The following is a 57671-nucleotide window of genomic DNA, read 5'->3' as shown; positions in this document are numbered from 1 at the left end:
CAAACGTCCAACATTTATAGAACAAACATAATACTAAACTTGGGAGGTTTATCTATCTTGGCTAAGAAAAATAACAATACGGAGAAGCTGACGATTTTCGCCCTCGGCGGCGTCGGCGAAATTGGTAAAAATATGTATGTCGTGCAGTACGGCAACGACATCGTCGTCGTGGATGCCGGCCTGAAGTTCCCCGAAGAAGACATGCTCGGAATCGACCTGGTCATTCCGGATATCAGCTACCTGACGGAGAACCGCGACAAAGTCAGAGGCATTATCGTGACGCACGGTCACGAAGACCATATCGGCGGACTGCCGTACGTCCTGAAGCACCTGAACGTGCCGCTGTACGCGACGAAGCTGACGCTCGGCCTGATCGAGAACAAACTTCGCGAAGCGAACCTGCTGGGCGAAACGAAGAGAATTCTGATCAACGCGGATTCGGAACTGCAGCTGGGCAGCACGCTGACGGCGACGTTCTTCAAAACGAATCACAGCATTCCGGACTCCGTCGGGGTCTGCATCGAGACGCCGGAAGGCAACGTCGTTCATACGGGCGACTTCAAGTTCGACCATACGCCGGTCAACGACCAGTTCGCGGACCTGCAGCGCATGGCCGAAATCGGTCAAAAAGGCGTGTTGGCTCTGCTGTCGGACAGCACGAACGCCGAGAAGCCGGGCTTCACGCCTTCGGAACGCAGCGTGGGCGTCGTGCTGGAAGACATCTTCCGCAAAGCCCGTCAGCGCGTCGTCGTGGCGACGTTCGCATCCAACGTGCACCGGATTCAGCAGGTCGTTAACGCGGCCGCCGCGACCGACCGCAAGATCGTCGTCGTCGGACGCAGCATGGTCAACGTCGTCACGATCGCTTCGGAACTCGGCTACTTGGAAATTCCGGAAGGCATGATCATCGAGCCGGAAGAAATCAACCGCATCGGCGCGGACCGCGTCGCGATTCTGTGCACGGGCAGCCAGGGCGAGCCGATGTCCGCGCTCAGCCGCATGGCGCGCTCGACTCACCGCAAAGTGGACATTCTGCCGGGCGACACGGTCATCATCGCGGCTACGCCGGTACCGGGCAACGAGAAATACGTAGGCCGCACGATCGACGCCCTGTTCCGCCTCGGCGCGGAAGTCATCTACAGCGGTTCGAACAAAGGCGTGCACGTATCCGGCCACGGTTCGCAGGAAGAACTGAAGCTGATGCTGAATCTGATGCGTCCGAAATTCTTCATTCCGATTCACGGCGAATACCGCATGCTCCGCAAGCACGCGCAGCTGGGCGAATCCGTCGGCGTCGATCCGGACAACATCTTCCTGATCGATATCGGCGACACCGTCGAAATTCAGAACGGCGAAGCCCGCAAAGCGGGTAAAGTGCCTTCCGGCAACGTTCTGATCGACGGACTCGGCGTAGGCGACGTGGGCAACATCGTGCTGCGCGACCGCAAGCTGCTGTCGCAGGACGGGATCCTGGTCGTCGTCGTTACGCTCAGCAAACAGGACGGCCGCATCGTATCCGGTCCGGACATCATCTCCCGCGGCTTCGTGTACGTACGCGAATCCGAAGGGCTGCTTGACGAAGCGAACCGCGTCGTGACGAGCACGCTGCAGCGCCTGATGAGCGAGAACGTCAACGAATGGGCTTCGCTCAAATCGGGCGTCAAAGACTCGCTCGGACGCTTCCTGTTCGACCAGACGCGCCGCCGTCCGATGATCCTGCCGATCATCATGGAAGTGTAATCGACCTTGTTCGAAATACAAGCCTGCCGCTGCTTTCGCGGCGGGCTTTTTTGTCTTTAGGGGGCGGAGAAGGCCGTTTGGCTCTGCCTTTTGGCGAACTTATGTGCTATTATGGGGAGAGCTTGTGTCAACGGCAGGAGGGATCTGGAGTGACTCAAAAAAAAGGCGCGGGAACGCGGAGCGGCGGCAAAACAACCGTCAGCAAAGCCCGCACAAGCGGCGGCCGCGCATCGGGGAAGAGCAAAAAGAAGAAGAAGGGTTCGCTTGCGAGCGCTCTTAAATATGAAATTTACGGAATCGTGTTGATTACGCTGTCAGTGATCGGTTTGTCCGGCCAAGCTTTCATCGGACAGCTGATGTCCGCCGGTTTCGGTCTTGTACTGGGGAAAGCTTACGCGATTATTCCGCTGTTGGGCGTCTACACGGGATTATATTTGATGATTCGGCGCGGTCTTCCTTACGGGTGGAGCTCGCGCAAATCCGGTCTGCTGCTGGTCGTTCTGGCCGGCGTATTGATGCTGTCGATCGGGGAAGCGCAGAGCCACGCCGAGCTCGAAGGAAACATGAGCGCAGGAGGCATTTTATCGGCGGCGCAGAGCGATTTACATAAAGCTTTGATCGCCCCCGACGCGGCAACGAGCGAAACGACCCCGTTTCTGCGTCCCATCGGCGGAGGCTACTTCGGCGCGCTGCTGCTGTCGCTGCTGTATTTGATGGTGGGCATGCCCGGCGCGAAGCTGGCTTCGGCCGTTCTGCTCGTGATCGGCATCATGCTGATTACGCAGATGTCTTACGTGGATTTGATGAATCTGCTCCGGCGCAGAGCGGGCGAAGCGGCAAGGTCCGCGGGAGCCCGTTTAAAAGAAGAACGGCTGGCGTCCGAGCAGCGCAGGCTCGAGGCCGAGCAGCAAGCCGAAATTCGCGCGCGGGAAAAGGCGGAAGCGGCGGAGCGCCGGCGGGCCGCGCTGCCGCAGCCGGAAGCAGACGAAGACGGGGAAGAACGGCGCGGCCTGACCGCCGCCTTGAAGGGGCGGCGGCGCAGAGGCGGCGCGGAGCAGGAAGAAGAAGAGCAGCCCGGGGAAGAGTTTAAGATCACCGGCGTATACCGAGTCCCGAGCGAGCTCCGCGGGGGGCAGGCGGAAAGCGGCATTCGGGCCGAGGACGGAGAAGCGTCCTCCGGGCAGGTGTCCGAAGCGAATGCGGATCAAAATCCGCAAACGGCCGAGGAGCAGGTCGCGGGCCGCGAATATCAAGCTCCGATCATTCGGGACTTTTTCGAACATATCCGGTCCGAGAAATCGCGGGCCAAAGAGGCGGCGCCGGCGGCCGATGACGACGCCGACGACTTTGAAGAGGCGGCCTCGGGATTCGGCCCGCCCGGAAGTTCTGCGGAATACGGCACGGAACAGCCGGAAGCACCGGGAACGGACGTCGGCGGGTTCACGGGAGCGGTGCCTGCCGCGGCCCCGTCCGCGGGAGGAGCCGAGCTGGTGCCGGAAGGCGATCCGTCCATTCCCGCAGCTGCCGGCGAACTGTTGGAATCGGCCGAAGGCGAGACGGCCAAACCGCCGCCCAAGCCGTACAAGCTTCCGCCGCTCAAGCTGCTGGCGGTACCCAAGCCCGACGATAACGCTTCGGCCAATCAGGCCGACTACATGCAGACGGCGCGCAAACTGGAAACGACGCTGGAAAGTTTCGGCGTTCGCGCCCGGGTGCTCGAAGTGGTGCGGGGACCGGCGGTTACCCGCTACGAAATTCAACCGGACGTCGGCGTCAAGGTAAGCCGCGTCGTCGGCTTGACCGACGATATCGCATTGGCCCTCGCCGCCAAGGATATCCGCATGGAGGCTCCGATACCTGGCAAGTCCGCAATCGGCATCGAAGTGCCGAACAACGAAGTTTCTATGGTCACGATGCGCGAAGTTATGGATACCTCGGTATTCGCGGATGCCGCTTCCAAACTGACGGTCGCCTTCGGACGCGATATTTCCGGTCAGACGATCGTCGGGAATCTGGCGCGGATGCCCCACCTGCTCGTTGCCGGCGCGACGGGATCCGGCAAATCGGTCTGCATCAACGGCATCATCGCCAGCATTTTGTACAAGGCAAAGCCGGACGAGGTCAAGTTCCTGATGGTCGATCCCAAGATGGTCGAACTGAACGTCTATAACGGCATTCCGCATCTGCTGGCGCCGGTCGTAACCGACCCGCGCCGGGCTTCGCTCGCGCTGAAGAAGATCGTCGTCGAGATGGAGAAGCGCTACGAGCTTTTCTCCAAGTCGTCGACGCGAAATATCGAAGGCTACAACACGCTGATGAAGGACAATCCTTCCGCAATCCTGCCGTATATCGTCGTCATCGTCGACGAGCTGGCCGATCTGATGATGGTCGCGGCCGGAGACGTCGAAGACGCGATCGCCCGCCTCGCCCAGATGGCTCGGGCGGCCGGCATCCATCTGATCATCGCGACCCAGCGGCCGTCGGTCGACGTCATTACCGGCGTCATCAAAGCGAACATTCCGTCGCGCATCGCGTTCGGCGTATCGTCGCAGGTCGATTCGCGCACCATCCTCGATATGGGCGGCGCGGAGAAGCTGCTGGGCCGGGGGGACATGCTGTTCATGCCGATGGGCGCTTCCAAGCCGGTCCGTGTGCAGGGCGCTTTCCTCAGCGACAACGAGGTCGAGGAAATCGTCGCCTACTGCAGCGGTCAGGCGGAAGCGCAGTACGATACGGCGCTCGTGCCGGAGATCGACGATACGTCCGCCGAGCCGGAAGAAGCGCTGGACGAGCTGTACGACCAGGCTGTCCAGATCGTCGTCGAAGCCAAGCAGGCTTCCGTGTCGCTGCTTCAGCGCCGAATGCGGGTCGGCTACACGCGCGCCGCTCGCCTTGTCGACGCCATGGAGGCCCGCGGCATCGTCGGTCCGTACGAGGGCAGCAAACCGCGCGAGGTACTCATTTCGATCGAACAGCTGCAGGCGAGCCGGGCGGCGAATTCCTGAGCGGCCTGCCGCCGAGCCGCCGTGCGAATGCGAATCCGACTTACCAAGATTCCGCCGCCGCATTTGGACATCCGGGTCCGATGCGGAGGCGGAATTTTTTTTGTTCGCCGTTCCGCGTCTGCCCTTCAGTTGATTCCGCTCTCCGCGGTAGTATAGAATAATCAAGAATGGTTAAAGAGTACAAGGAACCCAACTCGAGCGGAATCCGCCGATAGCCTAAGGAGTGATAACAATGAGTACCCCAGGATTTGAACGGGCAGCGGAAGGCCGGATTCGCATCCATGTCCTGCCGACCAAGCGGTTCAAGACGTTTGCCGTTTCCTTATATGCCGGAGCTCCGCTTCGCGAAGAGACCGTAACGCCGATTGCGCTGACGCCGTTTGTGCTGCGCCGCGGCAATGCCTCTTATCCGGAGACGATTCTGTTTCGGGAACGTTTGGAAGAACTGTACGGCGCGGGCTTCGGCTTCGATGTGTACAAGCGCGACGAAAGCCAGATCGTACAGTTCCGGATGGATACGATCAATGACGCTTTTGTCAGCACGGATGAGCCGCTGCTGGAGAACTCGTTGGCTTTTCTCGGCCAGACGCTGACCCGTCCCGCGCTGGAGAACGGCGTTTTCAAGACGAAGTTCGTCGACGCCGAGCGTGACAACGTACGCAAAAAGCTCGACGCGGTCATCAACAACAAAGTTCGTTATGCCGGCGCACGCTGCTTGGAGGAGATGTTCGCGGGGGAAGCTTACCGGCTGAACGCGCTGGGCAAACGGGAAGCGCTCGAGGAACTGAACGCGTCCGCTTTGCATGAGTCTTATCGCAAATGGCTGTCCGAAGCCGCGCTCGATCTGTACGTGGTCGGCGACACGACGCTGGACGAAGTGCGCGGCATCGTGCACAAGCACTTCGACATCGCGGGACCGGGAAACGAACCGCACGAATACAAAAGAAGCGGGAAGAACGAAGGGGTGGGCAACCCGCATATCGTCAAAGAAACGATGGACGTGTCGCAGGGCAAGCTGAACATCGGCTTCAAAACGTCGATCGATTACGCCGACGACCGCTATGCTGCCGCTCTCGTGTACAACGGCGTGCTGGGCGGTTACCCGCATTCGAAGCTGTTCCAGAACGTGCGCGAAAAAGCGAGCTTGGCGTATTACGCTTCTTCGCAGTACGAACCGCACAAAGCGTTCGCGACGATTCAATCGGGGATCGAGATCGGCAACTACGACCGCGCGCTGGACATTATTCGCGTTCAGCTCGATGCGATGCAGGCCGGCGATATTACCGAAACGGAACTCGGCCAGACCAAGGCGATGCTGGGCAACGATCTGCGCGAAGTGCGCGACTCGGCGTTCCAGATGATCCATCACGACTTCGGCGGACGTTTGTCGGGCCGCAGCCGCGACGTATCCGAGCTGATCGAGCAGGTGGAGCGCATGACGAAGGAGCAGGTGGCCGAAGCGGCACGGAATTTCCGGCTCGACACCATTTACTTTTTGACGGGAAAAGGGGAGGAATAACGATGGAGCGCATTGTCTACGGGCATCTGCAGGAAACGCTGTATCACGAGAAGCTGGACAACGGCCTCAACGTCTATGTCCTGCCGAAGGAAGGCTTCCAGAAAACGTACGCGACGTTCTCGACGAACTACGGCTCGGTCGACAACCGTTTCCGCGTCGCCAGTCAGGAAGAACATCGGGTGCCGGACGGCATCGCCCACTTCCTGGAGCATAAAGTATTCGAGGAGCCGGAAGGCGACGTTTTCCTCAAATTTTCGACGCAGGGAGCTTCGTCCAACGCGTTCACCAGCTTCGACCAGACGACGTATTTGTTCTCGGCGACGGAGAAGATCGAAGAGAATCTGGAGACGCTGATCGACTTCGTGCAAAATCCGTATTTCACCGACGAAAACGTCGAGAAGGAAAAAGGCATCATCGGCCAGGAAATTCAGATGTATCAGGATAATCCGGACTGGCGCGTCTATTACGGTCTGATCGAAGCGCTGTACAAAGTGCATCCGGTGCATATCGATATCGCGGGTACCATCGAGTCGATCGGCGAAATCACGAAAGAAACGCTCTATACGTGCTACAATACGTTTTACCATCCGAGCAACATGCTGCTGTTCGTGGTGGGCGGCGTCGATCCGGAAAAAGTCATCGGGCAGGTCCGCCGCAATCAAGCGGCCAAAAATTACGGTCCCCAGGCCGAAATCGAGCGCTTCTTCGACCCGGAACCGGAAGAAGTGGCGCAGGAGCGCAAGGAACTGAATCTGCCGGTTTCGCTGCCCAAGTGCCTGTTCGGCTTTAAGGAGCCGGCGCCGAACGTAAGCGGGCCGGAGCTGATCAAACTCGATTTGACGACGGAATTGATGTTCGAACTGCTGCTCGGAAACAGCACGCCGCTGTATCAAAAGCTGTACGACGAAGCGCTTATTACCGACGGTTTCGGCGGAGATTTCCGCGCGACCCCGCAGTATGCGTTTTCCGTCATCGGCGGCGATACGCGCGATCCCGATCTGCTGATGCAGCGCATCCGAGAAGAATCGGAGCGTCTGGCCGAGAGCGGATTCGACGAGAAAGCGTTCGAGCGGGCCCGCAAGAAGAAGATCGGCGGGTATCTGCGCATGCTGAACTCGCCGGAGAACATCGCGCACGAGTTCACCCGTTATAACTTTGCCGGCGGCGATCTGTTCGCGGTGCTGGACATGTACGAAAAAGTGACGCTGGAAGAAGTCAACGCCCGGCTGCGCGATCACGTTCGCTGGGACCGCCGCGCCGTATCTATCGTGCGGGGCGCCTGAAATGGCGGACGGGGATAAAAAAGGACGGCGCAAACCGTCCGATGTCGCCGTGCTGATTACGGGGGCGTCCGGCGGGATCGGTTCGGCGATCGCCGAACGTTTCGCGGAAGAAGGCTGTCGGGTGGCGCTGCATTATTCGGCGTCGCTCGAGGCCGTTCGGCTGGCCGCCGACCGCTGCGCGTCGCTGGGAGCGGCCGAGGTGCTGACCGCCCGCGCCGACGTCAGCAAGCGCGCCGAAGTGCTGCGCATGCGGGACGAACTGAAAGCTGCGGGCTTCGTGCCCGACGTGCTCGTCAACAATGCGGGCGTGGCGCATTACGGCATGCTGCAGGACGTGACGGACGAAGAATGGGATCGCGTCATGGACGTGAACCTCAAAGGAACGTTTTTGTGCAGTCAGGCTTTTATGGAAGAAATGGTGCGGCGCAAGTACGGCCATATCATCAATATTTCCTCGGTGTGGGGCTTGGCGGGCGCATCGTGCGAAGTCGCGTATTCGGCGGCAAAAGGGGGAATCAATGCCTTTACCAAGGCGCTTGCCAAAGAACTCGCCCTGTCGGGCGTTTCGGTAAATGCGGTGGCTCCCGGAGCGGTGCGAACAGCCATGCTGAATAATCTGTCGGCCGGAGAACTGGAGGCGCTGGCGGAGGAAATCCCGGTCGGCCGGTTGGCCGAGCCGCGAGAAATCGCGGAAACGGTCCGCTTCCTCGCGCAGCCGGAGTCGGCTTATCTGACTGGACAAATCCTGAGCCCGAACGGCGGCTGGGTAACGTGACGGAAAACGCCCGAGCTTTCGGAACGGCAAAGATTAAGAATCTGTTTCTTGCGTTTAAACGGCATTTTTAATATCATTAGACGAAGGTCAAAGTCAATGAAGAGGCCTGCGTTTCGGCGCGTCTTACGCTTTTTCAGCAGAGATCGGGCCGCTGCCGCAAGTCTCAAAATCGCGCAGGACACGGAAGAGAGATGGATCATGGAAACCAAACAATGGTATATGGAATATCGCATACATAAGAATCGGCCGGGTCTGCTCGGAGACATCGCGTCGATTCTGGGGATGCTGGAAGTCAATATCATCACGATCAACGGCGTCGAGGGGCGAACCCGGGGCATGCTGCTCGAAACGACGGACGACGAAAAAATCCAACTGCTGGGCGCCATGCTCAAAAAGGTCGACAGCGTGACGGTAACGGCTTTGCGCCCGCCGAAGCTGGTCGACATTTTGGCTGTACGCCACGGACGCTATATCGAACGCGATTCGGACGACCGCAAGACGTTCCGTTTTACGCGGGACGAGCTGGGACTGCTGGTCGATTTTTTGGGGGAACTGTTCAAACGCGAAGGCAATCAGGTGATCGGCCTGAGAGGCATGCCGCGGGTCGGGAAAACGGAGTCGATCATTGCGGGCAGCGTCTGCGCGATGAAGCACTGGACGTTCGTTTCTTCGACGCTGCTGCGCCAGACGGTTCGCAGCCAGATGTCGGAAGAAGAAATGAACCCGAACAACATTTTCATTATCGACGGCATCGTCAGCACCATTCGATCGAACGAGAAGCATTACCAGCTGCTGAAAGAAATCATGGCGATGCCGTGCACGAAAGTGATCGAGCATCCGGACATTTTCATGCGCGAGTCGGAATACGATCACGCGCAGTTCGACATGATTATCGAACTGCGCAGCACGCCGGACGAAGAAATCGTCTACGATACGTTCGCGACGAGTTACACCGACGACATCTAGGAATCTGGGCCGTGCCGAAGCGGGATTTTCGCCGCAGGGCGGCCTTCGAATACGACAAGGAGGGATGAACGGAATGTCCGATCTGGGACAGCAGTTAAAAGACGCCCGTATGCAAAAAGGGCTGTCGCTTGAAGACGTACAGGAAATGACCAAAATTCGCAAACGTTATCTGGAGGCCATCGAGCAGGGGGATTTCAAAGTTCTGCCGGGAAGCTTCTACGTGCGTGCCTTTATCAAAACTTATGCGGAAGCGGTAGGGCTCGATCCCGAAGCGCTGCTGCAAAATCATTCGAAGGACGTGCCGTCGGCCGAGCCCGAGAACGTGATGGAGCCGGTGCTGACGAAGCGCTCGGCGCGGACTTCGGCTGCTGGCGCAGCAGGAGGAAGCCGCTCCGGCGGAGGACGCGGAGAAGGCAGCAAAGGGCTGTCGACCGCGCTGATGTGGACGTTCCCGATCCTTATTCTGCTGATCGTGGCGATCGTTTACTTCAATTCGACGAAGGATCCGGAAAAAGCAAGCGATCCGGGCACGACGGCAACGACGCAGCAGCCTGCCGACGGTTCGACCACGAAACCGGCCGATTCCGAAACGGCCGACCCGGGTACGACGGGCGGCGGCGCGCAAACTCCGGGCACGGAGACGCCGCCGGCCGACACCGGCACGGACGCTCCGGCCGACGGAACGGAAGCGACGCCTCCTGCCGATACGGGCGCTGCCGAAACCGATCCGGCCGCGACCGGGGAGACGGGGACAGAAACGGACCCGGCGCAAACCGAAGATCCGGCCGCTCAGAACGGAACGGACGAGACCGGGACGACCGGCGAAGAAGGCGCTGCCGCCAATACGACCGGTTCCACGATCGTGACGCCGGCCGGCCAAGAAGGCAAAACGACCGTATTCAATGCGCAGCCGGCGCAGGGAGGAACGGTAAAAGTAACGATTAACGCGAGCGGGATGAGCTGGTTGGAAGTTCGACGGGGAAGCTCGAACGGCGAAAAACTGTACTACCAGAACACCAAGGAAGGCGAATCGATGTCGTTTGATCTCGACGCGCAGGGGCTCTTCATCAAATCCGGTTATTCGCCGTTAACGGATATTCGGATCGACGGTCAGCCGATCACGGACGGCAAGACCACGTCCCGTTTCAAAATCAATTTGGCCAACTAAAAGACTTACAAGGAAAGGAAGAGGAATTGTGGCTTCGGAAAATTCGATGGATATCGTATCCAAGATGGATATGCAGGAACTGAAAAACGCAATCGACCAGGCGGAACGCGAAATCACGAGCCGCTTCGATTTCAAAGACACCAAAACAAGCTTCGATCTCCAGAAGGATTCGCTGACGGTCGTATCGGACGACGATTATAAGCTCGGCGCGGTCATCGACATTCTTCAATCGAAAATGATCAAGCGCGGCGTGCCGTTCAAAAACCTGGAATTCGGCAAAGTCGAATCCGCGTCGCTGAACACGGTACGTCAAAAGCTGGGCCTCAAATCGGGGATCGAGTCGGACAGCGCCAAGAAGATCAATACGCTGATCCGCGACTCCAAGCTGAAGGTCAAAAGCCAGATTCAAGGCGATCAGATTCGCGTGACGTCCAAGAGCAAGGACGATCTTCAAGCCGTGATGAAGCTGCTGCGAGAGGCCGACCTGCCGATCGAACTGCAGTTCACGAATTTCAAATAAGCGCCTGACGCTTCGAATACCCTTCGTTTCCCTTCGGGAGGCGGAGGGTATTTTTATAGGGTGGCCTTCGCGAAGACGCAGCAGGCAGGCGTTTTGACACCAAAACTTTCGGATATTATACTTGTAACGGCGCGTCTTCGAGTTTCGGCATCGCCCAAAACGCGGCGGAATCGAAGACGCATCGGGGTTGAAATGAGAAAATCGGGGCTTGAACCCGACCGGAAGGAATGGATGGACAAATGAATCTTCCCAATCGCATTACGCTGAGCCGGATCGTGCTGATTCCGGTCATGATGGTCTTTCTCCTGGCGGACCTGCCTTTTCTGCCGGAGCCGATCGTCTGGCACGGAGTCGAGCTTGCCTGGGGGCAGCTGATCGCCTGCATTATTTTTATCGTGGCATCGTGCACCGACGGGATCGACGGCTACATCGCCCGAAGCCGCAACCTGGTGACCAATCTGGGCAAGCTGATGGATCCGCTCGCCGACAAGCTGCTCGTATCGGCGGCGTTCATCTCGCTCGTGCAGATGGACAAGCTGGCGGCCTGGATGGCGATCGTGATCATCAGCCGCGAATTCGCCGTGACCGGTCTCCGTCAGATCGCGCTGCTCGACGGGGCCGTCATGGCCGCGGGAGCCGGCGGCAAGATCAAGACCGTGCTGCAGATCGTCGCGATCGCGCTGCTGCTCTTGAACAACCTGCCTTTCGAAATTTGGGGCATCCCGGCCGACGCCATTTTTGTGTGGGCCGCCGTGATCGTCACCGTCTATTCCGGTTTGGATTACTTTATACGTAACCGCCGATTGCTCAAAGAGTCGAAAGCGTAAGCGAGGCTTCGGGAATCGGCAAACCGTCGATTGCTTTCCTCCAAGCCGGCCGGGGTTTGATCCTCGTATCCCTTTTACAATGGAGCGTGACGCACAGTGAAAGCCGAAATTATCGCAGTAGGAACCGAGCTTCTGCTCGGACAAATCGTGAATACCAATGCTCAATATCTGTCGCAGGAATTGGCTGCGCTCGGGATCGACGTCTATTTCCAAACCGTCGTGGGCGACAACAAAGACCGGCTCAAAGAAGCGATCCGCCAGGCCGAGAGCCGCGCGGACGTGCTCGTATTCTCGGGCGGCATCGGTCCTACCCAAGACGATCTGACCAAGGACGCCATCGCCGAGCTGCTGGGCCGGGAGCTGCGGACCGACCGTCCCGCAATGGACAAAATTACCGAATTTTTCGCGGACCGCGGAATCGAGATGACGGACAACAACAAGCGGCAGGCTCTCGTGATCGACGGCTGTACGCCGCTTCCGAACGCTACGGGATTGGCGGTGGGGGTCGCGATCAGCAAGGATGATCACCATTACATCGTACTGCCGGGCCCGCCGAGCGAGCTGAAGCCGATGTTCGAAAACGAAGCCAGGCCGTGGCTGCTGCATCAGGTGCTGACCGACGAGATGCCGCTGTACTCGCGTATTTTGAAATTTGCGGGAATCGGCGAGTCGGCATTGGAAGACAAGCTCATCGATCTGATCGACGCGCAGACGGATCCTACGATCGCGCCCTACGCGAAAGAGGGCGAAGTCGCGATCCGTCTGTCCACCAAGGCGGACAACATTCAGGAAGCGAACAATAGGCTCACTTCGCTCGAGGTTCAAATCCAAAGCCGGCTGGCGGAGCATATGTATGCGAGCGAGGACGTGCCGATCGAAGATACCGTGGTCAAAATGATGGCCGACCTGGGATTGACGATGAGCGCCGCGGAGAGCTGCACGGGCGGCATGGTGATGGAAAGCATCACGACGATCCCCGGCAGCGCCTCGATGTTCATGGGCGGCGTCGTTTGCTACTCCAACGAAATGAAGGAGAAGCTGTTGAACGTGCCGCACGATTACCTGGAAGGCGAAAACGCGCCAGGAGCGGTCAGCCGCGAAGTGGCGGAAGTGCTGGCCGAGCAGGTCCGGATGATCACCGATACGGATTTCGGCCTGTCGGTTACCGGCGTGGCGGGACCCGGCTATTCGGAACGCAAGCCGGTCGGGTTGGTGTACATCGGGATTGCCGAGCGCGGAGGCGAAACGGAAGTGTTCGAGCTGCGCATCAAGGGCAACCGGGATACGATTCGGAAGCGATCCACCAAGACGATTCTGTACCGGTTGTGGAGACGTTTGGTGCAGGCCGAAAAACGCGAATAGATCCCGTAACGATGGGGTTTTCAGAGGTTTCGAAAGACGCATTTCGTTTGACCGGAATTGCGGATTTTGGTATAATAAGAGTACGGAAGAACCGCGGCGATACCTGAGATTCGCCCGCGGTTTTTTTGTGGGACGGGGGGCTTTTTTGCTTCGTTCCGCCGGAAAAAGCAGGCTGCGCGGCGGGAAGCCGGCGTTCGAAAAAATACGAATGTATGTTCGAAAAAATGCTTGGCAAACCCGCCGAAAAGCGTTATGATAGATGTACAGAAGACGTGCAAAACCAATATGATAAAAGGGTGTGGATATATTGTCAGATCGTCGTGCTGCGCTGGATATGGCGCTTCGCCAAATAGAGAAACAATTCGGAAAAGGTTCCATCATGAAGCTCGGGGAATCGACGCATATGAACGTCGAAGTCGTGCCTAGCGGCTCGATCGCGCTGGACGTCGCTCTCGGTACGGGCGGTATGCCGCGCGGCCGCATCATCGAGATCTATGGACCGGAATCTTCCGGTAAAACTACCGTGGCTCTGCATGCGGTAGCCGAAGTGCAGAAGGCGGGCGGACAAGCCGCGTTCATCGATGCGGAACACGCGCTCGATCCGAAGTATGCCCAGAAGCTCGGCGTCAATGTCGATGAGCTGCTGCTCTCCCAACCGGATACAGGCGAACAAGGTCTGGAAATCGCCGAAGCGCTCGTTCGCAGCGGCGCGGTCGATATCATTGTTGTCGACTCCGTGGCGGCTCTCGTGCCGAAAGCGGAAATCGAAGGCGAAATGGGCGATTCCCACGTCGGCCTGCAGGCTCGCCTGATGTCTCAAGCGCTCCGCAAGCTGTCCGGCGCGATCAGCAAGTCGAATACGATCGCGATCTTCATCAACCAGCTTCGCGAAAAAATCGGCGTTATGTTCGGCAACCCGGAAACGACGCCGGGCGGACGCGCGCTGAAGTTCTATTCGACCGTACGTCTCGACGTGCGCCGGGTAGAATCCATTAAGATGGGTAACGACGTAGTGGGTAACCGTACGCGCATCAAGGTCGTGAAGAACAAGGTAGCGCCTCCGTTCAAACAAGCGGAAGTCGATATCATGTACGGAGAAGGAATCTCCAAAGAAGGCAGCTTGATCGATATGGGAACGGACTTGGACATCGTCGAAAAAAGCGGCGCCTGGTATTCGTACTCGGGAGAGCGTCTCGGCCAAGGTCGTGAGAACGCGAAGCAGTTCCTGAAAGAACACAAGGAAATCGCTCAGGCGATCGAGTCGAAGATTCGTGAAGCCAGCAATTTGACCACAACGGTCGAGGCTCCATCGGAAGCGGACAAGAAGGCGGAAGAACTGGAAGAGCAGGAACTGCTGGAATTGGAATAAGAATGGCCTCCGAGCCGGTTGAATAGGTAAAAAAGCTCCGGTCCGCATGCGGACCGGAGCTTTTTCGTTTAATGATAAGCAAGAAGTCCTCGCTCTGCGCGGGGAAGAATCATCAATATTTCAAAAGATCTTGTCATTCGAAACGAGGGAAATTATGAACTACGGAAAAAAAACGTACGGCAGTTATCGAAACAGCAGACGGCAAAGAGAAGAAGAAGGCGAGAACGGCGAAGAGAAGCGCGAGCAATCCCGCGAAGAACGGTTGAACCATCTTATCGACTTTCCCGAAGACGAAACGCAGGAAGTGACGCTGGTCGAACAGCTGCGCCGTCCCCGCAATTCTTACCGGATTTACTTCGGCCCCCATTATGTGACGGTGCACGAGTCGACCATGATCCGCTACGGTATGACCAAAGGCAGCTTTTTCGATAAAAAAGAGGTGCTGGAGATCGTACGCGATAACGAGCGGCAGATCGCGTATGTCCAGGCATTGAATTATTTGAGTTTCAAACCGCGTACCTCGGGAGAGATCGAACAAAAATTGATCGAGAAGGAAATCGACCCGGAGGCTGCCGCAGACACGATCCGACGGCTCGAAGAAGAGAAGTTGATCGACGATGCTTCCTATGCGCAGGAATGGGCACAGCAGCGCGTAACGGGACGCAAAAAAGGGAAGGTGCTGGTGAAGCAGGAGCTTCGCCGCAAAGGCATCGATCCGGAGCTGATCGACGATGCGCTGGAAGCTTTGGGCGACGATGACGAACTGCGCAGCGCGGAAGACCTGGCGGCCAAAAAATGGCGGACAACGAAGGGCGACCTCTGGGACCGCAAGCGCAAAACGGCGGATTTTATTATGCGCCGCGGCTTTTCCAGCGAGATTGCGCGCAAAGCGTTGGACCGCGTATTGAGCCGGGAAGGCGAAGATGCCGAAGGGCTGGGAACGGAATTCGATTGAGCCGCTGCCGCAAGTCCCAAGCAAATTTGGCAATAGCTTGACAACAACTTTTGACCAAGACTACAATAAATGAGGAACGTCATCGGGACGAAAGCCTTTTTCCTTCCAAAAATGCGCTTTTGCTGCCCGTCGTTCTGCCTAATCGACTCTCCCCCGCTTGCAAAAAGCGGGCTCGGCAGCCGGTGTTTCTTTCGCCGTCTTGCCTTATGGGAACGGTCCCGGCCGATCCTTGAATGGACGAATGAGGGTGTGTAAACCAATTGCTTGATCCCAAGGAATACCTTGGAGGAACCAACGAGGAGGTGAGCAGAAATGCCAAGTTTCTGGATCGCGATTCTCGTTGCAGTCGCATCATTATTCTTAGGGTTCGTGATCGGATATTTTATTCGCAAATCTCTTGCTGAAGCTAAGATTTCCAGTGCGGAACAGGCCGCGGAACAAATCGTGCAAAACGCGAAAAAAGACGCGGAAGCACTGAAAAAAGAAACGGTTCTGGAAGCGAAAGACGAAGTGCACCGGATCAGAACCGAAGCTGAAAAAGACATTCGTGAACGTCGGAATGAAAATCAACGACTAGAGAGACGATTGTTGCAGAAAGAAGAGTCGCTGGATAAAAAATTGGAATCGCTCGAACGTAAAGAAGAACAGGTGGCGAACAAAGAGAAACGCATTGAAGAGACCAAGCAGCAGATCGAACGCACGCTTGCGCAGCAGCTGGCCGAGTTGGAGCGGATATCCAACCTGACCACGGAAGACGCGAGAAGCATCATTCTGAGCAGCGTGGAGCAGGAGACGCGCCACGAAGCCGCTCAAATGATGAAAGACATCGAAATGCAGGCCAAGGAGGAAGCGGACCGCAAAGCCCGGGAGATCATCTCGCTCTCGATTCAGCGCTGCGCAGCCGATCACGTGGCCGAAACGACGGTGTCCGTCGTCGCTCTGCCGAACGAAGAAATGAAGGGCCGCATCATCGGCCGCGAAGGCCGCAACATCCGGGCGCTCGAGACGCTGACAGGGATCGACCTGATCATCGACGATACGCCGGAAGCGGTCATTCTGTCGGGCTTCGATCCGATCCGCCGCGAGATCGCGCGCACCGCGCTCGAGAAGCTCGTCGCCGACGGACGCATCCACCCGGCGCGGATCGAGGAAATGGTCGAGAAGTCGCGCAAAGAAGTGGACGAACGCATTCGCGAATACGGCGAACAGGCGACGTTCGAAGTCGGCGCGCACGGCCTGCATCCGGATCTGATCAAGATTTTGGGCCGGCTGCGCTTCCGTACGAGCTACGGGCAGAACGTGCTCAAGCACTCGATGGAAGTCGCTTATCTGGCTGGCCTGATGGCCGGAGAGCTGGGCCAAGACGTCACGCTCGCAAGACGGGCGGGCCTGCTGCATGATATCGGCAAAGCGCTTGACCACGAGGTCGAAGGTTCGCACGTCGAAATCGGCGTCGAACTGGCCAAGAAGTATAAGGAGCATCCGGTCGTCATCAACAGTATCGCGTCGCACCACGGCGATACGGAAGCGACTTCGATCATCGCGATGCTGGTCGGAGCGGCGGACGCGTTGTCCGCGGCCAGACCGGGAGCACGCCGCGAGACGCTCGAGACGTACATCCGCAGACTCGAAAAGCTGGAAGAGATTTCCGAGTCGTTCGAAGGCGTCGAAAAGTCGTTCGCGATTCAAGCGGGCCGCGAAGTTCGCGTCATGGTGCAGCCTGACCGGATCGGCGATGCCGAAAGCTTCAAGCTGGCGCGCGACATCACGAAGAAGATCGAGAACGAACTTGATTATCCGGGCCACATCAAAGTTACGGTCATCCGCGAAACGCGGGCGGTCGAATACGCGAAGTAAGGCGAAGGCTTTCGGGCCGAGCCGCCTGATTCGCAGGCGTACGGATTTACGAGACAGTAGAGAAACGGCTGCTTTTCCTTCACGGGACGGAGCAGCCGTTTCTTCTTGCCTGCATAGAAAGGGAGACATTCATGAAACTGATTTTTATCGGCGATATCGTCGGAAGCCCGGGCCGCCGGGCGGTCAAAGAAACGCTGCCTTACCTGAAATCCAAGTACAATCCGCATATCGTAATTGCCAACGGCGAAAATGCGGCTTCCGGCCGAGGCATTACCCATGCGATCGCCAGACAGCTGTTCGAGCAGGGCGTGCACGGCATCACGATGGGCAACCATACGTGGGACAACAAAGAAATCTTCGATTTCATCGATGATGAATCCCGCATGGTACGCCCTGCCAACTTCCCGCCCGGAACCCCGGGACGCGGGTATACGGTCATCAAAGCGAACGGCAAAGAATTGGCGCTCGTCAACTTGCAGGGACGCACCTTCCTGCCGGCGATCGACTGCCCGTTTCGGGCCGCCGACGAAATCGTGGACGAGCTGCGGCGCAAGCATAAATGCATTTTGGTCGATTTTCATGCCGAAGCCACTTCGGAAAAGATCGCGATGGGCTGGCATCTGGACGGCCGCGCTTCGCTCGTCGTCGGCACGCATACTCACGTACAGAGCAACGACGACCGGATTCTGCCGGGAGGAACGGCTTATCTGACCGATGCGGGGATGGTGGGCCCGCGCGACGGCATCCTGGGGATGCAGCAGGAAGGCGTATTGTACCGTTTCAAGACCCAGCTGCCTTCGCGCTTTAACGTCGACGAAGACGGCAAATGGCACTTCCACGGCGTCTATGTCGATATCGACGAAGAGACCGGACGGGCCCGCAAGATCGAGAAGATCCGGATCATGGAAGACGAGTGGAGAATGGATTAAGTCGAACGTCCGAAACGCATGATGCGGCCGATTCGTTTCCGGTCGGTTTGCGCCTGCAGGCTTGGCGATTTCGCGCCCGCAATATTTTGTCGTTCCGCCTCGAAAAAGAAGGATTTTACGGAAGTGCCGCGAATAATATGTCAGACAGCAAATCATAATCAAGCCGTACCCGCTGCTTTGCCCATACTATATACCGTACTACTGTTTATCACTTCTTCCCAGAGGAGGTACCTGCTCATGGATGTATTAAAAGTTTCTGCCAAGTCCAATCCCAACTCCGTTGCCGGTGCGCTTGCGGGCGTACTGCGCGAGCAAGGAGCCGCCGAACTGCAGGCGATTGGTGCGGGAGCGCTCAACCAAGCGGTCAAAGCAGTAGCCATCGCCCGGGGATTCGTGGCGCCGGGAGGGGTCGACCTGATCTGCATTCCGGCCTTTACCGACGTCGTCATCGACGGGGAAGAGCGAACGGCCATCAAATTGATTGTGGAACCGAGATAGTTTGACAAGCGCGTATACGGACTATAGCGAAGGAGACGACCTGTCCGCCGACCGGCGGAGAAGCGTCTCCTTTTTGCTGTCTGCTCCTCTTCGGCGGCCGTCCTTTTTCTTTTTCCGTGTAAGGTGTATAATAAGAGTGCGCGGGTGTTTTCGTTATGCCTGATTAGGATCGGCGCAGAAAAAAGATAGAGAAAAGAAGAGGAGTGACTCGCAAATGAGTAAAATCGTACCTGTCGGCGTGTCCGCACGTCACATCCATCTCACGCAAGAGCATGTGGAAAAATTGTTCGGACAAGGATACCAACTGACCGAAATGAAGCCTCTGTCGCAGCCCGGACAATTCGCGGCTAACGAAACGGTCGAAGTGGTCGGCTCCAAAGGTTCGTTCCCGAAAGTCCGCATCCTGGGACCTGCCCGTCCGGCAACCCAGCTGGAAATTTCGCAAACCGACTCCTTCGCGCTGGGCGTGAAAGCTCCGGTTCGCGAATCGGGCAACATCGACGGAACGCCGGGCATCACGATCAAAGGACCGGCCGGCGAAGTGACGATCGAAGAAGGCGTGATCGTGGCGGCGCGTCACATCCACTTCCACACGTCCGATGCCGAAAAATGGAACATTCAGGATAAGCAGATGCTGAAAGTTCGCTTCGGCGGACCGCGCGGCGTCGTGTTCGAAAATGTCGTGGCTCGCGTGTCCGATTCGTTCGCGCTCGACATGCACATCGATACCGACGAAGCGAACGCCGTACTGGCGAAAACCGGCGACACGGCCGAAATCATCGACTAAGATCCGCGTCAACCGGGAGAGACGTCGTAAAAGGGCGAGCGTATGATCGGGCTTTTGCGGCGGGTTATCGCGATAAACGAAAAAGGGACCGTCCTCTTGGGCGGTCCCTTTTGCTTTTGCGGCTGCGTCTTAATAGGTGAACATGAATTTTACCGTCGACATGCCGTTGTCCGCGATCTGATACCCGTAGCTGATCCGGCTCGCTTCGGTGTCGAGGCAGGCCCGAAGGATTCGATCGAGCTGGGCTTTCGGCGAGGAAGAACCGAAGTCGTGCAGAATCGTCAGGCTTTGCTTTTTGCTTGCGATGGCGGCAAGTGCCTTTTGCTGAAGCGCGGCTGTCGTCGAAGTGACTTCCCCGCCGATCGAGGCCAGTATATTGCGGTGTTTGGCGCTCGTTTTCGCTTTTTGCGCCAAAATCGTCCGATAATCGGTGACCGCCGCCGGATAATGGGTCGTTTTCCACGTATGATCGCGGGCCAACAGCTTATCGGTGACGAGGTAATACGAATAAGAGACTTCGTTTTTCCGGTCCGGCGTCGGATCGTCCCAGGTCAAGTCGATATTGTACCAGCGGCCGTCGACTTTGACTTTGTTCCAGACATGATCCTGCCCGCCGGCTACGCCCTGTACCATTCGGGTTTCGATACCGGCCAGCGTAAACATGCGGTAGGCGAGCAGCGCGTAACCCTGGCAGACGGTCGTTCCCTTCGTCAAGCCCTCATAGGCCGAATAGCGCGTCATGGATTCGTCGTAGGCGAAGCGTTTGACGATATAATCGTGAATGGCTTTGACTTTTTCTTCTTGGCCCATGCCCGGCTTGATGATCGTTTTCAGCACGGCTTTGGACTGGGCGATCACGTAATCGGCCTGCTGCTTGTTTTCCAGATAAGAAATTTTGAGAAGGACCGTTGCGCGGGAACCGCTGCGGCTGTACTGCGTATCGACCCGGTCGAGCGTATAACGCGCATAAGGTTCGGCTTTGGCCGAAGCGCTGTCGAGCATCCCGTTGATGCGGGAAAGCTGGGAGCTGCTTATCTGCAAAGTGAGCGTCGGTTTTTTCTGCTCGAACGCCGACGCGATCGAAGCGATAACCGAAGCGTCCGAGGATGCGGCGGCGGCGGTACGAGGTGCGGCCGGCAGTATGGCGGAAGAGCCGATCAATGCGGCGCTGAGAAATAAGGCAATCCGTTTCTTTTTCAAATGAATCCTCCTAGATGTAGGTCCGATGGACCGTCTGTTCCCTAAGTATACCGCATAAAGGCAGCCGAGGTTTCAAAAATGCGGAAAGAAACCCGAAAAGGGTCTTCGCAAATCGAATGGAATGAAGGTTGGCAGTGTGATATAATTTTTTACCGTATAAGATAAAAAAACGGAAACCGCGTCGGGCGAGGAAGATAAGGCGACACGAAACTTAGCATTAAGGGTGGTTGGCGATGAAAAGCGGAACGAAAGACTATTCCGAATACTTCGATTTTTCGAATGCCAAAGTACTGAGCGAAGACGAGAACGGAACGACGATACGCCTTCACGGGCGGGAGATTCGCATCAAATCGCAGCCCGACTACCGGGCAGGCAAGCGGCGGGGCAAAGACAGCATCGCGGTCCATCACGAATTTTCGATTCCGGACGATATGCGCGCGTTCGGCGAAGGCAAGCGCTACTATGTCCAGACCTACGGCTGCCAGATGAACGAACACGATTCGGAAACGATCAAAGGACTGCTGGAGCAGATGGGCTACGTAGGAACGGAAGACCGGACGGAAGCGGACATCATTCTGCTGAATACGTGCGCAATCCGCGAAAATGCGGAGGACCGCGTGTTCGGCGAGCTGGGCCATTTGAAAATGCTCAAAACCGAGCGGCCCGGGCTGATGATCGGCGTATGCGGCTGCATGTCGCAGGAAGAAGGCGTCGTGAACCGCATTTTGCGAAAACACGCTTTTGTCGACATGATTTTCGGTACGCACAACGTACACCGGCTTCCGCATCTGATTCGCGAGGCGGTATTCGGCAGGGAGCTGGTCGTCGAAGTGTGGTCCAAAGAAGGCGACATTATCGAAAACCTGCCGAAAAAACGGGAAGGCATGCGCGCTTGGGTTAATATTATGTACGGATGCGACAAGTTCTGCACGTACTGCATCGTTCCGTATACGCGGGGCAAAGAGCGCAGCCGGCGTCCCGAAGACGTCATCGCGGAAGTTCGCGAACTGGCGCGGCAGGGATTTAAGGAAATTACGCTGCTCGGTCAGAATGTCAATGCTTACGGCAAGGACTTTGAAGATATCGAATACCGGTTCGGAGATCTGATGGACGATATGTCCAAGATCGATGTGCCCCGCATCCGTTTTATGACATCGCATCCTCGGGATTTCGACGACCATCTGATCGAGGTGCTCGGCCGCGGAGGCAACCTGGCGGAACATATCCATCTGCCGGTGCAGTCGGGCAGCAGCGCCGTGCTGAAGAAGATGGGCCGGAAATATACGCGGGAGAATTACCTGGAACTCGTGGCGAAAATTCGCCGGGAAGTGCCGGATGCGGCGTTTACCACCGATATCATCGTCGGGTTCCCCGGCGAGACCGACGAACAGTTCGAAGAAACGCTCTCGCTCGTGCGGGAAGTGGGTTACGACGCGGCTTATACGTTCATTTACTCGCCGCGTGAAGGAACGCCGGCCGCCGCCATGGCGGACGATATTCCGATGGAAGTCAAAAAGAAGCGCCTCGCGCAGCTTAACGCGCTGATCGCGGAGCAGGGACGACGATCGAACGAAGCTTTGCTGGGCCGCGTGCTCGAAGTGCTGGTGGAAGGGCCGAGCCGGACCAACGGCTCCGTGCTGGCCGGCCGTACGCGCGGCAGCAAACTGGTTCACTTCGAAGGCGGCCCGGAACTGATCGGCACCTTCGTGCAGGTCGAGATTACCGAGGCGAAAAGCTGGCATCTGGCCGGCAGCCTCGCAAAAACGCCGGTCGCCGCCGACTGACAAACAGCCGGCGGGCGGACCCCATAGACGGAAGACAATCGGCGCAAAGACGCCGTACGCATAAGCATCGAGGAGGAGCAAAATGATGGATAGACAGCAGCAGGGGAACTCGGAGGCCGGCGTTCCGTCGGCAGCTTGGACCCGGGAAGACATCCTCGATAAGTCCCGCGAACTGGCGGGCCTGATTTCTTCGAGCGAAGAAGTTCGGGTGTTCCAGCAGGCGGAGCGACAAATTCAGGGGCATGAACGGATTCAAACCCTGATCGCGACGATTAAAAAGAAGCAGAAAGAAATCGTGGCGTTCGAAGCGATGAAAAACACGAAGATGGCGGCCGTCATCGAAGCGGAAATGCGCGAGCTTCAAGACGAGCTTGACGCCATCCCGATCGTGGGCGATTACCAGCAGGGGCAGGTTGAAATCAACGACCTGCTGCAGATGGTCGTATCCGCCATTCATGCTACCGTATCCGAAAAGATTACCGTGGAAAAAGGAGCGGACAGTCCGCCGTCTTCCTGCGGTTAACCTGCGGCGGAAGCCGAAAAGGCGCGGACGATCGTCTCCGCGCCTTTTGTTTATGGACAAACCGAGACGATCGCAGAGGAGCGGACCGTATGGAACGTGATCAAGTCAGCAGCGGGATCGAAAAAATGGCATATGATGCGGAGTCGGGCGAGCTGCCCGAAGAGCTGCTAAAACGCGGAGATCCGCTGGAATGGCGCATCGAAACGTATGCGAGCGAGGCGGAGTGGTGGACGATTCGCTCGGAAGGCCGCGTGACGGCCGCCGTAGGCTGCCTGCGGATCGCGGCCGAGGAGGCCGAGGTGGTCAACGCGGCGGCCGAAGCGTGGGATGAAGCCGGCGGCGGCCGGTTGGTTCTTTTGCTGCAGGCCGCGGCCGAAGAACTGCAGCGCACGGGGGTGCGCCGCCTGCTCGCTTACGCGGGCAATTGGGAAACGGAACTGCTGACGGTCTGCCAGCGGGCAGGGTTCAGAATCGCGGCGATCGAGCCCGATTATTACGCAAGCTGCTGGCCGAAGAGCCGGGCCGGCGAAGTGCCTCGAGCGGACAGACTGATGCTGGAGCTGTTGACGGAGCATCCCGACGATCCGGAGGACAATTCGGGCAAGGCACCCTCCGGCGCAGCAGGCTCGTTGCCGATCGTAAGGCGGGTGGAACTTCGCGACAGCCGATCGCTGATCGCGATGAAAAAGCAGCTCGATCGCGAAACCACTTCGATGCTGTACGAGCCCGGAGAACGGCGTTCGACCGACGGCGATCAGTTCGAACAGATCCGCTCGCTGCTGCGCAGTTCCAACTCGCTGATGCTGGTCGTCGAAGCGGACGGCGAGATTGTCGGATACCTGGAAGCGACGGGCGGCAAAGTTCGGCGCAATCAGCATACCGTCTATATCGTCATCGGCATCCTGGAAAGCCATACCGGACAGGGATTGGGCCGGCGATTATTCGAGGAGCTGTTCGATTGGGCCGCGCGCCGGCATATTCTTCGGGCGGAGCTGACGGTACAGGCTCCCAATCAGCGGGCCTACCGGCTGTACCGCTCCGTCGGATTCCGGTTGGAAGGAATCATGCGCGGCGCGCTGATGATCGAAGGAGAACCGGTCGATTTGTATCAAATGGGCTGCGATCTTCGAACGATCCGGCAGGGCAGGGTTGACAAATGAATTGAGTGTGTCATAATGATAATATCATATTTGGAACTTGTATAACGCTTTTATCAAATGCTGCGATGGTGATGCCGATGAACGAACAAAACGAACAAGACAAGCAAGCGAAGTACGATGCGAAGAAGTACCGGACGCCGGACGGAGCGCCGGCGGATATCGTGATGTTTACCCTGACGAAGCGCGAGCGCAAGACCGTGACCAAGACGCTTCCGCTGCGGGATCTGCGCGTGATGCTGATTCGCCGGCGCTCTTGGCCGTTTGCCGGCAAATGGGCGCTGCCGGGCGGATTCTCGCGCGAAGACGAATCGCTGTACGAAACGGCGATGCGGGAACTCAAGGAAGAGACCGGCGTCGTCGGCCGTCATCTGGAATATCTGAGCGTGTACAGCAAGCCCGGACGCGACCCGAGAGGGTGGATCATCTCGCATGCCTTTTTCGCGCTGGTGGAAGAAGAAGTGCTGGAGAAGCGCCAGGCCGCGGACGACGCCGAAGAAGTGGGATTGTTCACAATCGAAGAAGCGCTGGAAGAGCTTGACCTGGGCTTCGATCATCGGGACATTATCGCGGAAGCTTACGGCAGAATCCAGGAGAAAATGCTGCAGACGACGATCGCCCGCAAGTTTTTGCCCCAGGAATTTACGCTGAGCGAGCTGTATCAGGTCATCAAGGCGGTCGTCCCGGATTTCGAGGAACCGAATTTTATCCGGAAGATCACTTCTACCCGAAGCCGCAAGGGCATTCTGGAAGAAGTTCGCGACGAAAACGGAGTTCCGGTCAGCTCGAACCAGTACTCGCAGCGGCCGGCGCAGCTGTACCGGTTTTTGGACAATGTGCCGCGCCTGTCGATTTATTCCTGACGGATTCCGATTCGCATAAGCCTGCGCCTGCGCGGCCCGACAAGGAGGAGTTTCGATGAAAGCTCTGATCGTAATCGATTATACGAACGATTTTGTGGACGGAAAGCTGCCGGTAGGCGAGCCGGGAATCGCTATCGAAGAACGGATCGCCGGGCTGACCGAGCGGTTCGTCTCGAACGGCGATTATGTGGTCATGGCGGTCGACCTGCATGACGAGAACGATTCGTATCACCCGGAGAACAGCCTTTTTCCACCGCACAACATTCGCGGGACGGAAGGCCGGGCGCTGTACGGCCGACTGAAAGACGTTTACGCCGAGCACGAATCGGCTATTTATTGGATGGACAAGACAAGATACAGCGCCTTCGCCGGAACCGACCTGGCGATCCGTCTGCGCGCGCGAGGCATTACGGAACTGCATCTGATCGGCGTATGTACCGATATCTGCGTGCTCCATACCGCGGTCGACGCCTATAACCTCGGTTTCGACATCGTGGTGCACGAGGACGCGGTCGCCAGCTTCGACATGGCGGGACACGATTGGGCGCTGGGACATTTTAAGACGAGTCTCGGCGCGAAGGTCGTAAAGGAATAAACACGGAAACCGACGGGAATTTATTCACTGCCGGATGGAATACCGCGCGCCAGAAACGGCCGCGCGGCCTTCCATCCGGCATCGGAGGAGGAGACGGTATGGAGACGCCAGGTATGGCTTTACATACGGACAAATATCAGATCAACATGATGTACGCCCATTGGGCAAACGGCACGCATACGCGCCGCGCGGTATTCGAGGCTTACTTCCGTTCGCTGCCGTTCGGCAACGGCTATGCGGTCTACGCGGGCCTGGAACGGATTGTGAATTACGTATCGAACCTTCGTTTCCATGAGGACGATATCCGTTATCTGTCGGAACAAGAAGAAAACTACGATCCCCGTTTCCTGGAGGAGCTGCGCACGTTCCGCTTTTCCGGCAGCATCCACTCCATGCGCGAAGGAGCCGTCGTGTTTCCGAACGAGCCTTTGGTTCGCGTGGAAGGCACCATTTTCGAAGCGCAGCTCGTCGAGACGGCGCTGCTGAACTTCATGAATTTCCAGACGTTGATTGCCACGAAAGCTGCCCGCATCAAGCAGGCGGCGGACGGCGACACGCTGCTCGAGTTCGGAACGCGCCGGGCTCAGGAAGCGGATGCCGCCGTATGGGGGGCGCGCGCCGCTTATGTGGCCGGGTTCCACGCGACGTCGAACATGATGGCCGGCAAGCGCTTCGGCATTCCGACCAAAGGGACGCATGCCCATTCCTGGGTGCAGAGCTTCGAAAGCGAGCAGGAAGCGTTCGACAAATACGCGGAAGTGCTTCCGGACGGCTCGACGCTGCTCGTCGATACGTTCGACACGCTGAACAGCGGCGTACCCAACGCCATCCGCACGGCGAAGAAGCTGGAACAACGCGGCAAGCGGCTGAATTCGATCCGGCTGGACAGCGGGGACCTCGCTTACCTGTCGATCGAAGCGCGCAAAATGCTGGACGAAGCGGGCCTGGAGTACGTCAAAATCGTCGCTTCGAACGATCTGGACGAGAACACCATTACGGAGCTGAAAATGCAGGATGCGCGTATCGACGTCTGGGGCGTCGGCACGCAGCTGATCACGGCGCATGACCAACCTTCGCTCGGCGGCGTATACAAGCTCGTACAGCGCGAAGTGGACGGAAAGATGGAACCGACGATCAAAATTTCGGCCAATCCCGAAAAAGTCACGACGCCGGGGAAAAAAGACGTTTACCGGATCGTGGATCGCGGAACCGGCAAAGCGATCGCCGATTATATCTGCTTCCCGGAAGAGGAAGAGCCGCGCGAAGGACGTCAGCTGAAGCTGTTCAATCCGCTGCATACGTACATTCGCCGTTACGTGAAAAATTATGATGCATTGAGCATGCTCGTGCCGATCTTCGAAGACGGCCGGCTGGTGTACGATCTGCCTTCGCTGGACGAGATTCGCGACTATCATGCTTCGCAGTTGGATCTGTTCTGGCCGCAGTATCTCCGCAAGCTGAATCCGGAAATTTACCGCGTCAACATCAGCGAGAAAGCCTGGAAGCTCAAGCAGAGCCTGATCGACCGGTATATGGAAGAGACGGAAGCGCCGCAGGAAGGCTGAAGATCGGAACGGAAGAGTCGGGGGAAAATGGACGGCTGCACGGAAAGCGGGATCTCCTCAGGGAGATCCCGCTTTTTTGCGCGCTTTGTCCCTGAGCGGCTGCCGCATGTGATATTTATTACAGTGACACCCTATGTAAATTGTTAAATTTAAAACAAAATGCGGAGGGGGAAAAAGTGTGGCGGTACTGCCTGAAGTAAATAAACGGGGCTTTTTCGAAATCCGTCTGGAATCGATCGGGGGACTCGGCGCCAATCTGGCCGGCAAAATGCTGGCCGAAGCCGGGATTGTCGGAGCGGATATGGACGGAGTCAGTTTCTCGTCGTACGGTTCGGAGAAAAAGGGATCGCCGGTGAAAGCCCATATCCGTTTCTGCGAGTTCGGTACGCCGATACGAGATACGTCGCCGATCGAACATCCTCACGTGATCGGCGTTTTTCATGAAAATCTATTGAAATCGGGCGCGGCTTCCGGTGTTCTGCCCGGCGGTATCGTGCTGGTCAACTCGGCGCGCTCCGCCCTGCAGGTCGCGGAGGAAGCGGGTTTGAACGGCTGCAGGGTAGCCGTGCTCGACGCGACGCGCATCGCGCTCGAGGAGAAGAATCGGGTCAACATGGCGATGCTCGGCGGATTGTTCCGAACATGCGGCTTCCTGGACCCGGAATTCATGAAAGACGTGATCGCCAAGTCGCTCGGCAAAAAATATCCGCAGGCGGTCGAGCAGGCGGTGCGGGTATTCGAACGCGGATATACGGAGATCGAACTTCTGGATATGCCGGCGGGAAGGCGGGAGTCCGCGGTCCAAACGGGCGAAAGTCCTCTCGGTTATACGAACCAGCCGCTCGGCGGCATGATCGTCACGCCGGGCAGCAGCCTGCTCAAAGATCTCAGCATTTCGCGCTCGGGCATGCTGCCCGCCTTCGACCAGGCGACCTGCATCAACTGCGCGCAGTGCGACACGGCCTGCCCGGACCTCTGTTTCGTCTGGGAAGAGCAGCCGGATAAGCGCGGCCGTATGCAGATGGTGCTGCAGGGCATCGATTATCAATACTGCAAAGGCTGTCTGAAGTGCGTCGAAGCCTGTCCGACGGATTCGCTGTCGCGGATGCTCGAGCAGGAAGGTTATGCCGCGGCAAATCGGGTCCGACATCGGTTCGATTTCGCCGAAGCTTGATGAAGAGCGACTGAAAGGAAGGGAAAAGCATGGCAATCGATTATTCCAAGGAAATCCCGGCCGGCCGCGTCAAGCAGCGGATGGTCTACGAATCGGGCAACGAGATGGCCGCTTACGCCGCGCACCAAATCGACTATCACATCATGGGGTACTTCCCGATCTCGCCTTCGACCGAAGTGGCGCAGCATCTGGATCTGATGAAGACGGAAGGCAAGCACGGTATTCGCCTTGTCCCTTCGGACGGCGAACACAGCTCGGCGGGCATCTGCTACGGAGCGTCGACCGGCGGCGGCCGGGTATTCAACGCGACGAGCGCCCAGGGATATTTATATATGATGGAACAAATGCCCGTTCAGTCGGGTACGCGGTTCCCGATGGTGCTCAATCTGGTCTGCCGTTCGGTGTCGGGACCGCTGAATATTCACGGCGATCATTCGGACCTGTACTTTGCCCTGAACACGGGTTGGCCGATCTTGATGTGCCGCGATCCGCAGGCGGTGTACGACATGAATTTGATGGCGCTCAAGCTGGCCGAAGATCCGGAAGTCCGCCTGCCGGTCATGGTGGCGTACGACGGCTATTTCACGTCGCACCAGAAGCGCCGCGTGCAGACGTTCGAAGATCGGGCGGATGTATTGGCGTTCGTCGGCGAGAATCCGCCGGAAGGCTTCGCGAACGCGCTGGACCGCGACAATCCGATCACCATCGGACCTTACATGAACGAACCGGATTATATCAACAACCGCTATCAGCTTTCGCAGGCCATGTACCGTGCGGAAGGCGTCTTCGAGCGTATCTCGGCGGAGTACAAGAAACTGACGGGGCGGGATTATCCCGTGCTCGACCTATACCGGATGGAAGACGCCGAAGTGGCGGTATTCCTGATGAATTCCGCTTCCGAAACGATCAAGGACGTGGTGGACGAGCTGCGCCTGCAGGGAATCAAGGCGGGAGCGATCGCGCCGAACATGATTCGTCCGTTCCCGCAGCGGCAAATCGCCGAAGCGCTGAAAAACGTCCGGGCGATTACGGTCGGGGACCGGGCCGATTCGTGCGGCGCTCACGGCGGCAATATGCTGAACGAGATCAAGGCCGCGCTGTTCACGCACGGCAACCGGGATACGCAGGTCGTGGGCCGCGTATACGGTCTCGGCGGCAAAGAATTCAAGGCCGAGGACGGCCGCCATTTCTTCGAACTGGCGATCGAAGCGGCCGGAAAGCGGTCCGTATCGGTTCCGTTCGATTTCTACGGCCATACGCCCGGCGACCCTTCGAAGGCGCCGAAGCGGCTGCTCAAGCCATTGAACTTCGACGATCTTAAGACCGGCCTCATCACCGTGACGCCGAACGCGGAGAGCGGCAAACTTGCCGTCAAAATTCCGCCGCTGCGTTCGCTGACGAAAAAGCCGAAACGGCTTGCACCCGGACACGGCGCCTGCCCGGGATGCGGCATTTTCTCGGGTCTCGAGCTGTTCTTCAAAGGCATCGAAGGCGATATCGTGACGCTGTTCCATACCGGCTGCGCGATGGTTACGACGACGGGGTACCCGCATTCTTCGCATAAAGCGACATATCTGCACAATTTGTTCCAAAACGGTGCGGCGACGCTGTCGGGTCTCGTCGAAATGTTCTGGGAACGCAAACGGCGCGGCGAGTTCGAAGGGCTCGGACTGCGGGAAGATTTCACGTTTGTCATGGTAACGGGCGACGGAGGAATGGATATCGGCATGGGTCCGGCGATCGGCGCCGCCCTGCGAGGACATCGGATGATCATCGTCGAATACGACAACGAAGGGTATATGAACACGGGAGCCCAACTGTCTTACTCCACGCCGCTCGGCCACCGCACGTCCACGTCGGGAGTCGGCAGAGCGCAGCAGGGCAAAGCGTTCCATCATAAGGATACGGCGCAGATCATGGCGGCGACTGGGATCCCGTACGTCTTTACCGGCAGCGAGGCGTTTCCGCAGGATCTGGTCAAGAAGGCGGCGAAAGCTCAGTGGTACGCGCAGAACGCCGGTCTGGTCTACGGCAAAATTCTGATCGCCTGTCCGCTGAACTGGATGTCGCCGGACGACCAGGGAGCCAACATCGTCGATGCGGCCGTCAGCTCCAACTTCTTCCCGCTGTACGAAGTCGAACAGGGGATTACGACGATCACGTACAATCCGGAGGAGAAGAACAAAAAAGTGCCGGTTTCCGATTGGCTGAAGAGAATGGGCAAGACCCGCCATCTGCTGAAGCCGGAAAACGAAGCGGCGCTTCGGGAGTTCGAACGCGAAGTCGAACTGCGCTGGAACCGCTTGAAAGCCAAGCACGAACATCCGGATCTTTAATGATTGCACGAACCCGCCGTCAGGCGGCTTGACGACCGAGCGGCCGGTACCTTTTACCGGCCGCTTTGCGCTGCGCGGTTAACGCCGGAACGGAGCGCGGATGACGGACGGCCTTTCCCGGTCTCTTGCCGAGCGGCTGGCATTCGGATATTCATTGGAGTAGGATGAAAAGGAAGAGGCCGGGCGGGTCCGGCTTACCGAAAAAAAGATATTGGAGGAGAGAACATGACGGAGAAGTTTCGCGCATTCTGGCTGGAGGAATCGGAAGGCAAAGTCACGGGATCGATCAAGGAGATCGGAACGGAAGACCTGCCGCAGGGCGAAGTGCTGATTCGCGTCCGTTATTCCGACGTCAATTATAAAGACGGTCTGGCCAGCATCAAGGAAGGGCGGGTCGTCCGCGAGTATCCGTTCGTTCCCGGCATCGACCTGGCCGGCGAGGTGATCGCTTCGGAAGATTCGCGTTTTGCGGCAGGCGACCAAGTGCTGTGCACCGGCTACGGGCTCGGCGTTTCGCATTTCGGCGGATACAGCGAACAGGCCCGAGTGCCGGCGGACTGGTTGATCAAACTGCCGCAGGGACTGAGCGCGCGCGAAGCGATGATTCTGGGCACGGCAGGCTTCACGGCAGGCATGTCCGTCGAAGCGATTCTGCGCGCGGGCATTACGCCGGACAGCGGTCCCGTGCTGGTTACCGGCGCTTCGGGCGGCGTAGGCAGCGTCGCCGTCGCGATTCTGGCGAAGTTGGGCTTTGAAGTAACGGCGAGCAGCGGCAAGGAGCAGGAGTGGGAGCTGCTGAAGAAGCTGGGCGCTGCGCGCACGGTTTCCCGCGAGGAGGCGCAGGCGCCGTCCAAGGGGCCGCTGGGCAAAGGCACTTGGGCGGCCATCGTCGACCCGGTCGGCGGCGCGGGCACGGGGGAGCGCCTGAAGACGATCGCTTACCGCGGCGTGCTTGCGCTGTCGGGCCTTACGGGCGGCGGGGATTTCGGAACAAGCGTGCATCCGTTCATTCTGCGCGGCGTGACGCTGGCCGGCATCGATTCCGTCCAATGCCCGGTTCCTCTGCGGTTGGACGTATGGAAGAAGCTGGCGGGCGAATGGAAGCCGGATGCCGTATTCGAGCAGGCCGTGCACGAATTGACGCTCGAACAGCTGCCCGACGCGCTGTCCCGCATTTTGAAAGGACAGGCGGTCGGCCGACAGCTGGTGAAAGTATCGGAAGCGTAACATTTCCCGCTCGCCGTTGCGCTCCGCGTCGCCGTGTAGTAGACTCAATCATCGGGCGGGCTACGTATTGCGCAAAATCCGTATCGCGCAAAATCGCGGAACCCGCCGGAGAACGGCAACGATCGACACGGGAGGTTTACCTATGCATAACGAAGTACCGGTGTATCTGCTGTCCGGTTTTCTCGGAAGCGGAAAAACGACGCTGCTTCAGCGTCTGGTCGCCCATTGGCAGGAGCAGGGCTTGAAGCCGGGCGTCATTATAAACGAACTGGGCGACGTCAATCTCGACGGACTGCTCGTCGAAGCGGAGGTTCCTACGGCCGAGCTGCTCGGCGGATGTATCTGCTGCACGGTACGCGAAGACCTGGCAGGAGAATTGGCGATGCTGGTCGAGCGCGACCGGCCGGATGTCGTCGTCATCGAAGCGACGGGGGCGGCGAATCCGATCGACCTGCTCGATTCGGCGACCGAAACGGCCATGTATGCGGGCATCGATATCAAAGGACTGATTACGGTGGCCGATGCCGCGCATCTGCTCGAACTGCACCGCAATCGCGGAGGACGGACTTATGCGCTGATGCAGGATCAGATCCGCTGCGCTTCGGTCGTCGTGCTGAACAAAATCGACCGCGTAAGCCAGGAGGAAGCCGGAGAACTGGAACGCGCGATTGCCGAGTGGAACGCTTATGCGCCCGTCGTCCGCACCGTTCGCTGCGAAGCGGATTTCGGGATGCTGCTGGGTACCGCTTTTACTCCGGAAAGCCGGGAAGCGGGAACGCCGAGGAAGACATCCGCCGGCCGTTTTTCGATGTTGGGCGGCTCGGGACATGAGCATGTCACCTCGTACACGCACCGCTTTGCTCGTCCGGTCGACAGCGAGCGCTTCGAGGCCTTGATCGCTTCGCTGCCGCGCGAGATTTACAGGGCCAAAGGACTGCTGACGTTTTCCGATACGGCCAGCCGCTTCCTGTTTCAGTACGCGTTTCGGGAGCTGGATTTCATTAAGGTTACGCCGCAAGGGCAGCTGGACGACATGGCGGTTTTCATCGGCGAGCATTTTTCGTCGGCGGATCTTCGAGAAAAGCTTGAAGAGCTGGAAACCGTCGGCGAATAAGCCGGGCGGGCGAGCAGACAGGTCAGAACGGTTTCAATTTTGTCATCTTTCGGGTAATAGTTAATTATCACAGGCCGACAAGCCTTAACATTACACCGGGAGGGACACGACATGACAAACGTGACCGTGACTACATATAAAGAGTGCATCGACGCCTGCATCCGCTGCATGAACGTCTGCAATACCAGCTACGTTTCGAGCCTTAAAGGCCTTGATATTTTCGAGCTTCGCGAATGTCTGCGTCTCGACCGCGAATGCGCGGATCTGTGCGCAATGGCCGTTCAGGCCATGACGCGCAACAGTCCGTTCGTCGCCGAAATCTGCGAGCTGGTCGCCAAAGCGTGCGACGTCTGCGCCGAAGAGTGCATGAAGCACCCGCATGAACACTGCCAGGAATGCGTAAGCGTCTGCCAGGAATGCGCGCGCGTCTGCCGCAGCATGCTGGTAGCGGCTTAACGCTCTTCTCCCCAAGAGGACCGAACATACGAAAAGACCGCTCTCCACGGAGAACGGTCTTTTTTGTGCGGAGAAACGGATGCGCTTTTGAACGGCTTTCCGACGTCGATTATTCCTCCGCCCGTTCGGATCAGCCTTTCGTGCCCGCCGTCAAGTTCATGCCTTCGATAAAGTATTTCTGGAACAGGAAGAACAGCACGATGACGGGCAGCAGCACGATGACCGAACCGGCCATCAGATAGTTCCACTGCGTCTGGACGCTGCCGCGGAACGACTGGAGACCGATCTGCAGCGTGTACAGCACCTCGTCGTTGACATACAGCAGGGGACCCAGAAAATCGTTCCAGGCTCCGTTGAAAGCGAAGATCGCAATGGCCGCCAGCGCGGGCTTGGACAGGGGAATGACGATCCGCGCCCAAATGTACAGATGGTTCGCCCCGTCGATTTTCGCCGCTTCGCTCAGTTCTTTGGGGATGCTCAGGTAGAACTGCCGCAGCATGAAAATATAGAAGGCGCTGCCGAGAAACTGCGGAATGATCAGCGGATAATAAGTGCCTACCAGGTGCAGCTTGGAGAACAGCACGTACTGCGGAATCAGCGTGACGAAGCCGGGGATCATCATCGTCGCCAGCAGCACGGAAAACCATAATCTTTTGCCCCGGAAAGAGATGCGCGCAAAGCCGTAGGCGATGAACGAGTTGACGACCACATTGCCGACGACCGCGAAAAAGGCCAGCATCAGCGTATTGAACGCATAGAGCGTAAAAGGAGCGGCCTGCCAAGTGTGGATATAGTTCTCGAAATGAAATTCGTTCGGAATGAAGGTCGGCGGATACTGCGCGATTTCCTGCGGCGACTTGAGCGAGGTGGAAATCATCCACCACAGGGGCAGCAGGAACAGCAGGCTTCCTACGGACAGCAAAACGAAGAGCAGCGCTTCGCTCGGTTTGATGCGGCGCCGGCGTGCGGGAATACGGCGGGCGTCGATAGCCTGATTTTCTCTGCCGGAAGCCGGCGGTACGGGACGGTCCATCAGTCTTCGCCTCCTTCATAATACACCCAGCGCCGGGACATCCGCAGGTTGATCAGCGTCAGCAGCAGCACGATCACGAACAGCACCCATGCCATCGCCATCGCGTAGCCCATGTCGAACAGCTGGAACGCCTGGTTCCACATGTACAGGTTATAGAACAAGAGAGAACCCATCGGGCCTCCGTTGCCGCTGTCGGTCATGACATAGCCTTCCTGGAAGATCTGGAACCCGCCGATAAAGCTCGTGACCACGTCGAAAAAGATGACCGGCGAGATCATCGGCAGCGTGATATGCCAGAATCTCCGGAAAGCGGACGCGCCGTCCAGCTTGGCCGATTCGTACAGCTGCGAAGGAACGCCCTGCAGACTCGCCAGATACAGCAGCATGCCGCCTCCGACGCCCCACAGCTTCATCATAATGATCGCGGGCTTGGTCCACATCGGATCGCTGAGCCAGGCGGGACCGGGAATGCCGACCCAGCCGAGCAGCGTATTGATCAGGCCGCTGGACGGATTGAGCAGCTGGATCCACAGAAAGTAGACGCCTACGCCCGAAAGGACGGCCGGCAAATAATAAATAGTCCGAAATACGCGCATGCCGGCGATCCGCTCGTTCAGCATCAGCGCCAGCAGCACGGAGCCGATCGTGGTCAACGGCACCATAAGGGCGACGTAATACAGGGTATTGTAGAGGGACTTCCAGAAAAGGGGATCGCTTGCGAACATGCGCGTGTAATTGCGAAGACCGATAAAATCCATCCGCGACGTCACGTCGTAATTGGTAAAGCTTCCGTACAGCGAGAACAGCATCGGGAACAGCGTAATGCCGAACAAACCGACCAGCCAGGGCAAAATAAACAGATAACCTTGAAGCTCCTCTCGGCGCGCGAGCGGGGACAGCTTCTTTCTTTTCTTTTTTTGCGTCAGCGTTTCCGCGTTCGTTTTCATGACGGACCTCCTTTATAAAAGGGTAAGGAGCCGCGTACCGGTAAAGACCGGAGCGGCTCCCATCGTGCCGGGCGGCGAAGTCTGCTTAACGTTACTTGCTTTTCGACATCAAGGCTTGAACGTCTTTTTCTGCCCCTTGAAGCGCTTGTTCGGGCGTTTCTTTGCCCAGGAACACGGCGTCCATATGCGGGTTGATCAGATCTTTGTAGCCGGAAGCGCTGAGCGGGACCTGGAACACTTTCGTATTCGCCAGATTTTCGACCGAAGCTTTATAGACCGCGTTTTCGTTCGCTTCCGGATCTTCGGCCGCTTCGATATTCGCCACATTGTCGAAGTTTTTGAGCGCCCAGTACTTCTGCGCGTCGACGCCGGTCAAATATTTCATGAATTCCCATGCTTCGTCCGGATGTTTGGCGCCCTTCGGAATTTCGACGACGAAACCGCCGCCGCTGCTCCAATGGCCCGAACCTTCTTCGCGTTCCGGAATCGGCGCTACGCCGATGTCGAGGTCTTGACCGAATTCTTCGATTTGCGTATTATACGTGCCGGTCTGAATATACATGGCGACTTTGCCGGAAATGAACGGATCGCTCACCCCGCTGCCGAAGTCGGCTTTCATCGCGTCCACCGTCTGGCGGCCCAGGCGGTCCTGCCAAGATTTCAGCCATTCGAGCGTGGACACTTTGCCCGGCGTATTGATGCTTGTTTCGTCGTTTTCGTTAAAGTAGCCGTTTCCGCCGTCGCCGTTGATCAGCCAGCTGTCGACGCCGAAATCGCCCCACAGCGGGTAGAAGCCGACGCGGTCGTACTGGCTGCCTGTTTTCTTGTCCAGCTTCTTCGCGTATTCTTCAAGCTGCTCCCAAGTCTGAGGCGGCTGCTCGGGATCGAGGCCGGCTTCGCGGAACGCTTCCTTGTTGTAGTAGAGCAGGCGGGTATCGGTATTGAACGGAAGCGCGTACGCCTCATCGTTGTACAGCACGTTTTTCCACAATTCCGGATAAAACTGCTTTTCAATATCGTCTTGGCTCAAATATTCGGACAGATTGGTGTTCTGATTTTTGCTGGCACGCAGGTTGACGTCGGCGTAGTCGTTGATGATGACGTCGGCCGGATTGCCGGCGGCGATCGAAGCCAGGTTTTTCGTCCAGATATCCCCGAATGGCAGGTATGTATGCTTGACGACGATCCGGTCCTGCGATTGATTGAAGTCTTCGATGATTTTTTCGATGATCGGACGGCGGGTCTCGGAACCCCAGAACGTCCAGAAGTCGATCGTGACTTTCTCGGTCGCGCTTCCGTCGTCGTTCGTTCCGGCTGCGGGCGCTCCGTTAGAGGAACGCGATTCGGGCGTGCAGGCGGTTACGAGCAGCAGCAGCGCCGCCGTAAGGAGCCATAGAGGACTGAAGAAGCGTGTGGATTTCAAATCGATGATTCCTCCTTGTTGGAAAATGAACGGAATTCCCCGAAAAAAGCAAGCGGGGAGCATTACGCTTTATTGATTAAACAGCTGGCAAAGCATTGAATCCGTTAAAGCGTTCAAGCTGGCAAAAAAATGAGAATTGTCGAAAAAAAGGAGAAAAGAAAGGGACAGGGACAAAAAGAGGGAAGATGGCTTGCTTCCCGGCTGACAATTCCCTATAATGACGGAAAGACCCATCGAGAACGTCAACGAACGGGAGAGTATCCGAAGCAGAGTCAGCGGCAGCAGCGAGCCGGGAGAGTGGAAGCCGGCGCCGCGACCTTCGGAGAAGCGCACCCGGGAGACGGCGGTTCGAACGAAGTTGCGCTTCCGGCGACTTTCCGCGTAGAATCGTCCGGTCACGGCGCCGTTACCGCCGCTCGAGAGGCCCGCGCCCGTTTTTTTCGCGAAAACGACACCGGGCTATAAGAGTGGTACCGCGGGACCGAAAAGCTCTCGTCTCTTTATGAGGCGAGGGCTTTTTGACGTACTCCTGCGCCTGAACAAGCAGATTGTGAAAACGGCAACCATAACGGGGAGGAACGAATGATGAGTTTATCGAAAATAGCGGCGGCGCTCGACGCGCTGCTGGAGTGGGAGCCCGGAACGGCGGAACCGATGCTGGAGCTGCCGCCGGATCCGAAACTGGGAGACGCGGCGTTTCCGTGTTTCGCGCTGGCCAAGGCATGGCGGAAAGCTCCGCAGCAGATATCGTCGGAGCTTTCGGAACGGTTCGGGCTTGAAGGCGTGGAAGCCTCCGCGGCCGGGCCTTATCTGAACTTCCGGCTCGACCGTTCGGCGCATGCGGCATCGCTGATGGAGGAAGCCGAAGTCCGGCCGGTCGAACAGAGCGGAGAAACGGTAGTGATCGACCTGTCTTCGCCCAACATCGCCAAGCCGTTCGGCGTCGGGCATCTGCGTTCGACCGTGATCGGGGCGGCGCTGTACCGAATGTACGCCGCGGCGGGGCATAACCCGATCAGCGTCAACCACCTCGGCGATTGGGGCACCCAGTTCGGCAAGCAGATCACGGCTTACAAGCGCTGGGGAGACGAGCGGAAGTTGAAGGCTGCGCCGATTCGCGAATCGCTCGATCTGTATGTCCGTTTCCATGACGAAGCCGAGAGCGATCCTACGCTCGAGACCGAAGCGCGCGACTGGTTCAAAAAGTTGGAAGGAGGCGACGAGGAGGCGCTGCGGCTGTGGAAGTACTTCGTCGACGTTAGCCTTGCGGAGTTCGACCGGATGTACGAGCGTCTGGGCGTCTCGTTCGATAAGGTGCTCGGCGAAAGCTTCTACAACGACAAAATGGGCGCCGTCGTGGAGGAGCTTCGGCAGAAAGGACTGCTCGAGGAAAGCGAGGGGGCGCAGGTGGTACGGCTCGACGACGAGGAGATGCCGCCCTGCCTGATTCTGAAATCCGACGGCACGACCATTTATCCGACCCGCGATCTCGCTACCGCCGTTTACCGCCATGACGTGCTCGGCGCGGAGAAGCTGCTGTACGTCGTCGGCGCGGAACAGTCGCTGCATTTCCGTCAAGTCTTCGCCGTGTTAAAAAAAATGGGCCGCGAATGGGCGGACGCCTGTCTGCATATTCCGTTCGGCCTGATGAAATTCGAGGGCAAAAAAATGTCGACCCGCCGGGGCAAAGTCGTATTCCTGGAGGAGGTGCTGGACGAAGCCGTATCGCGCGCGGCCTCTATAATAGAAGCGAAAAACCCGCAGCTGGCGCAGCGGGAAGCCGTCGCCGAGGCGGTAGGGATCGGCGCGATCATTTTCGGGGATCTGAAAAACAACCGCATCGGCGAGATCGATTTTTCGCTGGAAGAAGCGGTGCAGTTCGAAGGAGAGACCGGCCCTTACGTGCAGTACACGCATGCGAGAGCGCGCAGCGTTCTTCGCAAAGCGGGAGCGGGGCAAGCCGGCGCGGAAGCTGCGGGAAAAGCGGCGGCCGAAACTTACGTGTGGGACGAAGCTTCCTGGGAACTGCTGAAGCGGCTGGGCGATCATCCGTCGGAACTGCGGCGCGGGCTGCAGCGGCATGAACCTTCCGTTATCGCGCGCTACGCGCTGGACCTGTCCAAGTTGTTCAACCGTTTCTATCATCACAACAAAGTGCTGACCGCCGAATCCGTCGACCGCGAAGTGCGGCTGGAACTCGCCAGACTGACCGCGCAGCGATTGCGGTGGGCGCTCGATCTGCTCGGCATCCGTTCTCCGGAAGAAATTTGAGAAGGAACCGGGGCACTGCGATATCCGCCCGGCGGGTTTCTGCCGATGCTTCGCCTCTTTTGCCCGATTCGAACCGTACTGCAACCTTTTGCGGGTCCCCTCCGTCTGGAAGGGTGAAAACGAAATTATAGAAGAGGTGAAGGTATGATGAAAAAGACGGTAAAAGCTTGTGCGGCCCTGATGATGGCCGGGTCGTTCGCGTTCGCCGCTTCGGCATCCGCATTCAGCGACGTGACCGGTGCGGAAAATGCCAAAATTGCGGAATCTCTGCAGCAAAAAGGCATTATGAAAGGAGTCGGCTCCGATCTGTTCGCTCCGTCGCTCGATCTGACCAATGCCCAAGCGATCCAGCTGATCGTCAACGCCTTTGACATGAAAGCCGCTTCGGACGTCGATCATACGCCAAGCAAGTCTTTCAATAACGATGCCTGGTACGCTCCGGCATACGAAGCGGCGCTGCAGAGCGGCATCGAAACGGTCACCAAGTCCGACCCGGTGGGCGCGAAGATTACCCGCGAGGCATTCGCCAGCCTTCTGCTCGAAGGCATCAACACGACCGGGCAGTATCCGACAACCAAAATGTACTTGGCTTTCGAAGACGAAGACGAATTCAGCGACAGCGGCATGAACGCGGTCCAGACGCTCGGCAATATGCGCATTATCTCGCCGACACTCGGCGAATTCCGTCCGCAGGAGCCGATTACCCGGATGGAAGCGGCGGAAATGGTGTATAATGCGGTTGAATTCATCAATAACGTCGGAGGCGGAGCCGAAGACGGATCGGAGGCGAACGATGTGACGGTGACGACGACCCAGGAAGCGGACGGACGAGTGAAAGCGACGCTGAAAGCGTCACTGCCGAACCCGGGTTACGGACTGAAAATCAACGACGTGGCCATCGAAGACGGCAAAGCGGTTATCCGGTACACGGTGACCGCGCCGGAACCGGGCATGATGTATCCGCAGGTTATCACGGAAGCGGAAGCTTCGACGTATCTGACCGGCACGTATACCGAAGTCGTAGCGGAGCAGATCGGCGGGAAGACGGGCGGCAGCGACGCGAAATTGTTGAAATAAAAATTCCGGATCAAAAAAAGAGCGTCCCCAAGAGGGGCGCTCTTTTTTTTGCGGCGAAAACCGGCGGAAGATTTCGCTTGTCCGTCGGCCGCGATCGAAAAACGAAAAGGAAGAACGGGGTTATTAATCGCCGCCGGCTCCGCCGAAAACGGGCCGGGCTTCGAATCCGGATTCCGGTTTGCCCGTTACCGGGGTAATGGAATCGCCGCCGCCCTGCTGCAGCTGATACATCTGGAAGTAGCGGCCGCCGAGGGCCATCAGTTCGTCGTGATCGCCGCGTTCGACGATTTCTCCGCGATGAAGCACCAGGATCTGATCGGCGCTGCGGATCGTAGACAGCCGGTGCGCGATGACGAACGTCGTCCGGCCCTGCTTGAGCACGTTCAAGGCGGATTGGATGAGCGCCTCGGTCTCGGTGTCGATATTGGCCGTCGCTTCGTCAAGAATCAGAATCGCCGGGTCGAACGCAAGCGCGCGGGCGAACGAGATCAGCTGGCGCTGTCCCGCGGACAGCGTGCTGCCTTTTTCCACGACGGGTTCGTCGAATCCGCCCGGCAGATCCGCGAGAATCTTGTCGGCTCCGACTTCACGGAGCGCGCGTTCGACGCGTTCGCGGCTGATCCGTTCGTCGCCCAGGCTGACGTTGGACGCGATCGTGCCGGTAAAGAGATAAGGGTCCTGCAGCACGATGCCCATATGCTGGCGGATATGCTGCTTGGGCAGATCGCGCACGCTCTGGCCGTCGATCGTGATGCTGCCCTTCTGAGGATCGTAGAAGCGGAACAGCAGATTGATGATCGAGCTTTTGCCGGAACCCGTATGGCCGACCAGCGCGACCGTCTGCCCCTGCTTCGCTTCGAACGAAATGTTTTTGAGCACGAAATCTTTTTTATACGCGAACGAGACGCTGTCGAACTTGACGTCGCCTTTGTAACGCGGCATGCCGCCGTCCGTTACGTTCTCGCCCGGTTCGTCCAGCAGTTTGAACACGCGGCCGGCCGAGACCATGGCGGAGTCGAGCACGGCGAGCTGATTGACCATGCCGGTAATCGGCTGGAACAGGCGGCCCAGAATATCGACGAACGCGTACAGCGCTCCGAGCGAGATAATGGAAGCCGCGCCGTCGATCGTCGAAGACCCGAAGTACCAGATCACGACGGTAAACGAAATATTGCGCAGCACGTTGACCAGGTTATGCGAAGTGAACGAGTTCAGATTGAGCATTCTGTTCTGATGCTTCAGATAGTCGCCGTTCAGCTCTTCGAATTCCTGACGCGTCTGCTTTTCCCGGCGGAACACGCGAATGATCGACATGCCCTGAATGGATTCGTTGATGATCGCGTTCAGCTCGCTGAGGCGGGAACGGATAATCGTGTTATATTTGGTCGCGACTTTGCGATACAGATAGATCCACAGCACGATCAGCGGCACGATGAACAGCGAGACCGCCGCCAGGCGCGGATCGAGAATGAACAGGGCGACGTAGATGCCGGTGATGTAGACGATGCCCGTCGTAAAGTTGGACAGTACCGCGATAAACAGATCTTTGACCGCTTCCGTGTCGTTGGTTACGCGCGAGACGACCTTGCCGGCCGGCAGATTGTCGAAAAAGTGAACCGGCAGCCGCTGAATATGAGCGTACAAGTCGAGCCGGAGTTTCTGAATGACGCGGTTGGCCGACGACTGCAGCCAGTACGTTTTGCCGAATTCCATCGCGATCGAGACGGCGAGGAACAGCAGGTAGAGCAGGATCAACTGCACGATGCCCGGAATTTCGGGTTCGTAGAAATCGAACAGCTCCTGCTTGGACAGACGCTGCGCCGGATACGTATCCGTGCCGCCCGCCGTCCGGATCGTCAGCATGCCGTTTTCGAAGCTGCGGTCGCCTTCCGGCACGGCAACGGCTTGATCGACGAATACGAAGCCGCGGCCGACCTGCAGGACACGGACCTCATCGCCGCGCGACTCGCCTTCCGTGAAGCGATCGCCGCGCTTATATTGAGAGCCTTGATAGGAGACCGTGCCGTCGCCGGCTTCCGTCGTTTCGTAGTACGGATTTTCGATCCCCATCATATGATCGTCGATCATCATTTTGGCGATGAACGGACTGGCAAGCTCGGCGCCTACGCCGATCGCCAGCGCGATAATGGCCGCGATGAATGTGCCTTTGGCATGGAGGGCGTATTGGAACAGCCTTCGCGCCACTTTCTTGTTGGGGACTTCTGCGGCGTCCTCGGGACGCCCGGTATTAGTTTCCATGGGTAGGTTGCACCTCCTCGGAGGAGAGATTGGATTCGACCTGCTGCCGTTCGTACTGCTCGCGGTACCAGCCGTTCTGCGCGATCAGCTGCGCATGGGAGCCTTCTTCCACGATGCGTCCTTTTTCGAGCACGACGATATGGTCGGCGTGTTCGACGGCGGACAGGCGGTGAGTCGAGATCAGCGTCGTTTTGCCCGCGCGCTTTTCCCGGATATTTTGAATGATGCGGGCTTCGGTGCGCGCATCGACGGCGGACAGCGCATCGTCGAGAATCAGAATCTCCGGCTCGGCAATAAAGGCCCGTGCCAGCGAGACCCGCTGCTTTTGACCGCCGGAGAGCGAAACGCCCCGCTCGCCGACCTTGGTTTCCAGTCCGTCGGAGAGCGTCTCCAGATCGCCTTCGAAAGCGGCAGTCCGGATCGCTTCCATGATCTCGGCATCGTCCGCGTCGTCTTTGCCGTAACGGATATTTTCCCGAACGGTCTTGGAGAACAGAATTTGTTCCTGCGGAACGTAACCGATCCAGCTGTGCAGCCGTTCTTTGCGCAGGTTTTCGATCGGCGTGCCGGACAGCAGAATATCGCCGGAGCCTGTCGGATACTCGTGCAGCAGCTGCTTGAGCAGCGTGGATTTGCCGCTGCCGGTACGTCCGACCACGCCGAGCGTCTCGCCCGCGCGCAGCTTCAGGCTGACATGCTCCAGGTTATCGACCGTCGAGGTCGGATAGCGGAACGTCACGTCGCGGAATTCGATGGATTCCGGAGCCGCGACGTCGGTCGGAGTCTCGGGATCTTCGATATCGGCTTTGGTGAACAGCACTTCGTTTACCCGGTCGAGCGAGGCGCCTCCGCGCTGCATGATGTTGATCAGCTCGCCGATCGCGAACATCGGCCAGATCATCATGCCCAGATACATATTGAAGGTGACCAGGTCGCCGAGCGTCAGCTCGCTGCGGAATACGAGATAAATGCCGTAAGCAAGGCCGATCAGGTAGCTGAGGCCGACGCACAGGCGGATATACGGTTCGAACACGGCATCGACTCTCGCGACCGCCAGGTTCTTTTTGTATACGTCGTTCGTAATGTCCGCAAAACGTTTCTCGTCATGACGTTCCTGGACGTAGGCGCGGATCACGCGAATGCCCGCGACGGATTCGAGCACCTGATCGTTCATATCGCCGAAGGAATCTTGGGCGACCGTGTAGCGCTGGTGAATGATCTTGCCGTAGATGCTCATGCCGATCGCGATGAACGGCAGCGGAATCAGGGCGGCCAGCGTAAGCTTCCAACTGACGATAAAGCCCATGGCCAGCAGCACGGTCAGCAGGAAAAGGGTGGAGTCGGTCAGCGTCAGCATGCCGAAGCCGGCCGTCATGGCGACGGCGCGCAGATCGTTCGTGGCGCGGGCCATCAGGTCGCCGGTGCGATTCCGTTCGAAAAACGGAGGCGTCATGCGAAGCAGATGGGCCATGAAGCGGCTGCGAAGCAGACGTTCCACGAGGTTGGAGCCGCCGAACAGCTGGCGCATCCATATGTACGTGATGCCATACATGAGCACGAGCAGAGCCAGAATGCCGCCGATATACATCAGCAGACGTTCGCTCGTGATCAGGCCGCCGGCGATATCGTCGACGGCGATGCCGATCAGCCGGGGCGGAAGAAGTTCAATGACGCCGACCAGAACGAGAAAAAACACTCCGATCAAATAGCGCCTTTTTTCCTGCCGGAAAAACCAGCCGAGATTGCGAAGGACGGAAAACATTCCATCACTTCCTTTCTTCGTTTACGATAGATTTACCAATCATTTTTGCGAAAAACCGCAAAAAAACATACCGCTGCACGCGATATGTTTAAAATACGGTTCATATGGCGGACGATGGGACAAAGCCGAATCGTCGCGTTTTTCGTCGGTCGGGGCGACTCTCAGATTATGGAAGATCGGAGAACGCAGGCCGGCAAACGGCGGACGGAAGCTTCATCGATATGCAGTTCGGAAAGGGCGCCGTGCAGACGGACCGACTTATGGACAGGCATAGCCAAGCTCTTGTTGAACGTGTACATCGAATTCACTCCTTCCTGATTAGGTATGATCGCAAAATGATCTTGTATGCTCCCGATTTTAGCATCGGCTCTCAGAAAAAGTCAACGAAAAAGTTTTAGATTGTGAACGAAATGTGAACATAGAAAGAATAAAAAGCGAACAGCACCGATTTTAGGCAGGCTTCCGTTCAGCATTGGGCTCTGTGAAAACACCGATATTTTTTTGAAAATGCAATGAAAGCAAGCACGGCGGTTTGTAGCGGGAGGACTTTCTGAGGTATGATGAGGAAGAAAAGCGGAGCGGGCGAAAATCACGCTTCGGTATCGTACGAAGGAGGGAATGCGGAATGAGTCTCAATGTAACGCAGCAGGCTGTCGACTGGTACAAGAAGGAGCTGGGACTGCAATCGGGCGATTATATCCGTTTTTATGCCAGATACAGCAATACCAGCGATATTCATCCGGGGTTCTCGCTCGGCATCGCGACCGAAACGCCGAACAATCCGGGATTGTCGCAGTCGGCGGAAGGCATCACGTTCTACATGGAGGAAAAAGACCTCTGGTATCTCGACGGTTATCGGCTTAACGTGACCTATCTGCCGGAACACGACGATATTTTGTACGCTTACGAACGGGAATAAGGACGCCGACGCGGCAGTGGCTTGACGGACAGAGGCAAAGCGCGGAAAATGCGCCGCTCGTCCGAACGGCCGACGAAAAAAGACGAACGAAACGGCATAGCCGATTCGTTCGTCTTTTTGTTGTTTTGCCGGCTCCGATTACAAGTGCGCCGTGCCTTCCAGCGCAAACTCGAAATCGTCGATATCGAACACCTGCACCGGGACGGCCGCCGAGATGATCCGCTGGATCATCTCGAGCTGGTCGGTCAGGACGGGAGCTTCTTCTTTAAGCGAAGCAAGCAGCACCTCGGTCTCGATCGGATCGAACAATTCGCCGTAATGGGCGTTGTCGACCGCATTGACGATGGTGAGCTTAATCTGGTCGCCGAGCAGAATCGGGGCGCTTTTCGCCCACGGAACCGACAGCGCCTTCTGAATCTTTTTCTTGTTCAGCGGCTCTTCGAAATAAGCGATCAGCTCTTTGACTTTTTCTTTGACGTATTGGTCGTCGCCCGGCTCGTTCATGAGCGGTTCGGAACCTTCTTCGAATTCGTAAAGTTCCAGTACGGTCGTGTACGGAACGATATATTCGACCGGACGGTTCACCGAGAGCAGCTGCCCGTAAATGGCGACCATGACGGCTTCAATGACGAAACGTTGAGACATAAGCAGCGGTCCTCCTAGCGGCCCGGCCATCAACGTGCGATCGGCCCGACCAAATCCTGTATGTGGGAAGTATAGCACAAGCGGACGGCGAAATCAGCCTTTTGCGGACTTTTCCCCCGCATTTGCCCGCTTGGCGATATGAGCGGCGATCAGACCGCCGTGAAGACGTCCGCTCTCGATAAACACTTCGTTGGCGTTGCGCCCGGAAGCGATAACGCCGGCCACGTAAAGTCCGGGCACGCCCGTCTCCATCGTGTCGGGATCGAACACCGGCTTGTCGAGATCGTCCGACATCTCCGCTCCCGCCTCGGTCAGCAGCTTGCGGTCGGGACGGAAGCCCGTCATGGCGAGCACGAAGTCGTTTTTGATGCGCGACTCGTTTTCCGGTCCCTTCACGATTACATAGTCCTCCCCGATCTCGCTCAGTTGGGAACCGAGATGCAGCGTAATCTTGCCTTTGGCGACCATGCCTTCAAACAGCGGGCGAACCCACGGCTTGATATGCTGGGAAATTTCCGTCCGGCGGTAGACCATATCGATCTTGGCGCCGACGCGGATCAGCTCCAATGCCGCGTCCACGGCAGAGTTGCTGCCTCCGACGATCGCCACGTTCATGCCCGCGTAAGGATGGGCTTCGCGGAAATAATGCGTGACTTTGTCTTTTTCCTCTCCGGGTATGCCCAATTCGTTCGGGTGGTCGAAGTATCCCGTCGAGACGACGACGCTTCCCGCTTCGTATTGACGGACATTGCCTGCCCGGTCCCGCGTATCGACCCGGAACGAGCCGTCCGGCTGCGGCTTTACGGATAGCGCTTCTTCGTACGAGGAGATGCGCAGATCGTAATGCTTGGCCACCTGGCGGTAATAGGCGAGGGCTTCGTGACGGAACGGCTTTTCGTTCGGCGAAGTGAAAGGCACGCCGCCGATTTCCAGCAGTTCGGCCGTGCTGAAAAACTGCATATTGGTCGGATACAGATAAATCGAGTGAACCACGTTATGCTTTTCGATAATCCGGACGGAGAGGCCGCGGCGTCCGCACTCGATGGCGGCGGACAATCCGCACGGGCCCGCGCCGATGATCAGAACGTCTTCTTTTTCCATAATGTTCGTTCTTTCCCCCTTGAAATGTGTCGCTTTCTGCATATGCGGCCGTACGCGTCGCGCGAACGGCGCTCCTTTCCATTATCTCGCAAAGCCGCCGCTTCGTCCAACGGACAGGCAAGGCTTCGCCGGGCAGGAAGAAAAAAGCTTGACATCCTTTTTTTATCTTCGCTAGAATAACCTTTAGAATCAATGGCAGATGCCGACGAGAGGAGAGATGAGATATGCGCAATTCGAATTCGATTGTCCACACATGTCGCACGCTCTCCCCTCTTCCGGCTCGGCAAACGGATTGCACCTGTTTTTGATCTTCTTTAGAAGAAGGCGGGCAGGCCGCATTTCGCGGCGGGCGCCGGCGGAATGCAGCCTGCTTGCAAGCTCGGACGAACGTCGGGGCCGCCGCGATCGGCGCGCGCCGCGTTCGTCCCGACGCGAGCCCGGCAGCCGGGGAGAGTTCTCTCCCCGGCTTTTTTTGCGTCCGTTTTGCGGATTCGGGAAACGGGGAGAGAGTCGGTAGGTCTCAGCAGCACCTGCTAAAAATCTCACTTTCCGGAGGAATCCATGAATAACTTAAACAACGAAAACGCGGCGGGCCAAATACGGACGAATCAAACGGCAGAGAACGATACGAAAACGAGCCAAACCGAAACGAAGCATCTTCCTGTGTCGGCAGCTATTCCGGGGTTCCCGGAATCCTACGGTTGGGACGCCGGTTGGCAGGAGACTTGGATAAAATCCGGTTATGCGGATTCCGGCTCGGTCCCAGTACGAATGACGGCCGACTTCGGACGTCAGTTCAAAGTGGCGGCGGCAGAAGGCGAATACGCGGCGGAGATCAGCGGACGGCTGCGCCATTCGGCGGAGGCGGGGGCGGAACTGCCTGCCGTCGGCGATTGGTTGGCGGCCGAACTGCTGCCCGGCGAAAAAAGGGCGCGCATCCACGGCGTGCTGCCGCGCCGAAGCAAAATTTCCCGCAAAGCGGCGGGAACGCCGGTACGGGAGCAGATTATCGCAACCAACGTCGATACGCTGTTCCTGGTAACCTCTCTCAATTTCGATCTGAATATCCGCAGGTTGGAGCGCTATTTGATCATGGCTTGGAACGCGGGCGCGCAGCCCGTCATCCTGTTGAGCAAGGCCGATCTGAGCGAGGCCGGCTTCAGGGAAAGGGCGGCGGCCGAAGTGTCTCTTGCGGCGCCCGGCGTGCCGGTTCATATCGTCAGTGCGCAGACCGGTGAGGGCATGGAAGAAGTCGCCGCCTACTTTTCGGGCGGCCGAAGCTGCGCGCTGGCGGGGACGTCGGGCTGCGGCAAATCGACGCTGACCAACCGGCTGGCCGGAGGGGAACTGCAGCGGACCAGCGGAATTCGGGAAGACGACAGCAGGGGGCGTCATACGACCACCCACCGGCAAATGTTTCCCATTTCGGGAGGCGGAGTGCTGATCGACACGCCCGGCATGCGGGAACTTCAGCTTTGGGAAGGCGAAGAAGACGGGATGTCGGGCACGTTTGCCGATATCGAGGCCTTGGCCGAACGCTGCCGGTTCCGCGACTGTACGCATGAACGCGAAGAAGGCTGTGCCGTAAAGGAAGCGCTCGGCAGCGGCGAATTGGATGCCGGACGGCTGGCCGGCTACCGGAAGACCCAGCGCGAGCTCGCTTTTCTCGAACGCAAAGAAAAAAGCCGATCCTCGGCCGGCCGCGGTGCCGGAAGCGGCAAGCGGGATCGGAAGGAACGGCGCAGCAAAAATTGGTTGGATGAAGATTGAGAGAAAAGCGTTTTTCAGAAAGCGGACGGGGCCAGCACTTTCTCCAGGGGAGAGGCGGCTCTGCCCGCTTCTTTTCGCGGCGTTCGGCGTTCGGCGGCAGCCGTCGCGGGAACGGGCGTGTCGGCTGCCGCGGTCTTCGGCGCATAGGCGGAAGGGTCGGCCTTGAAAGCGGCGGCCATGTCCAGGAAACGATCGAACAGCGGATTGCTGTCGGTCGGCCCCGGCGCAGCTTCGGGATGGAATTGGACCGAGAAAGCCGGCGCGGTCTTATGCTTCAGCCCTTCGATGCTGCCGTCGTTGTTGTTGAGATGGGTAACTTCGAGCTCGGTTGCGTTCAGGCTGTCGGCGAGAACGGAATAGCTGTGATTCTGCGAAGTGATAAGGCAGCGTCCCGAAGCCAGTTCTTTGACGGGATGGTTGGCACCGCGGTGTCCGAATTTCAGCTTGGTCGTGTCCGCGCCCGAAGCGAGCGCGAACAGCTGGTGGCCGAGGCAGATGCCGAACAGGGGAAGCTGCCCGATCAGCTGGCGTACGGTATCGATCGCTTCCGGCACGTCTTTCGGGTCTCCGGGACCGTTCGACAGCAGCACGCCGTCGGGATTGAAGCGGCGGATATCCGCGACGCTTGCATCGTGCGGCACGACGATCACGTCGCAGCCGCGGTTTCCCAGTTCCCGCACAATGCCGGCTTTGCTTCCGTAGTCGACGACGACGATTCGCTGACCGGTCCCCGGGACTCGGTAGGCTCGCGGCGTCGAGACTCGGCTGACCTGATCGCGAAGAAGGGAAGTCGCGGCAAGCTGCTCCAACATTTCTTCCGCGCTGGCCGAGCCCGTCGTAATCAACCCGCGGAGCGTGCCCTGGTTGCGCAGACGGCGGGTCAGCATACGGGTATCGATGTTGGCGATGCCGGGGATGTCGTATTCCTTCAGCAGCGTGTCCAGATCGTATTCGGAACGCCAGTTGCTGGGTGCCGTCTCGCAGCGGCGTACCGCGAATCCGTGAATCCAGGGGCGGATCGCTTCGAAGTCTTCGCGGTTGATGCCGTAATTGCCGATCAACGGCTGGGTCATCGTCACGATCTGCCCGCAGTAAGAAGGATCGGACAGCACTTCCTGATATCCCGTAATTCCCGTGTTGAATACGACTTCGCCGGTCACCTGGCTGCTGCTGCCGAACGAAGTTCCCGTAAATACCGTTCCGTCTTCCAAAATCAGTCTGGCCTTCATGCCGTTTCCCTCCCTAAGCTGCTTTCTGTACGTGGCCCCGCAGGCTCCGTCAAGCTTGTTTAATTAAATATACAACAATAAGAATAAATATGCAAATCAGTCCTGAAAAAAACGGGCTTTCGCCCGCTTTCTTCCGGCAGCGCCGCGAACCGTCTTTCAGTGCCCGAGACTGAATGCGGCCTGCCGATCGGGAGTCTTCCATTCGTCCTGCCAAGCGTTTTGCGCCATTTCGCCGACTTCCATGTAACGATCCGTTTCGCAGTCGTATTCGACGAGAAAACTTTGTGGCTGCGCGCATGCCGTGCACATCGTGCTGCCTTCCAGCAGCAGACGTCCGGGTTCCTTGGCCAGCACTTTCATCCAGGCGACGGCGCCGCTGATGTAACGCGCTCCGTCGGGGCTGAAGGCGCCGGTACATTCGAAAGTTCGGAAACAGTGAATGCAGGTACAGCTCTTTTTCATAAACATGACCGAACCTCCTCATCCAAGTTTTTTTTGTGCTGCGTACCGATTTTAGACTTGACAAATAATTACCACGGGCTTTTTTATTGAAACGCTTTTGCGAAATTAACGGCTAAATCTCTTTGCGTTTTTTAATTCGGCGGCAAAAGCGATCGGAACGGGTATTAATAAAAGATGGCAGCAGCCCGCAAAAAGGAGTGACCGAACGTCATGAAAACAAAAATGCATGTATGCAAGGGCGATAAAGTCCGGTTGGACCGCATCGCTACATCGTACGGCCCGGAAGAACGTCCGGACGAATCGGAGATCAAAAACAAGAAGAAAAAGCTTAACCGCAAGCTTGAACATCTCCAGGAGAAACTTTTCGCTTCGCGCAGCCGCGCCGTGCTTTTCGTCTTTCAAGGGATGGACTGCAGCGGCAAGGACGGCACGATCAACCACGTTTTTTCCGAAGTGAATCCGCAGGGCGTACTGACGCACAGCTTCAAAGCGCCGACCGACGAAGAGCTGAACCATGATTATCTTTGGCGGGCGCATCGGCACGTTCCCGAGCTCGGCTATATCGGAGCCTTCAACCGTTCCTACTATGAAGACGTGCTGATCACGAGAGTGCACGGCACGATCGAGGACGGCAAAGCCCGGAAGCGTTTTGGCCAGATTAACGATTTCGAGAAAATGCTGACGGAAAACGGCGTGACGGTCGTGAAGATTTTTTTGCATATTTCAAAAAAGTTCCAGCTCGACAAACTGACTGCGCGAATCGAGAACCCTCATAAAAATTGGAAGTTCGATCCGAGCGATCTCGCCGAGCGCAAACACTGGGACAAATATCAGGCCTGCTACGAAGACGTGCTGACGGAATGCGCCAGCGAAAAGCTGCCTTGGCATGTCGTTCCGGCCGACGATCGTTCGATGCGGGATCTCGCCGTCCTGCAAATCGCGGTCGACACGTTGGAAAAGCTCGACTTGTCGTTCCCGCCGCCGGTGCCCGAACTGCAAAACCTGCTGCCGCAGCTGCATGAAGAACGGGAATCGGAAGCCGGACGCCGCGGCTAAACCCGAAGCGGAAGGCGAAGAGGGACTGCGAAGCGCATCTTCGCCTTCGGTTTTCGGTCCGATTTAACCCGGCGGTTTTGGTAGTGACCGAAGCGTCGAAACAGCCCGGAAAAGCGAACGCTTACATCTCGATGCCGATACAGGGAAAAATTTAGCAAGTAACGTGCCGAATAAATTGAACTCGCTAGCAAAAAGCGGTACAATCGAGAAGTAAACGCTTTGTTCACTAATTTGTAAAAAAGTATTCGACTGGAATCGGCTTTTGCAAACACAAGACGGAGGGTGGCAGCGATGACGAAACAAACTTCGAACACGCATGAGCCATGGGAAAAGTATTACGGTCCGAACCTCGGATACGTACAGGAGCAATATGAACGTTATCAGGAGGACCCGGCATCGGTGGAACCTTCCTATCGGGAGCTGTTCGAACGCTTCGGCGCACCGCCGCAGCATCGCGCTTCGGAAGCCTCGGCTCCTTTTGGAACAGGAGGACCGGCGTTTGATTCGCAATCATTAAAGAAAGCGGTTGCAGCAAGCAAGCTGGTGTGGAACATCCGGACTTACGGCCATTTGGCGGCAGACATCGATCCGATCGGATTGGACGAAAAACCCCAAGTATCGTTCTTGGAACCGAAAGAAGTCGGATTGACGGAACAGGATCTGGCATCCCTTCCGGCTTCCTTGATTTGGGACGACGCGCCGGAAGACGTGAAAACGGGGCTCGACGCGATCCGCAGACTGCGGGAAGTGTACACGGGAACGACCGCTTACGAATTTTCGCATGTGCATGACGAGAAAGAACGCGAATGGCTGAATCAGCGCGCCGAGCGTCAGCCTTCCTCTAAAGAGCTGTCTCCCGAAGAACGCAAAGCGCTCCTGGAGCGTCTCGTGCAGGTGGAACAGTTCGAAGAATTCCTGCACCGTACATTCGTCGGCCAAAAGCGTTTCTCCATTGAAGGCATCGACATGCTGGTGCCGGTCATGGACGAGCTGGCTCGCGGATTCTCGAACGCGGGCGCGGAACACGTGCTGATGGGCATGGCCCACCGCGGACGCCTGAACGTGCTGGCGCACGTGCTCGGCAAGCCGTACGGACGAATCTTCTCCGAGTTCCACCATGCGCCGAACAAGGATCTGATGCCGTCGGAAGGTTCGATGGGGATCAACTTCGGCTGGACGGGGGACGTCAAATACCATCTCGGCGAAAAGCGGGAAATCGGCGGCGAAGGCAGAACTACGCGCCTGACGCTGGCCAACAACCCGAGCCACCTGGAATATGTCGACCCTGTCGTCGAAGGCTTCGCGCGCGCGGCGCAGGAAGACCGGAGCGAACCGGGGTATCCGAAACAGAATACGAACAGCGCGGCGGCGATTCTCGTGCACGGCGACGCGGCATTCCCGGGAGAAGGCGTGGTGGCGGAAACGCTCAACTTCAACCAGCTTCCGGGCTATCAGAACGGCGGGACGGTACATATCATTGCCAACAACCGTCTGGGGTTTACGACCGAAAGCGGCGATTCCCGTTCTACGCACTACGCGAGCGACTTGGCGAAAGGGTACGAAATTCCGGTCGTGCACGTCAACGCGGACGATCCGGAAGCCTGCATCGCGGCGGCGCGCCTGGCGTGCGAATACCGGATGACGTTCAAAAAAGACTTCCTGATCGACCTCATCGGTTACCGCCGTTACGGCCATAACGAAACCGACGATCCGGAAACGACCCAACCGCTGATCTACAAAAAGGTCAGAGCGCACGAAACCGCCGCTTCGATCTTTTCGAAAAAACTGCATAAAAGCGGTTTGATCGGCGAAAACGGCCTTGAAGAGCTGCGCGCGAAAATCACGGCTGTCTTCAAGGAAGAATACGAGCAGATGAAGAACGGCAAGCAGGGCGAAAGCCACCCGTTCCCGTTCGCGTCGAACATCGACGAGACGCCGCTGGAATCGGTGCGTACTTCCGTCGAACTGGACAAGCTGCGTGCGATCAACGAAAATCTGCTCAAGCGTCCGGAGACGTTCAACGTCTATCCGAAGCTGGAGCGCATCCTGCAGCGCCGCTCGAACACTTTGGACGAAGGGGAAAAGGTGGACTGGGGCCAAGCCGAGACGCTTGCGTTCGCCACTATCCTCTCGGACGGCACGCCGATCCGCATCAGCGGGCAGGATGCCGAACGCGCCACATTCGCGCATCGGAACTTGGTGCTGCACGATTCGCAGACGGGAGAAACCTACTGCCCGCTGCACGCGCTGCCGGAAGCCAAAGCTTCGTTCGCCATTCACAACAGTCCGCTCTCCGAGGCGTCGGTAATCGGATTCGAATACGGATATAACGTCTTTTCTCCGCAGACGATGGTCATCTGGGAAGCGCAGTACGGCGACTTTGCCAACGCGGGTCAAGTGCTGCTCGATCAGTTCGTCATGCCGGGGCGTTCCAAATGGGCGCAGAAATCGAGTCTGATCATGCTCCTGCCTCACGGTTACGAAGGACAGGGGCCTGAACACTCCAGCGCAAGACTGGAACGTTATCTGCAGCTGGCCGGCGAAAACAACTGTACGGTCGTCAGCTTGACGAGCGCCGCCCAGTACTTCCATCTGCTTCGCCGCCAGGCGGCGATGACGAATCGCGAAGACGCCAAGCCTCTGGTCGTGATGTCGCCTAAGAGTCTGATCCGCAATCCGCGCGTCGCTTCGCCGGCATCCGACTTTACGGACGGAAGCTTCAAAGCGACGCTGGAGCAGCGCGGCCTCGGCGCTTCGCCGGATAAGGTAACGAGAGTGCTGCTCGCCAGCGGCAAGATCGCGGTCGAACTCGAGGACGCGATCGAAAAAGACGGCGATTCCGACTGGAGCTGGCTGCACATCCTGAGAGTCGAACAGCTCTATCCGTTCCCGGCACGCGAAGTGTCCGAATTCCTGGAGCGCTTCGAGAACCTGGAAGAAATCTACTGGGTTCAGGAAGAGCCGAACAATATGGGAGCTTGGCGCTATATCGAACCGAATATTCGGGCGGTCGCGCCGAAGGGCATCGAAGTGACGTACACCGGAAGACCGGAGCGCTCCAGTCCGGCGAGCGGCTACCAGCATATCCATACTTTCGAACAGCAGAAGATCATCCAAACGGCCCTGGGCCAAAATACGTCCAAAAAAAATCAAATGAGTTTGGGGAGGTAGCGCTGTGAGCGACATCAAAGTACCGGAAATGGGAGAATCCGTAACCGAAGGCACGATTCTGCGCTGGACGGTAGCGGAAGGTGAAGCTGTCCAGCAGGGAGACGTGCTGCTGGAGCTGGAAACGGATAAAGTCAACCTGGAAGTGAGCGCGGAATCGAGCGGTCTGCTCGAAACCCGCCTGCGCCAGGAAGGGGATACGGTTCAAGTGGGCGAGGTCATCGGAAGAATCCGAACGGGAGATGCCGCTTCTTCGACAACGGGGAGCGCTTCCACGTCGCTTGGCGAAGAGCGCCCTGCGGCCGCGCCCGAAGCCGCCGCTCCGGCAGCGTCGCTGCCGCAAAGCCCTAAGGCAGCCGAGGCGGTCAGCCCGCCTCCGGCCGAAAGCGGCGACTCCGCGGCCAAAGCTTCGCCTGCCGCGCGCAAACTCGCGCGCGAACGCGGAGTCGAGCTCGGCAGCGTGCCGAGCAGCGATCCGATCGGCCGCGTCTATTCCGGCGACGTGAAGTCGTTCGCCGAGGGCGGCTCGGCCGCCCAATCCCAACCGGCTTCGCAGCAGCCGGCCCAATCGGCTCCGCAGCCTGCGGCATCCGCGCCTAAAGCGCCGGCGCAGGCACCGTCGGCAGGCGACCCGCTGAAGCCGGTCGAACGCCAGCGCATGTCGCGCCGCCGCCAGACGATCGCGACTCGTCTCGTCGAGGCGCAGCAGACTGCCGCGATGCTCACGACATTCAACGAAGTCGACATGACGGCGATCCTGGATGTACGCAAGCGCCGCAAAGACAATTTCAAACAAAAATTCGATGTAAACCTCGGCTTTATGTCGTTCTTCACGAAAGCGGTCGTGGGCGCGCTCAAAGCGTTCCCGGCCGTCAATGCGGAGATCGACGGCGACGAAGTCGTGTATAAGAAGTTTTACGATATCGGCATCGCCGTATCCGCCAAGGAAGGTCTTGTCGTGCCGGTCGTGCGCGACGCCGATCGCCTGGGATTCGCGGAAATCGAGAAATCGATCGCGGGGCTGGCCACGAAGGCGCGCAATAATCAGCTGGCGCTGTCGGATCTTCAGGGAGGAACGTTCACGATCACGAACGGCGGCGTCTTCGGTTCGCTGCTGTCCACGCCGATTTTGAACGCGCCTCAGGTCGGCATTCTGGGCATGCACAAGATTCAACTGCGCCCGGTGGCGATCGATGCGGAACGGATGGAGAATCGTCCGATGATGTACATCGCGCTTTCGTACGATCACCGCATTATCGACGGTTCGGAAGCGGTCAGCTTCCTCGTCAAAGTCAAAGAACTGCTGGAAGATCCGGAAAGCCTGCTGATCGAAAGCTAAACGAAATTCCGCTGCTGCTGTTCGGGCGCGGATATCGCGATCGAATGGAGGAAAGCCGGTCATCACGAAAAACCCGCTCGGGGCATCCCTTCGAGCGGGTTTTTCGCGTGCTTTTTGAGTTTAACGGTCTTACCGAATATCCGGAGGCGTGAACTTGCTGCTTCGATAGAATCGATACATATGAATCGTCACGATCTTGACCACCATATAGGCAGGAATAACGATCAAAATGGCGATGAAGCCGCCGATGGCACCGCCGCCCAGCAGGAGGAAAACGGTGGTAAGCGGATGAATATCGAGCGCCGAACCGTAAATGACCGGAGAGAGCAAATTGTTGCGCAGCATCTGTCCCAGCGCAATCACGACAATAATCCAGATGACCGAAGCGGGGGAATCGATGAATCCGACGATGACGACCGGAATCGCCCCGAGATAGACGCCGATATAAGGAATCATGTCCGTCACGATGATGAACAGAACAAGCAGAAGCGGATAAGGAACCCCCACGATCAAGAAGCCGATCAAATCGAAAATGCCGACGCAGGCCGCAAGCAGGACTCGTCCCACAATGAAGCCGCTCAGAGCCGAATCGATATCCATCGCCATATCGCGAAAAGTGGGACGGTATTTTACCGAAACGGTACGAAGCAGAAAAGCATATCCCTTGCGATCGTCTTTTAGCATAAAATACAAAATCATCGGCACGGTCGAGACAACGAGGAAAACCCATGCGACGACCGAGAGAGCGCTTGTTAGCGAGTTGCTGGCCGAATTAAGGAAGTTCTCCAAGTAACCGGACAGCTGCTGAGGAAGGTCGATTCCCACGTCGATATCGTTAATTCGGGTTCCCCAAATTTCCTGTTCCTGAACATGCCGCATAAGCAGTTGAAGCTGATTCGAAAAGTTTTGAGCCAGCATCGGAAGATTATCGGAAAAATTAAGAAACTGCGAGCGGAGAATCGGCCATACCCAAATGGAAAAGCCGGCAAAAACGCCTACGGCAGCCGCATACAGCAGAAGAATGGACCAAGGACGTTTGATTTTCCAATCGTTTAATCGGCGAATTACCGGTCGGAACAAGTAATACAGAAAAAGCGACACCACGATCGGGAAGAAAATCAGGCTGAAAGCGGCTTTTAAAGGAGCCAAAATTCCGGGAATCTTCGTCAATAGAAATAAAATGAGCAAAACAAAAATAATATGTAAGCTGGTTCGGGTAAAACGGTCGGGCTTGAACATGGAAGCCTCCTTCGAAGGAAATGGGAATTTAAAGGGTTTTTAAAAAGAAAGCGTTTCAATTATGCGGAATCTGGCTTATTACTATAAAGAACCGCCCTCACGGTTCAAAAAGATACGTCTTTTTCATTATACCCAAAGAGAGTGACTTAGACGTCAGGCCTGTCGACAGCCGCAACGAAAAGAGATGATTTAAAAGGAATATTAATTTTTTGAGAAAAAAGCTTGCGCACTCATGCGATACGTGTTAACCTATAAACCTAGTCGCGAAACGCAAGCTTGCTTGGTTGAACGATTGGGATAATGAGTTTGTTCCTTGAAAACTGAACAGTAAGTGAGTCAGGAACGAAAACCGCTGACCCCTTCGGGCAAAGCGATTTGAGTTCCCGCGACAAGCGACAATCTTTTAAAAGGTTTAGC

45 protein-coding genes are annotated in these 57671 nt (G+C 57.6%); 34 read left to right on the top strand and 11 right to left on the bottom strand.

The window, feature by feature from the left end; genetic code table 11:
- Window positions 1-57 precede the first annotated feature (57 nt).
- The 16 genes from GYN08_RS08980 (at window position 58) to pduL (ending at window position 19560) form a co-directional block, all read left to right on the top strand.
- The gene (locus tag GYN08_RS08980) at window positions 58-1740 is read left to right on the top strand and encodes a ribonuclease J (protein ID WP_166273886.1); all 1683 of its coding nucleotides are present in this window, start codon (window positions 58-60) and stop codon (window positions 1738-1740) included.
- Window positions 1741-1889: 149 nt separating this feature from the next.
- Complete coding sequence (locus GYN08_RS08975) at window positions 1890-4745, top strand: DNA translocase FtsK (protein ID WP_328802915.1); 2856 nt, start codon at window positions 1890-1892, stop codon at window positions 4743-4745.
- A 232-nt stretch (window positions 4746-4977) separates the two neighbouring features.
- Window positions 4978-6264, top strand: coding sequence for an EF-P 5-aminopentanol modification-associated protein YfmF (gene yfmF / locus GYN08_RS08970; protein WP_166273885.1), 1287 nt, complete (start codon window positions 4978-4980; stop codon window positions 6262-6264).
- A gap of 2 nt (window positions 6265-6266) precedes the next feature.
- Entirely contained in the window at window positions 6267-7547 is a 1281-nt protein-coding gene (gene yfmH / locus GYN08_RS08965) for an EF-P 5-aminopentanol modification-associated protein YfmH (protein ID WP_166273884.1), read from the top strand.
- 1 nt (window position 7548) lies between these two features.
- Window positions 7549-8322 carry an elongation factor P 5-aminopentanone reductase gene (ymfI, locus tag GYN08_RS08960; RefSeq protein ID WP_166273883.1) on the top strand — a complete coding sequence of 258 codons (774 nt, stop codon included), beginning with the start codon at window positions 7549-7551 and terminating at the stop codon, window positions 8320-8322.
- A 198-nt stretch (window positions 8323-8520) separates the two neighbouring features.
- The gene (locus GYN08_RS08955) at window positions 8521-9288 is read left to right on the top strand and encodes a YmfK family protein (RefSeq protein WP_166273882.1); all 768 of its coding nucleotides are present in this window, start codon (window positions 8521-8523) and stop codon (window positions 9286-9288) included.
- Between the two features lie 73 nt (window positions 9289-9361).
- Complete coding sequence (locus GYN08_RS08950; protein ID WP_166273881.1) at window positions 9362-10456, top strand: RodZ domain-containing protein; 1095 nt, start codon at window positions 9362-9364, stop codon at window positions 10454-10456.
- Window positions 10457-10484: 28 nt separating this feature from the next.
- Window positions 10485-10976 carry a YajQ family cyclic di-GMP-binding protein gene (locus tag GYN08_RS08945; RefSeq protein WP_166273880.1) on the top strand — a complete coding sequence of 164 codons (492 nt, stop codon included), beginning with the start codon at window positions 10485-10487 and terminating at the stop codon, window positions 10974-10976.
- Between the two features lie 239 nt (window positions 10977-11215).
- The gene (gene pgsA, locus GYN08_RS08940) at window positions 11216-11803 is read left to right on the top strand and encodes a CDP-diacylglycerol--glycerol-3-phosphate 3-phosphatidyltransferase (protein WP_166273879.1); all 588 of its coding nucleotides are present in this window, start codon (window positions 11216-11218) and stop codon (window positions 11801-11803) included.
- Between the two features lie 96 nt (window positions 11804-11899).
- Window positions 11900-13165, top strand: coding sequence for a competence/damage-inducible protein A (locus tag GYN08_RS08935; protein WP_166273878.1), 1266 nt, complete (start codon window positions 11900-11902; stop codon window positions 13163-13165).
- A 307-nt stretch (window positions 13166-13472) separates the two neighbouring features.
- Window positions 13473-14534, top strand: coding sequence for a recombinase RecA (recA, locus tag GYN08_RS08930; RefSeq protein WP_166273877.1), 1062 nt, complete (start codon window positions 13473-13475; stop codon window positions 14532-14534).
- A gap of 154 nt (window positions 14535-14688) precedes the next feature.
- Entirely contained in the window at window positions 14689-15489 is an 801-nt protein-coding gene (locus GYN08_RS08925) for a regulatory protein RecX (protein ID WP_166273876.1), read from the top strand.
- Between the two features lie 312 nt (window positions 15490-15801).
- Window positions 15802-17346 (top strand): ribonuclease Y, encoded by a 1545-nt coding sequence (gene rny, locus GYN08_RS08920; RefSeq protein ID WP_166273875.1) that lies wholly within the window; start codon window positions 15802-15804, stop codon window positions 17344-17346.
- 131 nt (window positions 17347-17477) lie between these two features.
- Window positions 17478-18275, top strand: coding sequence for a TIGR00282 family metallophosphoesterase (locus GYN08_RS08915; protein WP_166273874.1), 798 nt, complete (start codon window positions 17478-17480; stop codon window positions 18273-18275).
- 237 nt (window positions 18276-18512) lie between these two features.
- Window positions 18513-18773: a stage V sporulation protein S gene (locus GYN08_RS08910; RefSeq protein ID WP_018974962.1), complete on the top strand. Its 261-nt coding sequence runs from the start codon at window positions 18513-18515 to the stop codon at window positions 18771-18773.
- Window positions 18774-18987: 214 nt separating this feature from the next.
- The gene (pduL, locus tag GYN08_RS08905; protein ID WP_166273873.1) at window positions 18988-19560 is read left to right on the top strand and encodes a phosphate propanoyltransferase; all 573 of its coding nucleotides are present in this window, start codon (window positions 18988-18990) and stop codon (window positions 19558-19560) included.
- Between the two features lie 129 nt (window positions 19561-19689).
- Here the strand turns inward: pduL and GYN08_RS08900 are convergent, their stop codons facing one another.
- Complete coding sequence (locus GYN08_RS08900; protein ID WP_166273872.1) at window positions 19690-20760, bottom strand: transglutaminase domain-containing protein; 1071 nt, start codon at window positions 20758-20760, stop codon at window positions 19690-19692.
- A 233-nt stretch (window positions 20761-20993) separates the two neighbouring features.
- Between GYN08_RS08900 and miaB the strand changes: the two genes are divergently transcribed.
- The 11 genes from miaB (at window position 20994) to GYN08_RS08845 (ending at window position 33554) form a co-directional block, all read left to right on the top strand.
- Window positions 20994-22544 (top strand): tRNA (N6-isopentenyl adenosine(37)-C2)-methylthiotransferase MiaB, encoded by a 1551-nt coding sequence (gene miaB / locus GYN08_RS08895; protein ID WP_166273871.1) that lies wholly within the window; start codon window positions 20994-20996, stop codon window positions 22542-22544.
- A gap of 85 nt (window positions 22545-22629) precedes the next feature.
- Window positions 22630-23067: a RicAFT regulatory complex protein RicA family protein gene (locus GYN08_RS08890; protein WP_166274419.1), complete on the top strand. Its 438-nt coding sequence runs from the start codon at window positions 22630-22632 to the stop codon at window positions 23065-23067.
- Between the two features lie 89 nt (window positions 23068-23156).
- Entirely contained in the window at window positions 23157-24227 is a 1071-nt protein-coding gene (locus GYN08_RS23680; protein ID WP_235946100.1) for a GNAT family N-acetyltransferase, read from the top strand.
- Between the two features lie 71 nt (window positions 24228-24298).
- On the top strand, window positions 24299-25087 hold the full coding sequence (locus GYN08_RS08880) for an NUDIX hydrolase (RefSeq protein ID WP_408015063.1): 789 nt from the start codon (window positions 24299-24301) through the stop codon (window positions 25085-25087).
- Between the two features lie 55 nt (window positions 25088-25142).
- The gene (locus GYN08_RS08875; protein WP_166273869.1) at window positions 25143-25682 is read left to right on the top strand and encodes a cysteine hydrolase family protein; all 540 of its coding nucleotides are present in this window, start codon (window positions 25143-25145) and stop codon (window positions 25680-25682) included.
- A 98-nt stretch (window positions 25683-25780) separates the two neighbouring features.
- On the top strand, window positions 25781-27247 hold the full coding sequence (locus GYN08_RS08870) for a nicotinate phosphoribosyltransferase (RefSeq protein WP_166273868.1): 1467 nt from the start codon (window positions 25781-25783) through the stop codon (window positions 27245-27247).
- A 178-nt stretch (window positions 27248-27425) separates the two neighbouring features.
- Window positions 27426-28421 (top strand): 2-oxoacid:acceptor oxidoreductase family protein, encoded by a 996-nt coding sequence (locus GYN08_RS08865; RefSeq protein ID WP_166273867.1) that lies wholly within the window; start codon window positions 27426-27428, stop codon window positions 28419-28421.
- Between the two features lie 29 nt (window positions 28422-28450).
- The gene (locus GYN08_RS08860) at window positions 28451-30757 is read left to right on the top strand and encodes a thiamine pyrophosphate-dependent enzyme (RefSeq protein WP_166273866.1); all 2307 of its coding nucleotides are present in this window, start codon (window positions 28451-28453) and stop codon (window positions 30755-30757) included.
- Between the two features lie 225 nt (window positions 30758-30982).
- Window positions 30983-31984 carry an acrylyl-CoA reductase family protein gene (locus GYN08_RS08855; RefSeq protein WP_166273865.1) on the top strand — a complete coding sequence of 334 codons (1002 nt, stop codon included), beginning with the start codon at window positions 30983-30985 and terminating at the stop codon, window positions 31982-31984.
- A gap of 142 nt (window positions 31985-32126) precedes the next feature.
- Window positions 32127-33098, top strand: a complete 972-nt coding sequence (locus tag GYN08_RS08850) for a CobW family GTP-binding protein (RefSeq protein WP_166273864.1) — start codon at window positions 32127-32129, stop codon at window positions 33096-33098.
- Window positions 33099-33209: 111 nt separating this feature from the next.
- On the top strand, window positions 33210-33554 hold the full coding sequence (locus GYN08_RS08845; RefSeq protein ID WP_166273863.1) for a four-helix bundle copper-binding protein: 345 nt from the start codon (window positions 33210-33212) through the stop codon (window positions 33552-33554).
- 130 nt (window positions 33555-33684) lie between these two features.
- Here the strand turns inward: GYN08_RS08845 and GYN08_RS08840 are convergent, their stop codons facing one another.
- From GYN08_RS08840 to GYN08_RS08830, 3 genes are all read right to left on the bottom strand, one after another.
- The gene (locus tag GYN08_RS08840; RefSeq protein WP_166273862.1) at window positions 33685-34587 is read right to left on the bottom strand and encodes a carbohydrate ABC transporter permease; all 903 of its coding nucleotides are present in this window, start codon (window positions 34585-34587) and stop codon (window positions 33685-33687) included.
- Window positions 34587-35534: a carbohydrate ABC transporter permease gene (locus GYN08_RS08835; RefSeq protein ID WP_166273861.1), complete on the bottom strand. Its 948-nt coding sequence runs from the start codon at window positions 35532-35534 to the stop codon at window positions 34587-34589. The genes GYN08_RS08840 and GYN08_RS08835 overlap by 1 nt, the downstream gene beginning before the upstream one ends.
- 91 nt (window positions 35535-35625) lie before the next feature.
- On the bottom strand, window positions 35626-36957 hold the full coding sequence (locus GYN08_RS08830) for an ABC transporter substrate-binding protein (protein ID WP_235946098.1): 1332 nt from the start codon (window positions 36955-36957) through the stop codon (window positions 35626-35628).
- Window positions 36958-37542: 585 nt separating this feature from the next.
- Between GYN08_RS08830 and argS the strand changes: the two genes are divergently transcribed.
- Both argS and GYN08_RS08820 read left to right on the top strand, forming a co-directional pair.
- Window positions 37543-39228, top strand: coding sequence for an arginine--tRNA ligase (gene argS / locus GYN08_RS08825; RefSeq protein ID WP_166274417.1), 1686 nt, complete (start codon window positions 37543-37545; stop codon window positions 39226-39228).
- 144 nt (window positions 39229-39372) lie between these two features.
- A complete protein-coding gene (locus GYN08_RS08820; RefSeq protein ID WP_166273859.1) occupies window positions 39373-40305 on the top strand; it encodes a protease complex subunit PrcB family protein in 933 nt (310 codons plus the stop codon).
- 123 nt (window positions 40306-40428) lie between these two features.
- On the opposite strand, the gene GYN08_RS08815 is transcribed toward GYN08_RS08820, so the two are convergent.
- The gene (locus tag GYN08_RS08815) at window positions 40429-42564 is read right to left on the bottom strand and encodes an ABC transporter ATP-binding protein (protein ID WP_166273858.1); all 2136 of its coding nucleotides are present in this window, start codon (window positions 42562-42564) and stop codon (window positions 40429-40431) included.
- The gene (locus GYN08_RS08810; RefSeq protein ID WP_166273857.1) at window positions 42554-44326 is read right to left on the bottom strand and encodes an ABC transporter ATP-binding protein; all 1773 of its coding nucleotides are present in this window, start codon (window positions 44324-44326) and stop codon (window positions 42554-42556) included. The genes GYN08_RS08815 and GYN08_RS08810 overlap by 11 nt, the downstream gene beginning before the upstream one ends.
- Window positions 44327-44951: 625 nt before the next feature.
- Here GYN08_RS08810 and GYN08_RS08805 point away from each other — a divergent pair.
- Window positions 44952-45245: a HesB/YadR/YfhF family protein gene (locus tag GYN08_RS08805; protein WP_166273856.1), complete on the top strand. Its 294-nt coding sequence runs from the start codon at window positions 44952-44954 to the stop codon at window positions 45243-45245.
- Window positions 45246-45383: 138 nt separating this feature from the next.
- On the opposite strand, the gene GYN08_RS08800 is transcribed toward GYN08_RS08805, so the two are convergent.
- Both GYN08_RS08800 and GYN08_RS08795 read right to left on the bottom strand, forming a co-directional pair.
- Window positions 45384-45890, bottom strand: a complete 507-nt coding sequence (locus GYN08_RS08800) for an ADP-heptose synthase (RefSeq protein ID WP_166273855.1) — start codon at window positions 45888-45890, stop codon at window positions 45384-45386.
- A 93-nt stretch (window positions 45891-45983) separates the two neighbouring features.
- A complete protein-coding gene (locus tag GYN08_RS08795; protein ID WP_166273854.1) occupies window positions 45984-46991 on the bottom strand; it encodes a YpdA family putative bacillithiol disulfide reductase in 1008 nt (335 codons plus the stop codon).
- A gap of 771 nt (window positions 46992-47762) precedes the next feature.
- Here GYN08_RS08795 and rsgA point away from each other — a divergent pair.
- Window positions 47763-48761, top strand: a complete 999-nt coding sequence (gene rsgA, locus GYN08_RS08790; protein WP_166274416.1) for a ribosome small subunit-dependent GTPase A — start codon at window positions 47763-47765, stop codon at window positions 48759-48761.
- A gap of 14 nt (window positions 48762-48775) precedes the next feature.
- On the opposite strand, the gene GYN08_RS08785 is transcribed toward rsgA, so the two are convergent.
- The gene (locus tag GYN08_RS08785) at window positions 48776-49990 is read right to left on the bottom strand and encodes a carbamoyl phosphate synthase small subunit (protein WP_166273853.1); all 1215 of its coding nucleotides are present in this window, start codon (window positions 49988-49990) and stop codon (window positions 48776-48778) included.
- 156 nt (window positions 49991-50146) lie between these two features.
- Window positions 50147-50458 carry a hypothetical protein gene (locus GYN08_RS08780; RefSeq protein WP_166273852.1) on the bottom strand — a complete coding sequence of 104 codons (312 nt, stop codon included), beginning with the start codon at window positions 50456-50458 and terminating at the stop codon, window positions 50147-50149.
- A gap of 204 nt (window positions 50459-50662) precedes the next feature.
- Between GYN08_RS08780 and GYN08_RS08775 the strand changes: the two genes are divergently transcribed.
- The 3 genes from GYN08_RS08775 to odhB all read left to right on the top strand — a co-directional run bounded on the left by GYN08_RS08775 (window position 50663) and on the right by odhB (window position 56015).
- Window positions 50663-51508, top strand: a complete 846-nt coding sequence (locus GYN08_RS08775; protein WP_166273851.1) for a PPK2 family polyphosphate kinase — start codon at window positions 50663-50665, stop codon at window positions 51506-51508.
- Between the two features lie 291 nt (window positions 51509-51799).
- Window positions 51800-54679: a 2-oxoglutarate dehydrogenase E1 component gene (locus tag GYN08_RS08770; protein WP_166273850.1), complete on the top strand. Its 2880-nt coding sequence runs from the start codon at window positions 51800-51802 to the stop codon at window positions 54677-54679.
- Window positions 54680-54683: 4 nt separating this feature from the next.
- A complete protein-coding gene (gene odhB, locus GYN08_RS08765) occupies window positions 54684-56015 on the top strand; it encodes a 2-oxoglutarate dehydrogenase complex dihydrolipoyllysine-residue succinyltransferase (RefSeq protein WP_166273849.1) in 1332 nt (443 codons plus the stop codon).
- A gap of 129 nt (window positions 56016-56144) precedes the next feature.
- On the opposite strand, the gene GYN08_RS08760 is transcribed toward odhB, so the two are convergent.
- A complete protein-coding gene (locus tag GYN08_RS08760) occupies window positions 56145-57254 on the bottom strand; it encodes an AI-2E family transporter (RefSeq protein ID WP_166273848.1) in 1110 nt (369 codons plus the stop codon).
- Window positions 57255-57671: the final 417 nt, after the last annotated feature.

The sequence above is a fragment of the Saccharibacillus alkalitolerans genome, assembly GCF_011090185.1.
Lineage (GTDB): Bacteria > Bacillota > Bacilli > Paenibacillales > Paenibacillaceae > Saccharibacillus > Saccharibacillus alkalitolerans.
This window is presented reverse-complemented; position numbering and strand designations above follow the sequence as displayed.

Excerpts from the sequence above, each read along its gene's own strand:
- argS (WP_166274417.1), top strand. The coding sequence starts at position 37,543 with ATGAGTTTATCGAAAATAGCGGCGGCGCTCGACGCGCTGCTGGAGTGG.
- GYN08_RS08810 (WP_166273857.1), bottom strand. The coding sequence starts at position 44,326 with ATGTTTTCCGTCCTTCGCAATCTCGGCTGGTTTTTCCGGCAGGAAAAA.
- GYN08_RS08800 (WP_166273855.1), bottom strand. The coding sequence starts at position 45,890 with ATGTCTCAACGTTTCGTCATTGAAGCCGTCATGGTCGCCATTTACGGG.
- GYN08_RS08840 (WP_166273862.1), bottom strand. The coding sequence starts at position 34,587 with ATGGACCGTCCCGTACCGCCGGCTTCCGGCAGAGAAAATCAGGCTATC.
- GYN08_RS08795 (WP_166273854.1), bottom strand. The coding sequence starts at position 46,991 with ATGGAAAAAGAAGACGTTCTGATCATCGGCGCGGGCCCGTGCGGATTG.
- GYN08_RS08785 (WP_166273853.1), bottom strand. The coding sequence starts at position 49,990 with ATGAAGGCCAGACTGATTTTGGAAGACGGAACGGTATTTACGGGAACT.
- GYN08_RS08910 (WP_018974962.1), top strand. The coding sequence starts at position 18,513 with ATGGATGTATTAAAAGTTTCTGCCAAGTCCAATCCCAACTCCGTTGCC.
- rny (WP_166273875.1), top strand. The coding sequence starts at position 15,802 with ATGCCAAGTTTCTGGATCGCGATTCTCGTTGCAGTCGCATCATTATTC.
- rsgA (WP_166274416.1), top strand. The coding sequence starts at position 47,763 with ATGACGGCCGACTTCGGACGTCAGTTCAAAGTGGCGGCGGCAGAAGGC.
- GYN08_RS08815 (WP_166273858.1), bottom strand. The coding sequence starts at position 42,564 with ATGGAAACTAATACCGGGCGTCCCGAGGACGCCGCAGAAGTCCCCAAC.
- GYN08_RS08835 (WP_166273861.1), bottom strand. The coding sequence starts at position 35,534 with ATGAAAACGAACGCGGAAACGCTGACGCAAAAAAAGAAAAGAAAGAAG.
- GYN08_RS08770 (WP_166273850.1), top strand. The coding sequence starts at position 51,800 with ATGACGAAACAAACTTCGAACACGCATGAGCCATGGGAAAAGTATTAC.
- GYN08_RS08855 (WP_166273865.1), top strand. The coding sequence starts at position 30,983 with ATGACGGAGAAGTTTCGCGCATTCTGGCTGGAGGAATCGGAAGGCAAA.
- GYN08_RS08845 (WP_166273863.1), top strand. The coding sequence starts at position 33,210 with ATGACAAACGTGACCGTGACTACATATAAAGAGTGCATCGACGCCTGC.
- GYN08_RS08950 (WP_166273881.1), top strand. The coding sequence starts at position 9,362 with ATGTCCGATCTGGGACAGCAGTTAAAAGACGCCCGTATGCAAAAAGGG.
- yfmH (WP_166273884.1), top strand. The coding sequence starts at position 6,267 with ATGGAGCGCATTGTCTACGGGCATCTGCAGGAAACGCTGTATCACGAG.
- GYN08_RS08780 (WP_166273852.1), bottom strand. The coding sequence starts at position 50,458 with ATGTTTATGAAAAAGAGCTGTACCTGCATTCACTGTTTCCGAACTTTC.
- miaB (WP_166273871.1), top strand. The coding sequence starts at position 20,994 with ATGAAAAGCGGAACGAAAGACTATTCCGAATACTTCGATTTTTCGAAT.
- GYN08_RS08880 (WP_408015063.1), top strand. The coding sequence starts at position 24,299 with ATGCCGATGAACGAACAAAACGAACAAGACAAGCAAGCGAAGTACGAT.
- ymfI (WP_166273883.1), top strand. The coding sequence starts at position 7,549 with ATGGCGGACGGGGATAAAAAAGGACGGCGCAAACCGTCCGATGTCGCC.
- pduL (WP_166273873.1), top strand. The coding sequence starts at position 18,988 with ATGAGTAAAATCGTACCTGTCGGCGTGTCCGCACGTCACATCCATCTC.
- GYN08_RS08890 (WP_166274419.1), top strand. The coding sequence starts at position 22,630 with ATGGATAGACAGCAGCAGGGGAACTCGGAGGCCGGCGTTCCGTCGGCA.
- GYN08_RS08955 (WP_166273882.1), top strand. The coding sequence starts at position 8,521 with ATGGAAACCAAACAATGGTATATGGAATATCGCATACATAAGAATCGG.
- GYN08_RS08820 (WP_166273859.1), top strand. The coding sequence starts at position 39,373 with ATGATGAAAAAGACGGTAAAAGCTTGTGCGGCCCTGATGATGGCCGGG.
- pgsA (WP_166273879.1), top strand. The coding sequence starts at position 11,216 with ATGAATCTTCCCAATCGCATTACGCTGAGCCGGATCGTGCTGATTCCG.
- GYN08_RS08870 (WP_166273868.1), top strand. The coding sequence starts at position 25,781 with ATGGAGACGCCAGGTATGGCTTTACATACGGACAAATATCAGATCAAC.
- GYN08_RS08805 (WP_166273856.1), top strand. The coding sequence starts at position 44,952 with ATGAGTCTCAATGTAACGCAGCAGGCTGTCGACTGGTACAAGAAGGAG.
- GYN08_RS08760 (WP_166273848.1), bottom strand. The coding sequence starts at position 57,254 with ATGTTCAAGCCCGACCGTTTTACCCGAACCAGCTTACATATTATTTTT.
- GYN08_RS08775 (WP_166273851.1), top strand. The coding sequence starts at position 50,663 with ATGAAAACAAAAATGCATGTATGCAAGGGCGATAAAGTCCGGTTGGAC.
- GYN08_RS23680 (WP_235946100.1), top strand. The coding sequence starts at position 23,157 with ATGGAACGTGATCAAGTCAGCAGCGGGATCGAAAAAATGGCATATGAT.
- GYN08_RS08860 (WP_166273866.1), top strand. The coding sequence starts at position 28,451 with ATGGCAATCGATTATTCCAAGGAAATCCCGGCCGGCCGCGTCAAGCAG.
- yfmF (WP_166273885.1), top strand. The coding sequence starts at position 4,978 with ATGAGTACCCCAGGATTTGAACGGGCAGCGGAAGGCCGGATTCGCATC.
- GYN08_RS08875 (WP_166273869.1), top strand. The coding sequence starts at position 25,143 with ATGAAAGCTCTGATCGTAATCGATTATACGAACGATTTTGTGGACGGA.
- GYN08_RS08925 (WP_166273876.1), top strand. The coding sequence starts at position 14,689 with ATGAACTACGGAAAAAAAACGTACGGCAGTTATCGAAACAGCAGACGG.
- GYN08_RS08915 (WP_166273874.1), top strand. The coding sequence starts at position 17,478 with ATGAAACTGATTTTTATCGGCGATATCGTCGGAAGCCCGGGCCGCCGG.
- GYN08_RS08850 (WP_166273864.1), top strand. The coding sequence starts at position 32,127 with ATGCATAACGAAGTACCGGTGTATCTGCTGTCCGGTTTTCTCGGAAGC.